The sequence below is a fragment of the Paenibacillus anaericanus genome (genome assembly GCF_003994475.1).
Lineage (GTDB): Bacteria > Bacillota > Bacilli > Paenibacillales > Paenibacillaceae > Fontibacillus > Fontibacillus anaericanus.
On sequence record NZ_RZNY01000032.1, the window covers coordinates 1 to 57,671 of the forward strand.

Annotated in this window: 53 protein-coding genes, 1 tRNA gene, 1 other RNA gene and 2 riboswitches (1 of these 57 running past the window's edge); of the genes, 38 read left to right on the forward strand and 17 right to left on the reverse strand. The window is 43.3% G+C overall.

Going from position 1 to position 57,671, the window contains the following annotated elements; genetic code table 11:
• Window positions 1–57: 57 nt before the first annotated feature.
• Window positions 58–2,400: a helix-turn-helix domain-containing protein gene (locus tag EJP82_RS23890; RefSeq protein WP_342773695.1), complete on the reverse strand. Its 2,343-nt coding sequence runs from the start codon at window positions 2,398–2,400 to the stop codon at window positions 58–60.
• 250 nt (window positions 2,401–2,650) lie between these two features.
• On the opposite strand from EJP82_RS23890, the gene EJP82_RS23895 reads away from it, so the two are divergent.
• From EJP82_RS23895 to EJP82_RS23910, 4 genes are all read left to right on the forward strand, one after another.
• Window positions 2,651–2,739 (forward strand) — tRNA-Ser (locus EJP82_RS23895).
• A 187-nt stretch (window positions 2,740–2,926) separates the two neighbouring features.
• Window positions 2,927–3,814 carry an SPL family radical SAM protein gene (locus tag EJP82_RS23900; RefSeq protein ID WP_127194582.1) on the forward strand — a complete coding sequence of 296 codons (888 nt, stop codon included), beginning with the start codon at window positions 2,927–2,929 and terminating at the stop codon, window positions 3,812–3,814.
• A gap of 94 nt (window positions 3,815–3,908) precedes the next feature.
• Window positions 3,909–4,067, forward strand: coding sequence for a small acid-soluble spore protein P (locus EJP82_RS23905; RefSeq protein ID WP_127194583.1), 159 nt, complete (start codon window positions 3,909–3,911; stop codon window positions 4,065–4,067).
• A 246-nt stretch (window positions 4,068–4,313) separates the two neighbouring features.
• Window positions 4,314–5,225 carry a YitT family protein gene (locus tag EJP82_RS23910; protein WP_127194627.1) on the forward strand — a complete coding sequence of 304 codons (912 nt, stop codon included), beginning with the start codon at window positions 4,314–4,316 and terminating at the stop codon, window positions 5,223–5,225.
• Window positions 5,226–5,342: 117 nt separating this feature from the next.
• On the opposite strand, the gene tadA is transcribed toward EJP82_RS23910, so the two are convergent.
• Entirely contained in the window at window positions 5,343–5,837 is a 495-nt protein-coding gene (gene tadA / locus EJP82_RS23915; RefSeq protein WP_127194584.1) for a tRNA adenosine(34) deaminase TadA, read from the reverse strand.
• 395 nt (window positions 5,838–6,232) lie between these two features.
• On the opposite strand from tadA, the gene EJP82_RS23920 reads away from it, so the two are divergent.
• A complete protein-coding gene (locus EJP82_RS23920) occupies window positions 6,233–8,125 on the forward strand; it encodes an ATP-binding protein (protein WP_127194585.1) in 1,893 nt (630 codons plus the stop codon).
• Window positions 8,126–8,134: 9 nt separating this feature from the next.
• On the forward strand, window positions 8,135–8,839 hold the full coding sequence (locus EJP82_RS23925; protein WP_127194586.1) for a pseudouridine synthase: 705 nt from the start codon (window positions 8,135–8,137) through the stop codon (window positions 8,837–8,839).
• 88 nt (window positions 8,840–8,927) lie between these two features.
• Here EJP82_RS23925 and motB read toward each other — a convergent pair whose 3' ends face one another.
• Together motB and motA are read right to left on the reverse strand one after the other, a co-directional pair.
• Window positions 8,928–9,716, reverse strand: coding sequence for a flagellar motor protein MotB (motB, locus tag EJP82_RS23930; protein ID WP_127194587.1), 789 nt, complete (start codon window positions 9,714–9,716; stop codon window positions 8,928–8,930).
• A complete protein-coding gene (gene motA / locus EJP82_RS23935) occupies window positions 9,700–10,503 on the reverse strand; it encodes a flagellar motor stator protein MotA (RefSeq protein WP_127194588.1) in 804 nt (267 codons plus the stop codon). Before motA ends, motB begins: the two co-directional genes overlap by 17 nt.
• A gap of 200 nt (window positions 10,504–10,703) precedes the next feature.
• Between motA and EJP82_RS23940 the strand changes: the two genes are divergently transcribed.
• Window positions 10,704–10,997: a hypothetical protein gene (locus tag EJP82_RS23940; protein WP_127194628.1), complete on the forward strand. Its 294-nt coding sequence runs from the start codon at window positions 10,704–10,706 to the stop codon at window positions 10,995–10,997.
• Window positions 10,998–11,195: 198 nt separating this feature from the next.
• Complete coding sequence (locus tag EJP82_RS23945; RefSeq protein WP_127194589.1) at window positions 11,196–11,498, forward strand: 4a-hydroxytetrahydrobiopterin dehydratase; 303 nt, start codon at window positions 11,196–11,198, stop codon at window positions 11,496–11,498.
• Between the two features lie 335 nt (window positions 11,499–11,833).
• Here the strand turns inward: EJP82_RS23945 and EJP82_RS23950 are convergent, their stop codons facing one another.
• The 6 genes from EJP82_RS23950 to EJP82_RS23975 all read right to left on the reverse strand — a co-directional run bounded on the left by EJP82_RS23950 (window position 11,834) and on the right by EJP82_RS23975 (window position 17,948).
• Window positions 11,834–12,190 (reverse strand): c-type cytochrome, encoded by a 357-nt coding sequence (locus tag EJP82_RS23950; protein ID WP_127194590.1) that lies wholly within the window; start codon window positions 12,188–12,190, stop codon window positions 11,834–11,836.
• 140 nt (window positions 12,191–12,330) lie between these two features.
• On the reverse strand, window positions 12,331–12,852 hold the full coding sequence (locus EJP82_RS23955; protein ID WP_127194591.1) for a GNAT family N-acetyltransferase: 522 nt from the start codon (window positions 12,850–12,852) through the stop codon (window positions 12,331–12,333).
• Window positions 12,853–13,212: 360 nt separating this feature from the next.
• Entirely contained in the window at window positions 13,213–13,695 is a 483-nt protein-coding gene (locus EJP82_RS23960; RefSeq protein WP_127194592.1) for a C40 family peptidase, read from the reverse strand.
• A gap of 4 nt (window positions 13,696–13,699) precedes the next feature.
• A riboswitch (cyclic di-AMP (ydaO/yuaA leader) is annotated at window positions 13,700–13,836 on the reverse strand.
• Between the two features lie 258 nt (window positions 13,837–14,094).
• Entirely contained in the window at window positions 14,095–14,586 is a 492-nt protein-coding gene (locus EJP82_RS23965) for a C40 family peptidase (RefSeq protein WP_127194593.1), read from the reverse strand.
• Window positions 14,587–14,592: 6 nt separating this feature from the next.
• Window positions 14,593–14,727, reverse strand: a riboswitch (cyclic di-AMP (ydaO/yuaA leader).
• Window positions 14,728–14,957: 230 nt separating this feature from the next.
• On the reverse strand, window positions 14,958–15,788 hold the full coding sequence (locus tag EJP82_RS23970; protein WP_127194594.1) for a hypothetical protein: 831 nt from the start codon (window positions 15,786–15,788) through the stop codon (window positions 14,958–14,960).
• 159 nt (window positions 15,789–15,947) lie between these two features.
• Window positions 15,948–17,948: a M1 family metallopeptidase gene (locus tag EJP82_RS23975; protein WP_127194595.1), complete on the reverse strand. Its 2,001-nt coding sequence runs from the start codon at window positions 17,946–17,948 to the stop codon at window positions 15,948–15,950.
• 178 nt (window positions 17,949–18,126) lie between these two features.
• Here EJP82_RS23975 and EJP82_RS23980 point away from each other — a divergent pair, with 178 nt between their 5' ends.
• A complete protein-coding gene (locus EJP82_RS23980; RefSeq protein ID WP_127194596.1) occupies window positions 18,127–18,639 on the forward strand; it encodes a YwhD family protein in 513 nt (170 codons plus the stop codon).
• Between the two features lie 100 nt (window positions 18,640–18,739).
• On the opposite strand, the gene EJP82_RS23985 is transcribed toward EJP82_RS23980, so the two are convergent.
• From EJP82_RS23985 to EJP82_RS24000, 4 genes are all read right to left on the reverse strand, one after another.
• Window positions 18,740–20,980 (reverse strand): heavy metal translocating P-type ATPase, encoded by a 2,241-nt coding sequence (locus EJP82_RS23985; RefSeq protein WP_127194597.1) that lies wholly within the window; start codon window positions 20,978–20,980, stop codon window positions 18,740–18,742.
• Entirely contained in the window at window positions 20,977–21,357 is a 381-nt protein-coding gene (locus tag EJP82_RS23990; RefSeq protein WP_127194598.1) for an ArsR/SmtB family transcription factor, read from the reverse strand. The genes EJP82_RS23985 and EJP82_RS23990 overlap by 4 nt, the downstream gene beginning before the upstream one ends.
• Window positions 21,358–21,614: 257 nt before the next feature.
• Entirely contained in the window at window positions 21,615–22,295 is a 681-nt protein-coding gene (locus EJP82_RS23995; RefSeq protein ID WP_127194599.1) for a DNA-3-methyladenine glycosylase, read from the reverse strand.
• 92 nt (window positions 22,296–22,387) lie between these two features.
• On the reverse strand, window positions 22,388–24,451 hold the full coding sequence (locus EJP82_RS24000) for a transglycosylase domain-containing protein (protein ID WP_127194600.1): 2,064 nt from the start codon (window positions 24,449–24,451) through the stop codon (window positions 22,388–22,390).
• Window positions 24,452–24,665: 214 nt separating this feature from the next.
• Here EJP82_RS24000 and speE point away from each other — a divergent pair, with 214 nt between their 5' ends.
• The 5 genes from speE (at window position 24,666) to argS (ending at window position 29,812) form a co-directional block, all read left to right on the forward strand.
• Complete coding sequence (gene speE / locus EJP82_RS24005; RefSeq protein WP_127194629.1) at window positions 24,666–25,493, forward strand: polyamine aminopropyltransferase; 828 nt, start codon at window positions 24,666–24,668, stop codon at window positions 25,491–25,493.
• A gap of 14 nt (window positions 25,494–25,507) precedes the next feature.
• Entirely contained in the window at window positions 25,508–26,377 is an 870-nt protein-coding gene (speB, locus tag EJP82_RS24010; RefSeq protein ID WP_127194601.1) for an agmatinase, read from the forward strand.
• Between the two features lie 171 nt (window positions 26,378–26,548).
• The gene (locus EJP82_RS24015; RefSeq protein ID WP_127194602.1) at window positions 26,549–27,469 is read left to right on the forward strand and encodes a hypothetical protein; all 921 of its coding nucleotides are present in this window, start codon (window positions 26,549–26,551) and stop codon (window positions 27,467–27,469) included.
• A gap of 239 nt (window positions 27,470–27,708) precedes the next feature.
• Window positions 27,709–28,131 (forward strand): YwiB family protein, encoded by a 423-nt coding sequence (locus EJP82_RS24020; RefSeq protein WP_127194603.1) that lies wholly within the window; start codon window positions 27,709–27,711, stop codon window positions 28,129–28,131.
• A gap of 1 nt (window position 28,132) precedes the next feature.
• On the forward strand, window positions 28,133–29,812 hold the full coding sequence (argS, locus tag EJP82_RS24025; RefSeq protein ID WP_127194604.1) for an arginine--tRNA ligase: 1,680 nt from the start codon (window positions 28,133–28,135) through the stop codon (window positions 29,810–29,812).
• A 131-nt stretch (window positions 29,813–29,943) separates the two neighbouring features.
• Here argS and EJP82_RS24030 read toward each other — a convergent pair whose 3' ends face one another.
• A complete protein-coding gene (locus tag EJP82_RS24030) occupies window positions 29,944–31,092 on the reverse strand; it encodes a S8 family peptidase (RefSeq protein ID WP_127194605.1) in 1,149 nt (382 codons plus the stop codon).
• A 483-nt stretch (window positions 31,093–31,575) separates the two neighbouring features.
• Between EJP82_RS24030 and rpoE the strand changes: the two genes are divergently transcribed.
• From rpoE to rpmE, 11 genes are all read left to right on the forward strand, one after another.
• Window positions 31,576–32,142: a DNA-directed RNA polymerase subunit delta gene (rpoE, locus tag EJP82_RS24035; RefSeq protein WP_127194606.1), complete on the forward strand. Its 567-nt coding sequence runs from the start codon at window positions 31,576–31,578 to the stop codon at window positions 32,140–32,142.
• Between the two features lie 314 nt (window positions 32,143–32,456).
• The gene (locus tag EJP82_RS24040; RefSeq protein WP_127194607.1) at window positions 32,457–34,058 is read left to right on the forward strand and encodes a CTP synthase; all 1,602 of its coding nucleotides are present in this window, start codon (window positions 32,457–32,459) and stop codon (window positions 34,056–34,058) included.
• A gap of 128 nt (window positions 34,059–34,186) precedes the next feature.
• Window positions 34,187–34,561: a response regulator gene (locus EJP82_RS24045; RefSeq protein ID WP_127194608.1), complete on the forward strand. Its 375-nt coding sequence runs from the start codon at window positions 34,187–34,189 to the stop codon at window positions 34,559–34,561.
• 199 nt (window positions 34,562–34,760) lie between these two features.
• Entirely contained in the window at window positions 34,761–35,612 is an 852-nt protein-coding gene (gene fba / locus EJP82_RS24050; RefSeq protein ID WP_127194609.1) for a class II fructose-1,6-bisphosphate aldolase, read from the forward strand.
• 200 nt (window positions 35,613–35,812) lie between these two features.
• Complete coding sequence (locus EJP82_RS24055) at window positions 35,813–37,066, forward strand: UDP-N-acetylglucosamine 1-carboxyvinyltransferase (RefSeq protein WP_127194610.1); 1,254 nt, start codon at window positions 35,813–35,815, stop codon at window positions 37,064–37,066.
• 176 nt (window positions 37,067–37,242) lie between these two features.
• Window positions 37,243–38,580: a transcription termination factor Rho gene (gene rho, locus EJP82_RS24060; RefSeq protein WP_127194611.1), complete on the forward strand. Its 1,338-nt coding sequence runs from the start codon at window positions 37,243–37,245 to the stop codon at window positions 38,578–38,580.
• 63 nt (window positions 38,581–38,643) lie between these two features.
• Window positions 38,644–39,912 (forward strand): radical SAM family protein, encoded by a 1,269-nt coding sequence (locus EJP82_RS24065; RefSeq protein ID WP_127194612.1) that lies wholly within the window; start codon window positions 38,644–38,646, stop codon window positions 39,910–39,912.
• Window positions 39,913–40,075: 163 nt separating this feature from the next.
• The gene (locus tag EJP82_RS24070; RefSeq protein ID WP_211350269.1) at window positions 40,076–40,522 is read left to right on the forward strand and encodes a MarR family winged helix-turn-helix transcriptional regulator; all 447 of its coding nucleotides are present in this window, start codon (window positions 40,076–40,078) and stop codon (window positions 40,520–40,522) included.
• A gap of 109 nt (window positions 40,523–40,631) precedes the next feature.
• Window positions 40,632–40,985, forward strand: a complete 354-nt coding sequence (locus EJP82_RS24075; protein WP_127194613.1) for a carboxymuconolactone decarboxylase family protein — start codon at window positions 40,632–40,634, stop codon at window positions 40,983–40,985.
• 128 nt (window positions 40,986–41,113) lie between these two features.
• Complete coding sequence (lpdA, locus tag EJP82_RS24080; RefSeq protein WP_127194614.1) at window positions 41,114–42,823, forward strand: dihydrolipoyl dehydrogenase; 1,710 nt, start codon at window positions 41,114–41,116, stop codon at window positions 42,821–42,823.
• A gap of 175 nt (window positions 42,824–42,998) precedes the next feature.
• Window positions 42,999–43,196 (forward strand): 50S ribosomal protein L31, encoded by a 198-nt coding sequence (gene rpmE, locus EJP82_RS24085; RefSeq protein WP_127194615.1) that lies wholly within the window; start codon window positions 42,999–43,001, stop codon window positions 43,194–43,196.
• Between the two features lie 93 nt (window positions 43,197–43,289).
• Here rpmE and EJP82_RS24090 read toward each other — a convergent pair whose 3' ends face one another.
• Complete coding sequence (locus tag EJP82_RS24090; protein WP_127194616.1) at window positions 43,290–44,537, reverse strand: stalk domain-containing protein; 1,248 nt, start codon at window positions 44,535–44,537, stop codon at window positions 43,290–43,292.
• 101 nt (window positions 44,538–44,638) lie between these two features.
• On the opposite strand from EJP82_RS24090, the gene EJP82_RS24095 reads away from it, so the two are divergent.
• The 7 genes from EJP82_RS24095 to EJP82_RS24125 all read left to right on the forward strand — a co-directional run bounded on the left by EJP82_RS24095 (window position 44,639) and on the right by EJP82_RS24125 (window position 49,907).
• The gene (locus EJP82_RS24095; RefSeq protein ID WP_127194617.1) at window positions 44,639–45,766 is read left to right on the forward strand and encodes a hypothetical protein; all 1,128 of its coding nucleotides are present in this window, start codon (window positions 44,639–44,641) and stop codon (window positions 45,764–45,766) included.
• 120 nt (window positions 45,767–45,886) lie between these two features.
• Window positions 45,887–46,154, forward strand: an RNA gene (gene ffs, locus EJP82_RS24100) — signal recognition particle sRNA large type.
• Between the two features lie 252 nt (window positions 46,155–46,406).
• Window positions 46,407–48,161, forward strand: a complete 1,755-nt coding sequence (gene dnaX, locus EJP82_RS24105) for a DNA polymerase III subunit gamma/tau (RefSeq protein ID WP_127194618.1) — start codon at window positions 46,407–46,409, stop codon at window positions 48,159–48,161.
• A 64-nt stretch (window positions 48,162–48,225) separates the two neighbouring features.
• A complete protein-coding gene (locus tag EJP82_RS24110; protein ID WP_127194619.1) occupies window positions 48,226–48,537 on the forward strand; it encodes a YbaB/EbfC family nucleoid-associated protein in 312 nt (103 codons plus the stop codon).
• Between the two features lie 24 nt (window positions 48,538–48,561).
• Window positions 48,562–49,161 (forward strand): recombination mediator RecR, encoded by a 600-nt coding sequence (gene recR / locus EJP82_RS24115; RefSeq protein ID WP_127194620.1) that lies wholly within the window; start codon window positions 48,562–48,564, stop codon window positions 49,159–49,161.
• 164 nt (window positions 49,162–49,325) lie between these two features.
• A complete protein-coding gene (locus EJP82_RS24120; RefSeq protein WP_127194621.1) occupies window positions 49,326–49,592 on the forward strand; it encodes a DUF2508 family protein in 267 nt (88 codons plus the stop codon).
• A 51-nt stretch (window positions 49,593–49,643) separates the two neighbouring features.
• Window positions 49,644–49,907, forward strand: coding sequence for a pro-sigmaK processing inhibitor BofA family protein (locus EJP82_RS24125; protein WP_127194631.1), 264 nt, complete (start codon window positions 49,644–49,646; stop codon window positions 49,905–49,907).
• Between the two features lie 47 nt (window positions 49,908–49,954).
• On the opposite strand, the gene EJP82_RS24130 is transcribed toward EJP82_RS24125, so the two are convergent.
• The gene (locus EJP82_RS24130) at window positions 49,955–50,851 is read right to left on the reverse strand and encodes an AraC family transcriptional regulator (protein ID WP_127194622.1); all 897 of its coding nucleotides are present in this window, start codon (window positions 50,849–50,851) and stop codon (window positions 49,955–49,957) included.
• 238 nt (window positions 50,852–51,089) lie between these two features.
• Between EJP82_RS24130 and EJP82_RS24135 the strand changes: the two genes are divergently transcribed.
• The 6 genes from EJP82_RS24135 to EJP82_RS24155 all read left to right on the forward strand — a co-directional run.
• Complete coding sequence (locus tag EJP82_RS24135; protein ID WP_127194623.1) at window positions 51,090–53,765, forward strand: alpha-L-rhamnosidase; 2,676 nt, start codon at window positions 51,090–51,092, stop codon at window positions 53,763–53,765.
• Between the two features lie 18 nt (window positions 53,766–53,783).
• Complete coding sequence (locus tag EJP82_RS28210) at window positions 53,784–54,047, forward strand: hypothetical protein (RefSeq protein WP_211350271.1); 264 nt, start codon at window positions 53,784–53,786, stop codon at window positions 54,045–54,047.
• The gene (locus EJP82_RS24140) at window positions 54,044–55,039 is read left to right on the forward strand and encodes an MGH1-like glycoside hydrolase domain-containing protein (RefSeq protein ID WP_211350273.1); all 996 of its coding nucleotides are present in this window, start codon (window positions 54,044–54,046) and stop codon (window positions 55,037–55,039) included. Before EJP82_RS28210 ends, EJP82_RS24140 begins: the two co-directional genes overlap by 4 nt.
• A 101-nt stretch (window positions 55,040–55,140) precedes the next feature.
• Window positions 55,141–56,469, forward strand: coding sequence for an ABC transporter substrate-binding protein (locus EJP82_RS24145; protein WP_127194624.1), 1,329 nt, complete (start codon window positions 55,141–55,143; stop codon window positions 56,467–56,469).
• Between the two features lie 82 nt (window positions 56,470–56,551).
• Entirely contained in the window at window positions 56,552–57,457 is a 906-nt protein-coding gene (locus EJP82_RS24150) for a carbohydrate ABC transporter permease (protein WP_246054412.1), read from the forward strand.
• A 3-nt stretch (window positions 57,458–57,460) separates the two neighbouring features.
• Window positions 57,461–57,671: the 5' end (the start) of a carbohydrate ABC transporter permease gene (locus tag EJP82_RS24155; protein WP_127194625.1), read on the forward strand. 635 nt of this gene lie beyond the right edge of the window; only the first 211 of its 846 coding nucleotides appear in the window; the start codon lies at window positions 57,461–57,463; the stop codon falls past the right edge of the window.

The following is a 57,671-nucleotide window of genomic DNA, read 5'->3' on the forward strand; positions in this document are numbered from 1 at the left end:
AAGGTGTTTTGATCCCTGTCTCACAAACGGGGGTCAGTCCCGCGGGACTCAAGCTTTTTATTCTTTCTCTTGCGGAGCTGAGCTCTCTAGAGCATGTAGTTTACGATATTGTCCTGGCGTATAGCCCGTCTCTTTCTTAAATTTCCGGATAAAGTTCGGTACATCTAGATAGCCAACACTTTCTATGATTTCTTGGAGAGGGGCGTTGGTATTTATAAGCAACCGAATGACCTCATCCATCCGCCGATGCCAGATATATTGTGAGAAATTGCAGCCTATTTTCTCTTTGAAGCTGCGGCTAAGATAAGAAATGGAGACTGAGTATTTCAGTGCAACATGCTCCAAACTGAGTGTATAGTCGGCAAATTGTAGATCTACATAAGCGACAATGTTATCAATTAATGATGGTTGCTCGGATTCCGTATTCCGCTCCACCTGTTGGCAGATGTAGGAGGTCATGGAGGTTAATTTGATCTCCAATTCTTCCAAAGATTCAAAGCTGGTGTAGCTAGAGATATCTCTAAACACTTCGTTTACTCCGAGCTCAGAAGCAGTGCGGAGCAAGGAGTTCAGAAGATCGAAGCAGATACACCGTAGTAGTGAAATCGGTAGCGATGCTTCCTTGATTACATTAATGATACTAGAAATTGTTTGATCTGCTACAGCTTCATTGCCTTGCTTAAGACTTTGCTCTAGCTTTAACATGGACTTTTTGGGAATCCAAAACGTTTCAGCAGTTGATGAAGTGATTTCAGATAAATGTTCAAAGTAGGTCACACGGCCACTTGACCCCATCATCCGGTTCTCCATAGCCGTGGCTGCCTCGATAAAGGACTGATTTAACCCAGCGAGGTCATTGTACACGGTACCTACGCCAATGTATGGGATGAGCTGGAAGTTATCGACGGCAATAACTTTGATGGCTTCGATGACTTGTTCTACTCGCTCCTGAACATTATCATTATCTTCAGCTGGTAGCGAAACCATGAGCGCAAATTGATCTGTAGTTGAGAACTCCACTCCATAGATATGGGCGTTTAAATCAGGGAATTCAAACTCACCAAGCATTTCTTGTAAATGATATCGTACCTGTCTATTCTCTTCGTTATCTATCATTTCATCCCAGGCTAGAATAACCGAGAAATATAAACCCTGACCGTGAGGAAACTCTAGGCCGGCATTAGTAATCATCTGTTCAATTTCGGGATCATCGGGCTTACCATGCTTCAATAGGAGCAGCAGGCATTGGTTTCGCACAAAAGGCTCTTGTGAATCTATTGTGGTGCTGTAGTCTTGGATGGTTTGTTTAATCCAATCCCACTCATTACGCGTTTTGGAGATGTCCGTGTTATTGCCATTGCCTCTTAGTTTGGCGAATTCTATCAAGTCCCTGATAGGATGATATTGTCGTTTGGCCAAGATCATGGCAGCAATGATACCGCTTAATACTGCAATACAGAACACCATAAGAATCAAGGTCTGGATATGGGCCACTTTGCTGAAGAATTGATAGCTTGGCATCGTAGTCACATAGGTCCAGTTATTATGATCGGATTTAACAGAAACAACAGAGTGTTGTTCTCCAGCAAGATCCATGCTATGAATGCCCGGTTTAAGCGAAGACAAGGTAGTCAACACTTCTGGGGGCAAATCTACCCCACGATTGTTTGTAGTAAGTACTTCACCGGTCTCACTAAAGATATAGCTGCTGCCCGAGAAGTCATTAAGAATCGTATCCATAACACCCGTCAATTTGGCTTCACTCATCAAATAAACAACCGTTCCGTTAGGAAAAGGATCATTGGGTTTGATCGGAACAAGCAGGGTCAGCAAAGGTTCCTTACGTGAGTTAACGGTTACATTTTCAACTGGACGAATGAGAGGTTGCTTTGATTCATTAAGATCACGCAATACATCGTCCTTACTCCAATTTTCATATTGATATATTTTGCCGAATGCGACATTCAGATCACTTAAGCCTCGGTAGGAGTAGATGATGGTATCATTATGAAAATACAAAAATAAATCCTCAAGTATGCTACTGTTTGCTTTGTAGCTGGCTAAGGTGCTGATGGCTTCAAGTCCATAGTATGGATGGCGAACCATATAAGGGGTTAGATGCTCGTCATATGATATTTTACTAGCTATTTCTTGCAATTCACTCATGCGATCATCTATCGTCATTTTAACTTGATTGAGTTGGTTTACATTGGACTGCTCTATTTCAGTACGGAGACTATTGACTGCGTTTTCATAAATGAACATCGTGACAAAACTCAACGGTATTAGGAACATTAATATATAGGACAAGGCATATTTTAGGAGCAATTTTGACTTGAAATGGTTTCCGTACATTCGGAGCTTGGACATGCTGAATGACTTAAACGCTAGTTTTGCCACGAATGTTCCCTCCAATGAAGTTACTATATATTGTAGTTTTTAAGGTGATGTAGGCCGTTTTTCTATTATGTAATAAATAAATGTTCCTGTAAAGGTTGACCAGTCTTATATAGGATGATTAGGCTATGTACCAGAATTAGCGTTTATCATTAGGTGAACACATGGTTAAAACGTTATGAAGAAATAATGCTTGCAAATGATTATTTTATATGGTATGATCTATTTTGTTCGCTAATCAGATATGTTTTATGGAGAGGTACCGAAGCGGTCATAACGGGGCGGTCTTGAAAACCGTTAGAGTGCAAGCTCACGTGGGTTCGAATCCCACCCTCTCCGCCATAATTTTTTAAAAAAAGTCTATACTACTGATAAGCTGATACAGTCGTTTCCCGTGAGGGAGGCGGCTTTTTTGTTATTTTGGTGCACCTCTCTGAGGATACTGATAGTTCATGTTGCCATATAGTGTTTTTTTTGGCATGTTTATATAAAGGGAAAATGGCTTGTTAGGGTTAAAGGGGCGACTTATATGGTGCATGAAATTGAAGCGCGTACACTGCTATCCAGACAGAAGCAACCGGAGAACTGGTTCGGGGTAGACTACAATTTGAATGTGTACAGGGGTTGTGTACATGGATGTATCTATTGTGATTCCCGCAGTGAGTGTTACGGAATTGAAGTGTTTGAAGACATTGCGGTAAAGAAGAACGCTGTTCAGCTTCTAAAAAAAGAGTTGGCGGGTAAGCGCCACAAGGGAATGATTGGAACGGGTTCTATGAGCGATCCGTACATGCCAATCGAACGCTCTTTGCGGTTGACACGGGGAGTGTTAGAAACAATCGCCGCCGCGCCTGGATTCGCTGTCCAAACCGTTACAAAAAGTGATTTGATAGTTCGAGATGCTGATGTATTGCAAGAGATCAGCCAGCGGACTCATGCTACAGTGGCTGTATCGATTAGTACTTGTGACGAGGAACAGGCTTCTTGGATCGAACCTCATGCCCCAGCTCCAGCTGCTCGTTTGCAAGCCTTGGCTACCTTGGCTAAGCAGGACATATATAGTGGTGTACTTCTGATGCCTACATTGCCATTCCTGACGGACAGCCGTGCTAATATTGTAAAGATAGTGGAAAGAGCTCATGCCTCTGGGGCACAATTTATTATTCCCTGGTTAGGCATGTCGTTACGAGATCGACAACGAGATTATTATTATGAAAAGTTGGCGGAGAGAGCTCCAGGTTTGGTTCCCCAATATCAAAGGACATATGGAGAGCGCTACAATTGTATGTCGCCCCGCGCAAAATCACTCTGGGAGCTTCTTCACGAGCTTTGTGATAAGTATGGAATAGTATGCGAGATGAAGGATGTAAAGCGTTTTGTTCCCCCTGAACCACCGGAGCAGCTTGAGTTATTTTAAAAGTTAACGGAATCTGAGGGGGAAATGCATAAACAGAGCTATTTTACCACAAATTAAGGAGGATACTGCAGCAAAGATAAGGGAGGAATATGTCATGAGTAAGCCGAAAGGTTATACTACACCTGGAACTCAACCCGCTAACCACGAGGGGAATCACGATGAGAGAAATCAAGCTGGGCCAGAGCCATTGTCTGGGTCCAAAAAGGTGAAAAACCGAAATCATGTGAGTCATAATAATCCCCAAGGAAGCTAATTTAAGACTTGTGGCATTCTGTAAAAAATAAGCGATTTTTGGAGAAGACCTCGGCATTTTTGCTGGGGTTTTTTTCTTTTGAAATTGAATAAAACAAGACAGAGAGTCAAGAAAGTGTAATAATATAAGTAGGGCCCCATCCATTTTATGATGGTTGACTTTAATGAAATCGAAAGAAGGAATAAATATTAAACCCATACTGAAAGGATCGTGATGCGCTTGACCTCTTTAAATTCTTTAAATTCTATGGAGTCAATACCCCAAGGTATACCCTCTGAGGCTGAGCTCCAACCGATTCGTCCTCATCACAAAAGAACCCTTGGCAACATCTTACTTAGAACTCTATTCATAATTATTGGAGCCATTATTGTCTCGGTGGCACTGGAGTTATTTCTAGTACCGAATCAAATTACGGATGGTGGAATCACCGGTATATCAGTCATGTCTTCGCATCTATCGGATTGGGCACTCGGTATATTCTTATTCGTATTTAACTTACCGTTTCTAATTATTGGATATAAGCAAATTGGTAAGACATTTGCGATGTCTACTCTTTTAGGTATTACCGTAATGGCGATCGGAACAACATTGCTGCACCCTGTAGAGGCATTTGTTGATGATACTTTATTGGCTTTTGTTTTTGGTGGCATTTTGCTTGGTTTGGGAACAGGTTTGGTTATACGATTTGGTGGATCTCTGGACGGCACGGAAATTGTGGCTATCTTGATCTCACGTAAATCGGCATTCTCTGTCGGTGAAATTATTATGGTTTTCAACTTCTTTATCTTGCTTTGTGCAGGTTTTGTATTTAATTGGGAAAGTGCACTATTCTCACTACTGGCCTATTATATCGCCTTTAAGACGATAGATATCGTCGTAGATGGTTTAAATGAATCGAAATCGGTATGGATTATCAGCGATCAGATTGATGATATCGGGGATGCCATTCAGAGTCGATTGGGCCGTGGCGTAACGTATTTGTCCGGCGAAGGTGGTTTTTCAGGCGATCCAAAGAAAGTTATCTTCTGTGTTATTACTCGTTTGGAGGAAGCCAAACTCAAGGAAATTGTAAATTATTATGATGATAGTGCTTTTATGGCAGTCGGAAATATCCACGATGTGAAAGGTGGACGATTCAAAAAGAAGGCTATCCATTAACGGGATGCCTGAGTCACCACTGGTTGCAAGATGGTTCAATATATGAGTTAGTTAAGAAGGAAACCCATGTGAATTTTATTCGCATGGGTTTCCTTTTTTATGTGTTTAGAGCGTAATTTATTTTTTATTACGCAACTGCCGGAAGAACATCGTGAGCATTGTAGAACACTCTTCCTGAAGAATGCCGTGAGTAACTTCAGTCCGATGATTAAACCTAGGCTCCTGAAGTAGGTTCATTAATGTGCCTGCACATCCAGCTTTGGGATCAGGGGCGCCGTAGATGACATGGGGCACGCGGCATTGTACGATCGCTCCTGCGCACATGGGACAGGGTTCCAAAGTAACGTAGAGACGACAATTTAATAATCGCCAAGCTCCAATGAATTGGCTGGCTTCGCGGATAGCAATCATCTCGGCATGTGCTGTTCCATCTAGACCACTTTCTCTTAGATTATGGCCTCTGCCAACAACTTCGTCCCCGAGAACGATAATGGCGCCAATCGGTACTTCGCCGATGGCTTCAGCTTTGCGTGCCTCAGCAATTGCTTCATTCATCCAGTATTCATGAGAGTAAGAAGAGATAGGAGGTTCTGGAGTTATAGGTAGTGACATGAGATGCTTTCAGCTCCTTAGCTAGATTCGAAACAAAGAATTATTCAACGAACAAATATTCGTTGTTAACATGTTGTGGACAAAATTGTGCATAAGTTTGATATCCAATTCCTTTATCCCCACTATTATACACAAACTGTGCACATATTCTGTTGATATGTTAATAGTATGTGGATAAACCCTTAACATTTTTTGAATAAGCTTATTATTTTCACTAAAATGGTTAACGTTTCCTGAACGAGGTTAGGTCGTTGCTTCTTGATTGTAGGAAATCAGCAAGTGAATATCAATATCTTTGCAAAAGATGTCGTTACGAGTATGATGAAGATATAGAACAATATATTCCAAAATATATATTAAATTGATAGACTTGTTCCAAGGGGTGAGGAGAGTAATTGTCCATTAAAACAAAGCTATCTCTAATTATGTCAGTATTTGCCCTGGTTATTCTGTCTTTGAATATTGGCCTGAGCTATTTTTCGACACGGGATAATTTACGTAAAGATAGTGAGAGCAACATGATGTTAACAGGCAAACAGATTGCTCTTGCGGTTGAACAAAGCCGCTCCGTCTACGATTATGTTAAGCGTCAATTTAATGAGGATATCAACAACGCCTTGATTATGAGTACACTTTCATTAGCCAGTCCGGGGCGAATAGCAGAGGAATCGCTGAAGTCTAATGAGAACCTCTTAGAGATAACTGGAATGAGTCTTGGCAGTCAAAGTCACGTGAATATTCTTTTTGGTACCAATTCGTATGGGAATGATTCTGATCTTGGGTCTGTGAGAAAAGCATTAGAGACACGAACAAGTTTTCTGAATGATACACATATTAACGGTCAACATGTACTCGTGAGCTTCATTCCAATTATGCCGTACCAAAGTGAATCCTATGTCATTAGAATTATTTCAAGTTATGAGCCGATTTCATCAGCCATCTCTAAAGTGGTGTGGAGTCAGGTTTCCACTTCGATTGTGCTTCTACAAATTGTTGTGTTTGCGAGTTACATATTAGCTGGTGAGTTGACCAGGCCTATTCACGATATTCTTAACAGGGTCAATCAGTTAGCTTCTGGGGACTTTGAGGATAGATTACAAGTCAAATCAAAGGATGAGCTGGGTTTGTTGGCTCTTCGGATTAATGCAATGGCTAGAAGCCTCGGCCGAAATACGATGGAGTTGCATCGGAAGAATGAGGAGAACCGAGCCATGAAGGAGCATTTAGAATCCATCATCAATCAGACGGCGGATGCGATCCATTTAACGGATCTGGATGGGAAGATTATTCGTGTGAATTCGGCATTTGAATATCTGTACGGATGGACGAGCGAGGAAGTTGTGGGCTCTAGATTGGACTTTATTCCTAGTTCTCCAGGGGAGTACCGAAGAGAGTGGCGTAAGGAATTAGAGCTTGGTAGGCACTTTGTGCTGTCAGAGGCTGTTCGGATATGTAAAGATGGAAGCAAGATAAATGTAAGTATGAGTGAATCCCCTATTTTTGATGAAGATGGGAAAATTACTGCAGTAATCAGTATCTCTCGTGATATGACAGAGCACAATAAGATGGAAGAGTTACTTCGTCGTTCGGAGAAATTGACCATGGTTGGACAACTTGCCGCAGGGGTGGCGCATGAGATACGTAACCCGCTTACGACACTGCGAGGTTTTCTGCAAATGCAGCAGCGTGCCAAGGCGATCAACATGAGTCATACCGATCTTATGTTATCTGAATTGGACCGAATTAATCTAATTGTGAGTGAGTTTCTAATTCTCGCCAAACCTCAGGCCGTACATTTTCAGGTCAAAGACGTGCGTTTTACATTGGGAGATGTTATCTCTTTATTAGATAGTGAGGCGCATTTACATAATATTGAGTTTGAAGTCCATTTCCCGCAGGATTCTGTTCTGGTACACTGTGAAGAGAACCAGTTGAAGCAAGTGTTCATTAACGTATTGAAGAATGCGATGGAGGCTATGCCAGTAGGGGGGCGAATTACCCTGCGGTTAGATAGTGATTGTCCAAAGCATGCGGTGATCACTGTGACAGATGAGGGAGTAGGAATCTCGAAGGAACGTTTGAAAAAGATCGGTGAGCCGTTCTATACGAACAAAGAGAAAGGCACCGGTCTTGGGATCATGATTACTCAGCGGATTATCGAGGCCCATCAGGGTACGCTGGTAATTGAGAGCGAGATTGGCCAAGGCACAGTGGTGACGGTGACGTTACCGAGGATTCATGCGGAGGCAGAACAAGGGAATATTGGGGATAATGACATAGTGGGGTGACATGACAGAATGAGGATTAATAAATTTATTAGTGAGACGGGATACTGTTCAAGAAGAGAAGCGGACAAGTTGGTCGAGTCAGGCAAAGTTACGATAAACGGCGTAAAGGCCGTTCTCGGCAGTCAAGCTGAAGAAGGTGACGATGTTCGAGTTAACGGGAAGCCGCTTGTTGACAAGCCTTCTAGACACGTCTACATCGCATTGAATAAACCGGTGGGGATTACTAGTACGACCGAGAAACATATTCGAGGTAATATTGTAGACTTTGTAGGCCATGAAGAACGCATATTTCCCATTGGTCGTTTAGATAAAGACTCAGAAGGCCTTATTCTACTAACGAGTGACGGAGATATTGTTAATAAAATACTACGGGCAGAGGGCAAGCACGAGAAGGAGTATATCGTTACCGTCGATAAACCAGTGACTCCCTCATTTCTTAAAGCGATGAGTGAAGGCGTAAAGATTCTCGGAGAAATGACCCGGCCTTGCCAGATTACTCGCATTAATGAACGTGTCTTTCGATTGATCTTAACGGAGGGTAAGAACCGACAAATTCGCCGTATGTGCAGTGCATTAGGTTATGGGGTACGTAGATTGCAACGTATCCGGATTATGAATATTCATCTGGGAAATCAAGCAATCGGGACATGGCGGGAATTAACACCACAAGAGAAGCGTGATCTAAGTCTGTCGTTAGATTACCCGATGTCTTAATAGTAATAAAAGGGAAAGTATTGGTGGGTCACTTAGACACCAATACTTTCCCTTTTATGTTCTCAAAAATGTATGTTTATTTGAGTTTCTATTCTACAGGTGTAACTTGTACAGCAGCAGAATCCTGATACTTCCGGATGATGGAGACCTCAACCCGGCGGTTCTGTGAGCGTCCTTCACTTGTATCGTTGGACGCCACTGGGCGATATTCACCATTGCCGGTAGCGATGAACATTTTAGGATCTAGTTGATCGTTAAGTAGAAGGATTTTCATGAAATTTAAGGCTCGGACCGAGCTTAAATCCCAGTTGTCCCGAAATTGATTGGTGGAAATCGGAATATTATCGGTATGACCGGACACGAATACTTCATAATCAGGAAACTTCTCCAGCATCCTTGCGATAGCTTTAGCCAGTATTCGTGCATCTGGTTTAACCTCTGCTTCGCCTGATGGGAAGAGAGCAATATCACTAATTGTGATCATCAGTTGTGATTGATTAAGATTCGTATCTAGTTGTTCGGATAATCCATGCTGCTCGATATATTCGTCAAGCTGCTTCTTAAGAGCGACCAGATTTTCTTCTTCTTTACGTTGTAGATCGTTCATTTTTCTGTTTAGGGCGTTAGAAATATCATCCATACTGGTATTCTCATTGGTACTAACCATTGAATTGTGGTCCAGAACACCGGAACCTCCGGTAAACACACTATTAAAGGCGTCGCTCATCTCCTGAAACTTCTGGCTGTCTATATTACTCATACCGAATAATACGATAAACATAGCCAATAGGAGCGTCATAAGGTCAGAATAGGGGAGTAACCAGCTTTCATCGGCATGCTCTTCATGTTCTTGATGCCGTTTAGACTTTTTGCGCACCTTCACCCGCCCCCTTTTCTAAAATTTGCGCACGTTCGGCAGGGGTTAAAAATACAGCAAGTTTCTGTTGAATCGCAATCGTTGATACTCCTGATTGAATGGACAGTAGTCCCTCCACCATCATTAATCTAACTTCCATTTCTCTCTTTGAAAGACGTTTCAATTTAGTGGCAATTGGATGCCACATCACATAACCCGTGAAAATACCAAAAACGGTAGCGATAAATGCCCCGGAAATGGCATGAGTTAGTATAGCGATATCACTCATATCTGATAGAGCGGCGATCAAACCGATTACGGCTCCCAGTACCCCTAGGGTTGGAGCGTACATCCCGGCTTGAGAGAAGATCATGGCGCCAGCCTTGTGTCGCTCTTCTGTAGCAGCGATGTCCTCTGTTAATACATCCTGAACAAATTCCTGATCATTGCCATCAATAATCATGCGCATACCGCCACGCAGAAAGTCATCATTGATTTCGTCAACCTTGCTCTCTAGTGCAAGTAGTCCTTCGCGTCTTGTAATCGTCGCCCATTCCATGAACAATTTAATTAATTCGGCTTTGCTGATCATTTTGGGTTTCGTCATTGTTATTCTTAATAATGCAGGGAACCTCTTAAGTTCTGATAGAGGAAAGGCAACAAAGAGGGTTGCGGCTGTCCCACCAAATATAATGACAAAGGCTGCGGGGTTCTGGATTAAGCTCTCAACCGGAGCACCTTTCAGAAACATCCCTAGTACAAGCGCCACTACACCAAGTATAAGTCCAATAATCGTTGAAATTTCCATTGTACACCTCGTCCTTGAGATATTGAATCCATTTTCCGATCCTTCCAGCATCCTTGCAGAAGAACATTTATGAGATTAAGACAGCAAGAAAAATGGTTTATCTTTGTTATCGACAGATTTCGCTTTTTTTTTAAGTGTAATTTTCCGGTATAATAGAAATATAGCTTTTGAAGACATAATGAAGGGAAGTTTTGATGCTTGTGGGAGTGAAGCACGGTAGGGATTATGGACTTATTTTAGCGGAGTTGACGGAGGCAATATCATGTATTTCTGATAGCTACATTTTTTTTGAGATGGAATCTTCGGACTGGGAGAGGTTGTCCGCTGAGGATAGACATGAGGTTCATGAAGCGCTGGCAGAAGACTTATTTTATGCGCTAGGTACGCAGTCGATGATTGAGGTTGGATGTGCGGTCGTGATTCACGATGCTGACAACCATGTTATTAATTTCCTCATTGGAGAAAAGGAACTTACCTCCGTCACGCTAGTTTGACGGGGGTTCCCCTAACTAATTTTGAATGAGCCCACATGAGTGGTAAAATAGACTAGGAAAAGAATAGCTTATATAGCATATGGTGTGACTTAGTTCTAAGGAATAATGGATGATTCTCTCACGTATGATCAGGTAGGCATGGGGAATATAATAAACTGGGTAAATTTAAGAAGTTCTGAAAGAACGGGAGGAAGAAGAATGCCGTTTACACCGCAAGAAGTAGAAGCGCATTTGGAAAAGTTGGAGGGGTGGGAGCTGGAGGAAGGACGATGGATAGTGCGTAAATATTCGTTCTCCAACTTTATGAAAGGTATTGCGTTCGTTGATGAGGTGGCTACAATCTCAGAGGCGTTCAATCATCATCCTTTTATAACCATTGACCATAAGACGGTAACGCTTCGCTTAACATCATGGGAATCAGGCGGGATTACGGCAGTGGATATTAAAGAAGCGCAGCAATATAACGAAGCTTTCGTAAAATCCAGTGCAGTAGATCGATAAGCTTTACATGTTTTAGTTTGAATTTTAATGAATATAGATAGATCTGCATTAGTCAGGACACATAGATATATTTATGCATTTCTTCTGCGTCCTTACTTTCGTTAAATACTGTGCTGACGCCAAGCTGCAGTGATTCGGCGCAACTGGTCCAATGTACTTTAGCATAGTGATAGTTAAGGCGCTTATGCCATAACATAGCTAGTAGGTTAATCCAATTGGCTGCAAAGCAGGCATGTAGTGCTCTATGATGTGAAAATGTGTGGATGGCACAGAAGGCCCGCGAGGAGATGATAACATGCTCCTCGCGGGCCTTCCCTGCGATTCTGTAAATTATGCTATTTTTTCTCTGCTAGCCATAGTGCGACATTGGCAATTTCTTCGTCCTTTAGTCTATCTTTGAATGCAGGCATATTACCTTTACCTTTATTGATGATTGCGTAGAGTTGCTCTGCGGATAACTCGGCACCAATCTTCTGTAGATTTGGTCCCACATTTCCTTCTAGCTGATCCCCGTGACAACTAATACAACTTGTCGCGACAACGGTTTCTGCGTGCTCTGCGCTTAACGTAACTTCTGGCATTTGAGGTTTATTTTCTTGTGCAACTTGTTCTTTGCCTGGTAAGGAGAGCATTAATACAAGGGCTAATCCACACGCGACGAAGAATAACCCGCTCATGATCCACTTTTGCATTCCGATCGTCCCTCCAAATGTAAACTATCCCCTTTATTATAACGGAACCTGGTAGCGGATCAAAGCGTTTGTGTCAAAAATAGTAATATTTATTTTATATACTATTCAAATCTTTTGAAATAATGTGCAGATTGTCATAGTCATTCTGAAGTTGGCGTTTCTGGAAGAGTTGGAATTCCTTTGTATACCATGCAATAAAATGGCTTGGATATTCCCCCGGGAGTCATTTTTTCATATAAATCTGTAATCGTAAAACCGGATTTTTGGTAGGCTCGGATTGCCCGAGTATTCCAAGTCAGTACCTCTAGATCAATGACATGATGTGGTGTGCGACGTAAGGCTTCCTCCACAATCGTCAATACAAATGACTGCCCCATACCATGCCCACATAAATCAGGTCGCATACCGATCCCGAGTCTTGTCACATCAGTTAGTGGAAAGTATTGGGCAAATCCAGAAAGTACTCCATTTGCATCCAATAGGGAAACATACTGCTCGGCCCGTAAAACTGGATTACCGAATTCTACATCGAGCGCTTTCATTTGTTCCCAAGGTAGCCAACTATAGACATCATAAGGGGAATCGTAACGCCATGTGCTTATTTCCGCTCCGTGACTATCTTCCATAGCGGCTATCTGAAACTGGGGAATAGGTTTATCCATTTTTATGCCTCCTTGGACCGTAGGAATGCCGCATTTTGCGTTCTCCAGCAGAGTCAGTTTACCCTCACTGTAACGGGATTTTATATCATTGTAAAGACTCTAATGTTTGAGATGTTTGAAATGTGAAGTGAAGGGGTAATTCTCATTATAAGGAAATTAGTAAAAGGCGGAAACCTTTTAATTAAAAATTTCGTTATAAAGAAGAGAGATTGAACCAATATTGATTATCCGGCATATATTGCTGAGTATCCGTGTTGTTGAATAGAATACGAAAAACCACAATAGATTCCGGCAAGAATCAATTGTGGCGATAAAGTTTATCTTACATTACTTATGTTTGTGTTTGTTTTATGAAAGAAATCAAGATTCAGCGGCATAGACAGAGTAACTGTATTGGCTCAAAATACGCTTAGCTCCAACATAACGAGCTTTATAGTAGCTATTGCTTAGTTTATCAATACTGATTCCCTTCGAGGATGAAGAGTGTGCAAACTTTCCATCACCGATGTAAATACCGACATGAGATACTCCTTTTCCTAACGTGTTGAAGAAAACGAGATCCCCTTCTTTTAGTTGACTCTTAGATACGGCTTTACCTTGCTGGTATTGGGCTGTAGAAACACGAGCAAGATCCACACCCATCTTCTTAAAGACATACCTAGTGAATCCGGAACAATCAAATCCGCTTGTGCTAACTCCCCCAAATTTGTAGGGTGTACCGTATACCGAACTAACTACAGTTTCTAATGGTGTTTTGCTTGAGGTATCGGCGAAGACACTTCCTGTTCCCATAGTAAACAAAATAGCTAAACTAGTTACCGCTGCTGTCAAAGTCTTTCTCAAGATGTCAAATCCCTTCCAATGCCTGCGAGGTTAGCTTAAGGATTCGGTTGAAGGTCCCCTATGATCCCTCTGAAGCGAGATCAATTCACCCATACTGGATCCCCCGTTTCCCCGGTGCCGGGAATTCGGCTGTTCAATGATGTGCACCTGAAAGTAGTCGTAGTCGTAGTCGTAGTTACTGTTACAAGACAGATTACAAAGTTGTTACTATTTACTTTGATTAGTGTATCAAAGTGAGCAAACTTTTACAAGTTCAACACCCTATTTGGTCGATATTCCCATAATGATGTCTCCCATCCGTTTATAATTCCCGTTAACGTGGTAATAATTCCTGTGGGCAATAAAAAAACCCGCAGGGAGGATTCCGAATGGAACCTCTGCGGGTTTTGCTTGTTACTATTATTCTACATCATCATGATCTGGTGAATCTGTAGCTACTTCTTCAAACTTATCTGTACTGAGTATACGTTTAGCTCCAACATAGCGTTTAACATAATAATCATCACTTAGCTTGCTGATAACTACTCCTTTAGAAGAAGAAGCGTGAGCAAACTTTCCGTCTCCAACAAATACGCCTACATGAGATACGCCTTTGCCACTAGTGTTAAAGAACACCAAGTCGCCAGCTTTCAACTCATCTTTTTCTACAGCAGTTCCCATCTTATATTGGGATCCTGATTGATGAGGCAACTCGATATCGAGTTTGCTAAATACGAACATAGTGAATCCGGAACAATCAAATCCTGATGTTGTAGTTCCACCCGAAACATATTTAGTACCTAGGCCCTTGTCAATAGCACTGTCCAACTTGGAATCTGCGAAAGCGCTACCAGTTCCTAAAGTAAATAAGAGGGCACAACCTACTGCTACTGCGGTTAGCTTTTTTCTCAAAACAGGTCAAGCTCCTTCCAATGCCTACGAGGTTAGCTTAAGGATTCGGTTGAAGGTCCCCTATGATCCCTCTGAAGCGAGATCAATTCACCCAAAATGGTTCCCCCGTTCCCCGGTCAGGGAATTCGGCTATGATATAACACCCGAGAATACATATTCTACATCGAGAGTAGAATTCCTGCTAAAGATGACAAAAATAATTACAAAGTTGTTACTGGAATTGTACTGCTGTTATTGTAGCAGGGGTAGGTATCTTTTGGCAATAGTTAAATAGCGAGAATTACAGAGTGAATAGAGAACAAGACCTCCGTAAAGATACGGGGGTCTTAGAGTTACAAGGGAATAGGGAAGTTAGTAGAGAGAAAATAAAATTAACTTTTTTGTGACTTTGTTTCCCAGAGCTGATATTGAGACGTTACTTGCCAAACTTTAAATATGCTTCGGAATAATGGATGTAATTGTTGCAGAATAAGTGCGATTAAACCTGTCCAGAACCATGAGATGGTACCGAACAACATGAACACCGTAAAACTGAATATCCCTAGCAGTAGTGAAATGCCTATCCCTGGTAACAGATATCTTATACACGTCAGTAAGGCACCCCAGGTACCCATTTTAAATAGATATCCAAACTGGGCGAACAGGAGGCATTGCCTTAGGATCCAGATGTAACAAACCCATCCAAGCGCATAGCCCCCTATGGTTAATATAGTGGGAAGATCGCTTCCTGTTTGCAGTAAACTAGGCCAGAGATGATTCAATTTAGGTACAATCCAAAATGCTGGGACTAAAATAAGAATGAGTTCTAGAAGATAAAAGAGAAAAAGCGGCTTCCCGAACACTTGCATTCCTCTAAAGAGTGGCAAACCGGATTTTCGTGATTCCTGGGGCATTAATCCATACAAGATGCCGGCTTGAATTAGAGGAGCCAGTACCAAACGAATGGCTACCATGCTGACCAAAATCCAGAAGTACATTGCAATATCGGGGTTTTCCCGTAGTCCGATTTGACCCTCAACAAGAAACAGAATCCGGCTGAGGTCGCTAAGTGAAGGATCCGGATATCTTTGTAGCACCGAGGTGACAGCCGTATCAACTAGCCGGTACAGAAAGAAACCCCAGAGAAGTTGATATAGAAACAGAATAATGACGGAGGGAAACTGCTTCTTTAGATGCCCCCATCCACTGCGAACATAGGTCATAACCTTCTTCCCTCCTAAAAGTTTTGTGAGCGTAGCACCATAGAATAGACGTCGTACAAAACTTACGTCGTAAGCATGGATTTTGTGGGCGTAGCAACTTGAATAAGCATCGAGCAAAACTTACATCGTAAGCACAGCCTTAGTTTTATGAGCTAGGTATCACCATAGGAATGATCCAAGTAGGGACTCCAATAGTTTGACGATTCCTAGATTAGAGCGTGTGCGGAGCGTCTTATCGATGTCAGCGTTAAAGAAATTGTTAATATGCTTATTTTCCAATACCAGTGAATAGTCGGGATCAATCATAGCCCAAACTAGGGGTTCTTTATATTCCAGTTTCATCTGGATTTGGTTGTCTTCTCCGGTCCATACTTTGTGAGTCGTATGTCCATCCTTGAAGGTAAAGAGTAGCGGAACTTTGGGGGTTGTTGCCCCATTCCGGCTGATACTGACGGTTGATTCGTACAATGGACTCTTATCCTGACTGATAGGCTTCACGGTGATGCTATTGATGGAGTAATCAGCCATTTCACCGTCATATACATATTGTTTGAAATAAGGCTTCCAGGAGCGTCCTGTGACCTGCTCTACAATTTTTTGAAAATCAGTCGATGTGGGGTGCTTGAACCGATATTTGTGCGCATAGGTAGATAAAATCCGGTTCATGGTCTTGCTCCCGACCTGGTTCTCGATGTCGCGCAGAACTAGTTTGCCGCGGTAATAGACATTTTTGGCATAGTTATCACTTGAACCATACTTCCATGAGACCTGTGTTAGTGAGACAGGAGAGGAGATCATAGCGGCCTGAATAGGCAGGTTCGCAGTGATGCCGAATTCTTGTTCCATTAACTTGTCTTCTATATAAGAGGTGAAACCTTCATCTAACCAGGCCTCCTCGAATTCGTTGCTCGCTACCATACCGTAGAAATATTGATGTCCAATTTCATGGATGACAGTTCGCTCAAGTTCTTCGTAACCGGGAGAGTCACTGCTCGCTCCAAAAGAGGTTATAAGTGTTGGATACTCCATTCCACCAGCTCCATTGCCTTCGGCGGGCGGGACAACAATAGATAGGGTAGAATAAGGATATTGCCCATACCATTTACTGAAATTAGATAATGCCACTTTGGCTGCATAGAAGTAGCGTTCTTTTAAATCCTTGTGAGCTGGATCTAGATATAGTTTGATCCGGACACCCGGGACATCGGGAGAAGAAAAGGGTTCCTCTGCATAGACGAAGTTAGGTGAAGCCGACCATGCAAAGTCATGTACATCATCTGCATAATATTGCACCGTCTTACGGTCCCCATCTATTACTGCAGCTTTGGTCGGAAATCCGGTGGCGGCTACAGTGTAGTTATTGGGTACATTAATCTTCACGTTATAAATGCCGAAGTCAGAATAAAATTCAGAATTTCCATGATATTGATGAAGATTCCAACCTTCTGTAGCTACACCACGCGTGCCTGCGGGTTCATAGACACTCAATTTCGGAAACCACTGCCCTGCCATCACAAAATCTCCGGCGGACCCCATCCGGGCAAATATTTTTGGGAGCTTGACGGTAAAATTGACCTTTAGCGTTATACTCTCTCCGCCCCGCACGGAGACGGGAAGCCGTACTTTGGCCAAGGTTTTGTCTTTTACATTCCCATCATCAGGTTGAACATACTGTACCCGGTGGAGTAAGGAGATACTGTCACTGGTTCGGATCTCGGTTAACTCCATGGAGCCCCAACCATCCTTTGGCATAGCGTCACCCCGTAGTTTGCCGCCTGATTCCTTCATAAATGTGGTTTCGGCTGAGGCGAACGCATTGGGGTATAGATGGAAATACAATTCGTTTACGGTTTTCTTACCGGGGTGGGTCCAGGTTAGTGTTTCCGATCCGGTGAGCGTTCCTTCCTTCTCATTCAGCGCCACATTGATGTGGTACTCCGAAACTCGCTGACTCAGCACTTCCGCTGTGGGCTGCTGAATACTTTCAATTGGTGTGGTAGAGGGTGCTTCTGTCAGACTTTGTACAGTCTGAGGCTTGCCCATTTCTGAAGCGAGTGAAGGCAGATTGTCCTGATCTGAGCGAAGGTTGAACAGCAGGGCTCCGCCGATGAGGCATAAGCTAAGAATAGAAATGCCAATGATAATAGTTCGTCTGGTCATGCAATGGATACCTCCTGTTGACAAGCATCTACAGCATGTATATGTTTGCATTTGGGAGATTATTAGCTAAAATAAAATTAATCTGTTTGGGGCGAAGGTACCCATACCAGGGAAACATATTGGCGGAAGCTTTTTTGTATTATAAATATAGGTTGTATCAGGAAAGTTGGAGGGGACTATGGATAACACGCAGAAACCAGGCAAGAAGATTTTTGCCTTAAATATTATTAGTAATGAAGAGAAAAGTAAGCATAAAGGCTTCGGTGCGGGTTCAATTGATTTGAACAGCATGTCACCTGTTATTATTGATGGGGATGAGGCTTATATTGATATCGGTGCCATGCACGCCAAGAGCAAAGTTGAGAAGGGCATTAAATTCTCGGTAAATCGCGAGGATGTTCCGAATGGACGGCAGGTATGGATCGTGTGGGTAGCGGTAGATCGCGGGGCTGAAGGACAATTTTACGGCGGGATGACGGCTTGTGAGATGTCGATTGATACAGAAGCGCGGCGTGGGTGGAAGATTCTTGCCGAGCATGTTAACAAGATGGATTATGCTCTCAAGAGACGGATTATTCTAGATGGTTTGGGTGCTGAGCAGAAGTTGGCACTCAAGAACTTACTGATTGAGACCAATAACGAGTGGTGGGACCGTTCCCCAGAGGAATTGAAGACTGCACTGGAAGGCTAAAAGCTGCGATAGAGTAAATGGCGTTCAAATTGATAACCAATTTGAACGCCATTTTTTTAATAATGAAACTAAAATCTAATTCATAAAGTACTATAATTTATCAATTCACTTGTTTATCTTTCCCAAGAAGGACGGTTAGTCCAAGCAATGTAACAACAATTGTAGCGCCCATATCGGACATAACCGCAATCCAAAGGGTGAGCCAACCTGGAATTGTGAGTAGTATTGCAATTAGTTTAAGGGTTAAAGCGATGCCGATATTCCAACGGATGATCCGACTTACTTGTCTTGCGGTACGGATGGCGCTTGGTAGTTTGCCAAGGTGATCCTGCATTAGAACGATATCAGCAGTCTCTACGGCGCTATCCGTACCTTTACCCATCGCGATCCCCAGGGAGGAAGCGGCAAGTGCTGGAGCATCATTAATGCCATCGCCAACCATAGCGACCTTCCAGTTGCGAGACAACTCCTTGATTTTATTAACCTTCTGCTCAGGAAGGAGGCCTGCATGCCAGTCAGTTACGCCAGTCTTGGCGGCAATAGCTTGAGCTGAACCTGAATGGTCACCCGTTAGCATGACAGTATGCTCGATTCCGGCACGGTGAAGCTGATTGATGACCTCTTGACTCTCAGGACGGATCTCATCGGCAAGACCGAAGAGACCAAGCACGTGGCGGTCATCGCTTGCAAGGACGACGGTAAGACCCTCGTCTTTTAGACGCTGCAGATCGCCCTTCACTTGTGCTTTCTCCACATTAGAAAGAGAAGCTTGTTCTAGGACCTCCTCACTTCCGACCAAATAGCGAGTACCTTCAATATTCCCTTGTATGCCTACACCGGGTAGTGTTACCAAGTCAGAAGGTTGTGGGAAGGATGACTTGGGTGTTCCTTTTGCAGTAATATGCCGAACGATAGCACTAGCGAGTGGATGTAAAGAGCCGTTCTCTATCGCTCCAGCCACTTTGTGGAGTTTTTCGTTATCGTATACGATCTCCCGTATAACAGCTGGAGTACCTTTGGTGAGTGTGCCGGTCTTGTCAAAAGCGATGGCATTGATCTTGCCAAGTTGCTCTAGATGAACCCCGCCTTTGACGAGGACACCATTTCGTGCGCAACGTGTCATACCGCTAACCAAGGCAATAGGTGAAGAGAGAACTAGGGCGCATGGGCAACCAACGATCAGAATGGCCAGGCCCTCGTATACCCATTTCATCCAAGGCTGTCCGAACAGGAGTGGCGGAACTAGCACGACGAGCGCTGCAATGATCATGATAGCTGGTGTGTAGTATCTGGAAAATTTATCGATAAAAAGTTCAGTTGGCGTCTTTGTATCTTGGGCTTCTTGAACAAGATGCATGATTTTAGCTAGCGATGAGTCCTCATATGCTTTATCAATCGTGACTTTCAATAAACCTTCGGCGTTGACACTACCGCCAAATACGGGCGATCCAGGCTTCTTAGGGACAGGGATTGATTCGCCTGTAATCGCTGCTTCATTTACAGCGCTATGGCCTTCAAGGACAGTGCCGTCTGAGGGAATCTTCTCTCCAGCGCGGATGAGAACGATATCTGAGACTTGAAGTTGACTGATCGGAACCGTTACTTCCTTGCCTTCACGGATCAGGGTTGCTTGTTTCGGAGCCGCGTCTAGGAGTGCTTCCATTGACTTACGGGCACGACTCATACCGTATCCTTCTAACAATTCGTTCAGACCGAAAAGGAGGGCAACTAGCGTAGCTTCCTTCCATTCACCTATTAGAACAGCTCCAACCATGGCAACCGTCATGAGTGTGTCCATGGTGAACTTCAATCGGAACAGATTACGTAGTCCTCTTAAGAAAGTAGAGTAACCACTTAGGACCATTGAAGTCAGATACATAACAATAAGAGCATTTTCGGGAAGTATAGATCCGAGTACAAGTGAGGCTGCAAAAATGACGGCGGATAAACTGAGCATCCATTTAACAAGGCTTTCACCTTCACCGTGACTATGTCCATGATCTTGTCCTTTTGCATGGTCGTGAGAATGTTCATGGCCATCATCATGACTGTGGTTGTGACCACCATGAGCGTGCCCTTTCTCTTGCTCTCTTCCATTCTTGACCAGGGAGGCGCCGTCGCCTTTCAGTATGCTTTCAACACGGGAGAGATCTGCCTTAGGAGAGATTAGGAGACGTCCGCTGTTATACATGAGTGCCGCATCATGCCCATGCTCCATTTTTTGAAGCTCATCTTGAAGCTCGCGCGCGCAGTTGGCGCAGGATAAGCCTTGAACACGGTATTCTACTCGGGCTGCGGATCCATCTCCGCTAGATTGTGGGTTAGATTTGGAGTTATTCATAGCGATCTCTTCTCCTTTTGGTGTTCCAGTGTCATGGTAACCAGTGCCTCCATATGATGGTCGTTTAGCGAGTAGAGGACATTTTTACCTACTTTACGAGACTTTGTAATATCCATATTTTTGAGTTGACGCAGATGGTGAGATGCCGTGGCCACTGAGCTATCAAGAACGGCAGCAATATCACATACACATAATTCTTTACCTTGTAGAAGCAAATAAGCAATTTTCACCCGATTGGGATCAGACAGTGCCTTGAACATTTGGGCCATGCCGATAATCTCATCGTCAATCAGACTTTTTCGTAACTCATCTGTTCTGGTAGTATCTCCGCATTGATGTTCACAAGTATCATTTTGGACTACAGGTTGTTTAGTCATCTATTGGAACCTCCTTATTCAAACGTTCATTTGATTGTTTGAATGTATTATACTCCCAATTCATTTTATATTCAAGCCTACGTTTGAATGTTCTTGTGTTAGCCTATGCACAACGAAATTCGAACGATCGTCTGAATGTTTCTGTAAACTCCTATACCCAGATTGAGTCTATTTGTAGTCTCAACACCTACAAGAATTCACATCAAAAAACCTCCAAACTACCAATTACAGTAGGAATGGAGGCTCTATGTAGTTACTTAACTCGGCTCGGAAGCATTCCACTTCTTCGCATTCTTGTCGAGTACCGAAACATATGGGTGATCAAGGTAGTAGAATCGCCAGGGTTTGGCGGCATATTCCGCTGCATAGTCTATATTGATGCGAGGTGCTTGTACAATAAGTGGACTGTCCACTTGATGCTGCCCCGCTTCGAGCCAGATTGGACTATCTGATTCATAAAGATTACTCCCATTGAACGATTTGTCGATTCGTAGCGCTCGGCATAGTTTGCCAGGACCTCCCGAGAGGTCGGCAGGCTTGCGAATGATGATGTCGCGATTGTTGCGCATAAGAACTTCATCTGCAGGAGTCAGTGGCTCTACCGCGCGAATGAGCACGGCCTGAGGATCATCCATGGGACCTGTCACCACATTGAGGCAGTTATACATACCATAAATCAAATAGATGTATGCGACACCGCCTTCATGGAACATGATCTCTGTTCTTGTAGTACGTCGCCCCCCGTAGGCGTGACTTCCCTTATCCGCTACACCACCGTAGCTCTCTGTTTCGATGATGCGGCAGCGGATATCCCCATCCTCTGTACGACGGACAAGCGTCTGGCCGAGTAGAAGAGGAGCAACCTCTAGAGCTGATCTTCTATAAAAAGAGCAAGGAAGAAGATCTCCTTTGTGGAAATTTGCATGGGTAGACTTCATCCTTAGGTTCTCCTTAACAGTGGATTGAATGCGATACCTACATGATATCTACCCGAGCATGGTTAGTCCACAGTCCATGACCTACGCATTTTTTACTCCATCCACCAGCGTTTCAGATCACTCCACCAGGAGTGGCTCTCCGGCTTATCGTTCACGGGTAGAGGTTGTACCGATTCGCCTTCTCCCTTCCCGTGTTCGGTGCAGACTTCTGTTGGCTCCGTGCCCTGGATGAACACTTCGAGCTGCTTGTCTGGACAGTCAGCAGTAGCCAGCATACCGGTGTTGGGGTCGATATATAGACTCACCACTCCGTCCGGGATCGGAAAAATCTTGGGTGGAACTTTCTCCAGCGCCTTCTCCGTAAACTTTGCAAAGATCGGTGCTGCTTTGCGTGACTCTGTAGTGCCAAGAATCTTCCCTTTGTCATAACCAACCCATACTGCGGTGGACAATTCCGGTGTGTATCCTACGAGCCAAGCGTCCGTACTAGTTGTGCCGGTCTTGCCCGCGACGGGCCGCAGGATATTGGCAGATACTCTGTTCCCAGTTCCACCCGTTTCAAACACGCTCTCCAGTAGATGCGTGAGTACGTAAGCAGCGGCGGGTTCAACTACCTTCTCTTCGTGAGGAGAGGGTGCCTCGTAGAGGGTATGCCCTTGATCATCCGTTATTTTCAGAACAGCAACAGGTTTTATTCTCTTTCCTTGATTACTAATGACTGCAAAAGCAGAGGCCATCTCGAAAGGACTGACTGGGGAAGTACCCAACGCTAGGGAAGGAACAGGCGTCATGGCACTTGTTATCCCCATTTTGCGCCCTAATTCGATCACTTGCTCAGCGCCGACCGTCAAGATGGTGTTGACTGCATAAATGTTGTCCGAGGCGGCGATAGCTCGGCGCATATCGATGTCTCCTAAATACTTATCCCCGAAGTTTTTGGGGCTATATGTTTTTCGGTTGTCATCATAATGGAACAAAGTGGGTTGGCTGCTAAACTTGCTGACACTGGTCATCTTCCCTGAAGACAATGCGCTCAAATACATGATCGGCTTAAAGCTTGATCCAGGTTGACGCGTGGTAGCAAAGACATGATTATATTGGCTTTGAGCGTAATTCACGCCACCAACAAGTGCTTTGATATGGCCATTACGCGGATCAATGGATACCAAGGCCGCCTCAAGGTCAGGTGAGCCTCCTAGTTCAGAGGCAATGGCCGCTTCCGCTGCTTCCTCCGCATCCATGTCGAGTGTGGTGTATATATTTAACCCTCCATGCTCAAGCAAATCTTCGTCAAACCCCAACTCATGAACCACAACATTACGGACATAGTCGCGAAAATAGGGAGCCTGATCCGCCGTAATCCGTTGTTTCTGTGATTTAAAGTTTAGCATCTCACTATAGGCTTCATCCGCTTGCCCTTGAGTAATTCCTCCTGTGGTGACCAGGGCAGATAGAACGGTCTTTTGTCGATCTTTCGCATTCTTCATATGATTATAGGGAGAGTAGTACGTCGGTCCTTTGGGTACACCAGCGAGGATGGAGCTTTCCGCTAGGTTTAGGTCCTTAGCAGACTTGCCAAAGTACATTTGGGATGCAGCCTCGATCCCATAGGCTCCTCCCCCGTAATAAATTTCATTCAAATACATTTGGAGAATTTCGTCTTTACTATATTTCATTTCAAGCTGCGCCGTATACATAGCTTCTTTGATTTTACGTGACCATGTGCGTTCATGAGATAGGTATAGATTTCGAGCTAACTGTTGGGTTAATGTGCTGGCTCCCTGCACTTTATCCATTTTCTGCAGATTTACGAATAGGGCCCGGGCCATACCCTTGATATCAAAACCAACATGATCATAAAATTGACGATCCTCCACGGCAAGCGTGGCCTGAATGAGCAAAGGGGAGACCTCATCTAATGCTACGCTGACTCGATTACGCTCTCCACTTGAGAATACAGCGATACTCTTGCCATTTTGGTCTAGTAATTGTGAGTTGCGGTCGGAATCGGCTAGCGGTAGATCAGACTGATACAGATATAACAGTAAAATGCCCATGGCAAATAAGGCTAGCAATCCAGTGGACAGTATTAATTTGAAGAAAAGCCATTTACGGCGGGGCGGCTTCTTGCCACCACTGCGGATCAGTCTCTGCATGAGTCTTACCTCCTTTCCACTCCCGTACCTGTTGTCATCTACGGCGGTGTTATTTTAAGTATGGGAAAGTTTGAGGTAGATATTCACATTTTGGTCATGATTTAATATAATACAACTTGTTTGGTACAATATAGGAAGTGAAACTTTGCGAGAAGTGAATCTGGAGAGCCATATGACAACTAAACACTATTCTGGCGGAAAGAAGGTATGTACGATGGAATTGTGGTTTACGGAGAAACAGACGCCCGTCTTTGGCATTACCGCAAAAATTCGGGAAACGTTAGTTACAGAGAAGACGGACTTTCAAGATTTGGCGATAATCGATACCGAAGAATTTGGGCGTATGCTAGTGCTGGACGGTATGGTAATGACAACGGTTAAGGATGAATTTGTGTACCATGAGATGGTAGCACATCCGGCGTTATTTACTCATCCGAACCCGAAGCATGTTCTCGTTGTAGGTGGCGGTGATGGTGGAGTAATCCGCGAAATAATCAAGCACCAAGGAGTAGAAAAGGCTGTGCTGGTTGACATTGATGGCAAAGTTATCGAATATTCGAAGAAATACTTACCGGAAATCGCTTGTGAACTCGACAACCCACGGGTTGAAGTGCAAGTGAATGATGGATATATGCATATTATCGAAAATAAAGATAAATACGACGTGATCATGGTCGATTCCACTGAACCAGTTGGACCAGCAGCACCATTGTTTGAGCGTGGATTCTACCAAGGTATTTATGAAGCGCTTAAAGACGATGGGATTTTTGTTGCTCAGACGGACAACCCTTGGTTTAAGGCGGACTTGATTCAACAGGTGAATCGTGATGTGAAGGAAATCTTCCCGATCGTTCGTGTGTATGGAGCGAACATTCCTACTTACCCAAGCGGTTTGTGGACGTTCACTATGGGAAGCAAGAAATATGATCCGCTTGAAGTAGATGAGAAGCAAATTCCCGAGATCGATACGAAGTATTACACACCTAAATTGCATAAGGCAGCGTTCGTATTGCCTAAGTTCGTCGAGGATCTCGTAAAATAGGGGGAAATAGGAGAATGAAACTGGATCAAGCGTATTCTGGTAACGTATTTATTTGTAGTTCTGAGCATTATGAATCTTCGAAGGCAGTCATATATGGAATGCCGATGGATTATACCGTCAGCTTCCGTCCTGGCTCCCGCTTTGGTCCATCCAAGATTCGTCAGGCTTCGGTTGGTTTGGAAGAGTATAGCCCTTATTTGGACAAAAGTATTCTGGACTCCTCTTATTTTGACGCTGGGGATTTGCTACTTCCTTTTGGTAACCCAGGTCGCAGCCTTGAAGTGATCGGCGAGTATGTACGTGGTTTACTTGCAGATGATAAGTTCCCGATTGGACTAGGTGGGGAGCATCTTGTGAGCTGGCCTATCATTGAGGCCGTGTATGAGAAATACCTGGACCTTGCCTTGATTCACATTGATGCCCATGCCGATCTTCGTGAACATTATGAAGGCGAGCCATTATCCCACTCGACGCCGATCCGCAAGGCAGCAGCGCTGATGGGTGGCAAAAATGTATATCAATTCGGTATTCGCTCGGGTTCTAAGGAAGAATTCCTGTTTGGACGTGAGAATACCCATTTCCATCCGTTCGAGGTGGCTGCACCACTTAAGATGGAGCTACCCAAACTCGGACGTCGTCCAGTTTATGTTACCATCGACATCGATGTACTAGACCCTTCATGTGCGCCAGGAACGGGCACGGCAGAGGCTGGAGGCATCACTTCGAAGGAATTGCTGGATGCGATTCATCTTATCGCAGGTTCAGACGTTAATGTTGTAGGATGTGACCTCGTGGAGGTTGCACCAATTTATGACCCTACAGAACAAACGCCAATTGTAGCGGCTAAGCTAATCCGTGAAATGCTGCTTGGTTTTGTGAAGTAGTAGGGGAACTTTGATTACATTACGAATACAATATATAAGAGCTTAACGACAACAAGCATCTTCTGCACCTTAGACAGGGAGGAGATGCTTGTTTTTTTATCGTCATAGGAGGTGTTTTTTATTCAAGGGAATAAGCGAGATCTATTCATAATAGCCGGTGTAATTATTGTTTTGGCAATTGTAGTGGTGATGGCGATATATTATAAAGCTCCTTCAAATCGTTCCATCGCTACTACCACGGGTGGTGATTCCACTATTGAGCTTGAGAAGGAAGAGGACAAGAATATTCCAGTGAATTCAGAACCGAGTCCGAGTGTCGTGTTACCTTATCTGTTTGAAATGCTTGATTTTCAGGAAGAAGACGTAAAAGCTATCTCAGTAGAACTTGGCGGTATGCAGAAGGATATTCCAGACAATCGACTATTTGTTCTATTGCAATCGTTAAGATGGACGGATACGACTGTGGCAAGAGCTGAACAAGGTCCGCAAGCTGACGATGAGAAGGCAATGTTGCACTTCATTTTGCAGGATCATGAATATGATTTGCCTTATAACTTGAGTAACAATACGTTTGAAGTAGAGGGAGTATCTTATTACGCTGATGACCAAGTGCTGCTGTTAATGCAAGGTTTGCTTAGGGAAGACTCCGAATTAGCTGTGCTAGATATATTCCTGGAGAACGCTAGGGTAGAACAAGAGAGTGCTGGTAGCATCGACCCTATGCCCTTAAATGCAGAACAGACTGAAATGGGCGGCCTAGATTTTAATGGATGGGAAACAAAACTCCAGGATGCAGAAGTGATCTGGAAGATCCCATACTATGATGATGGTACTGGTGAGGTTAAAGAAGCACGGAAATTTAGTAATGGGATTCTTATGTTGAACCGCCAGATTATATTCACTAATGACTCTTATGCTACACAGGATGATGTTAAGGTTGGAATCACGTTAGACCAGGTCATGACTAAACTTGGCCCTGAAGCCTTGAAATTAGTCAGTAGATGGAGTTATAAAGTGGGAGATTACTATAAATTCCATCTATACTACAACGATAATAAGGTAAAATATATTGTAATAAGCCAGCCGTTATAGAAGTTAGTCCACAAGCGCTGCTCAGCTCATAGGGGTGGCGTTTTGTAATTCATGCAATAATCAACCCATTCCAAGTCATCTATTGGACGGATCATATTGAATTGATGTGTTGAACTGGATATAGTAGTACAAGAAGAAAACTTTGATGTAATATATAGAAGGTGCTCTAAAATTGTCTTTTGACTACGTGAATCTAAGAAGTATTTAGATACACAGGATATAGAATGGAGATTTTGGACATGCCAGACAAGAAGGAAGTTCGTATTGTGCTCACGAGTACTCAGGGCGAGGATAAGAGTGTTCAGGAGATACGGGGCGAAGTCGTTGCCGGCGGAGAAGGCATCTTATATGTGAAGTATGAGGAGCCGGACAAAGGGCCAACAGGTGGAATAACACGAACGATGATCAAAATATCGAGTAATGAGCTGAAGATTATGCGGCATGGTGAAGTTGAATCGCAACAGGCATTCAAAGCGGGACAACGGCTGCCGGGGTTTTACCATTCCCCGTTTACGAAGTTTAATCTATCTACGGACACCAGTAGACTGGAGATCAATCTAGAAGGCGCATTTGGCACTGTGTTCTGGGAGTACGATTTGTACGCTTATGAAGAGTTATCAGGACATTTTGTTATCAGCTTAAATATACAGGAGGAAGTTTGATATGACACTCAATCCATTAGAACAAATGAACCAGAAGGTGAAGCAAGCCATTATTGAAGCCATTACAGCTGCTGGACTAGCGACTGAAGAAGAGATTCCAGCTATGGCTATGGAAATACCGAAAGAGAAGGCACATGGCGATCTAGCTACCAATGCGGCGATGCAGTTGACCCGGATTGCGAAGAAGAACCCACGCCAAATTGCTGAAGCCATTGTTAGTCATCTTGATTACGAGAAGGCGGGTATTGAAAAGGCGGAAATCGCTGGCCCTGGGTTTATCAATTTTACGGTGAGCAAGAGTTACTTGTATCCTGTGATCGAACAGGTCTATTCTCAAGGTAAAGATTATGGCCGGGTAAATGATGGACAAGGTAAAAAGATGCAAATGGAATTTGTTAGTGCTAATCCTACGGGGAGTTTACATTTAGGACATGCCCGCGGTGCAGCGGTTGGTGATGCCCTCTGTAACGTATTAGATTTCGCTGGTTATGATGTTACTCGTGAATATTACATTAATGATGCTGGTAATCAGGTAGTTAATCTGTGTAAGTCGATAGAAGCGCGTTACAAGCAAGAGCTTGGAATGGATACAGAAATGCCGGAAGACGGCTATCATGGTGAAGACATCAAGGGTTTCGCTAGAGAACTGGTTGCTGAGAAGGGTGAAGAATTACTGTCCTTAACACCAGAGGAACGTGAAGCATTCCTTCGTAAATATGGTCTAGAGAAGGAACTTGAGAAGATTAAGCGGGATTTGGGACGTTTTCGGGTTGGTTTTGATGTCTGGTTTAGTGAATCGTCTATGTATGAGGATGGACAGGTGGAGAACTCGCTTCAAGAACTACGGGCTAAAGGGCAAACCTTTGAATTGGATGGAGCCACTTGGTTGCGTACGACAGATTATGGTGATGATAAGGATCGTGTACTCGTTAAGAACGACGGTACCTATACTTATCTGACTCCAGACATCGCCTACCATCGGAATAAATATGACCGTGGTTTTGATCGTATGATCAACATCTGGGGCGCTGACCATCATGGATATATCCCTCGGGTGAAAGCAGCTATGGAAGCAATCGGCAATGATCCAGAAAAGCTTACCGTGCTTATAGCGCAAATGGTCAGTCTGTTCCAAGATGGTGAGAAGGTTAAAATGTCCAAACGGACAGGTAAAGCTGTAACTATGGTTGATTTGATGGATGAGGTTGGAGTAGATGCTATTCGTTATTTCTTCACGATGCGTAGTATGGATTCGCATCTTGATTTCGATATGGACTTGGCTATCTCCACATCTAATGAGAACCCTGTTTTTTATGTTCAATATGCGTATGCCCGGATTTGTAGCGTGTATCGTCAGGCGGAGGAGCAAGGCATTGTAATCCCATCTTTGGAGTCCATTAATTTAAACAAACTGACAGCAGAGCATGAGTATGACCTGTTGCGGAAGATTGGTGAACTACCGGAAGAAATCAGAACGACAGCGGAGAACTTTGCACCGCATCGACTCGTTCGTTATGTATATGAACTTGCTTCACTGTTCCACAGTTATTACAAGGCGGAGCGTGTAATTACTGAAGATAGTGAGCAGACGGTTGCACGTTTGGCTCTACTCGGGGCCGTTCGTACGACCTTGGCTAATGTTCTCACATTGATCGGAGTGTCTGCGCCAGAACGGATGTAATATTCCTTATTTGGCTACGGCATTCTAAGTCAATTAGAATGGATCGCCCTTTCCCTATTATGGGTGGAGGGCGATTTTTGTGTTTGTGGAAGTGGTGATTATCGCCCATATCATCGTCGTGACGGTCTAGGCTAGGATGAAGTGAGTTTTTTAGTTTTGCCGCGCAGCAGACGTGATGCATGGGCTTCCCCTGTGCCGGCTTTGGCTAAGGGACTGTTAGCGGGGAGCGCGCGGGCATTACGGCGGATCCGCCGCTTGACTTGGTCTGGAGTCATACCGGGGCGCAGGGATAGTAATAGGGCGATAGCTCCGCTGACATGGGAAGTCGCCATGGATGTGCCGCTCATTTCGCGATGCCCGCCTCCGAGCCAGCAAGAATAGATCTTTTCTCCGGGAGCGTAGATGTCGATATAGGATCCGTGGTTACTAAATGGAGCAATACGACCATTTTTACCTGTGGCTCCAACGGAGATAGTCTGAGAATAGCGGGCGGGGTAATCTACGCTACGGCTTTTCTTATCATTGCCTGAGGAGGCGACTACGATAATACCTGCCTCATGAGCTTTACGTATAATATTCTGTAGAGATACACTTTTGTTCTTCATACCAAAACTCATATTGACGATATGCATATGGTTCCTGACACACCAGTCGATACCAAGGATAATATCAGAGACGTAGGCAGAGCCATTATGATCAAAAGCTTTTACGGGATAAATCAAAGAACGGGGGGCAACACCGATGATGCCCTGCGAACCTCCAGATGCGGCGATCGTGCCAGAGATATGAGTACCGTGTCCGTTATCGTCGTGAGGTAGGCTAACGCGATTTAATAAATTAATTCCCCGTGCAAGTGAATAGCGAAGGTCGGGGTGTGAATAGTCCACCCCAGTGTCAATAACGCCGATCCGGATTTGACTTCCTGTCGAGAGAGACCAGGCCTCCGGAGCATCGATACGTCTGACACCCCAAGGAATTTCTGCACTACGTTCCTTACCTGGGGAGGCGGAGTGGACACTAACGATAGAATCCTCCTCCACTAATACACCGAATCGATTGCGGGTAACTTTGTCCGGTAAGCCTAGTGGACATAGGAAGGCCCGAAGCAAGGAAGAGGTGCGGACTCGCTTTAATGCTGGGAGCTTCCGTCTAAGTCTGTGTAGTTGGCGTAGACATTCGTTGTATTGTGCCGGATGGGGAAAGCGGATAATATATCGCCCGCTGGTTCCGGAGGTGTTTATGTGGCCATTTAAATATTGTAGGAATACGGAGTAGTCCATTATGGTAGCCCCTCCTGACGAAGTGTTGCAGTATATTATGATGATGTTCTAATCGCTGAGTGGGGAAGGGGCCCTGTTTATAGGAAATGGGCTAAGGGGTATGGTCTATGCAAATTACATAAATTTCTAAAGATAAGCTTGGATGTGCGTGTCAAAGTTAGAATCTGGACATAGGATGGAGTGAGAGCCATAATAAGGCTTTCACTAACCTTCGGGGGGTTGCTCTATAGCTTCCTTTTGGAGAGGATACAGTCAGGAGACGGTGAACGCTCTGTTCCCGTCTTTTTCTTGTGTAGGTCACCCTAATCAGGGATCGAGGATTATTATAAACTTGCGACTTTTTTTAAACTTGCAATTTAGTTCCAAATAGGGTTTACTAATGTGTGATATGGATATGTTAGTGAAGGAATCAATTTTAATGATTGGTTTTACGTTTTAATTTGAATTTTAAATGAACATTGCGTGAGAGGAAGTGTCCGCCAGGTGAGTACTTCAATTAATTTGAAAATTGATCCGGAGAAAGTTTTTGAGATTCCGATGGTCGATTTGGCTTTTATGATTTTAAAAGTAGCAAATACACCTTATTACTATCGTGACCTTATGAAAGAGGTTGCTAAGGTTCGTGGTATGTCGGAGCAAGAGTCTAGTGAAGCGATTGCGCAATTATATACGGAGATCAATATTGATGGCCGTTTTGCTTGTGTTGGCACCAACTTGTGGGGCCTGAAACGCTGGTATCCAGTTGAGAAGTCTGAAGATCCAGTTGGTAACGCCAAACGTCCACGTATTATTAACGACGACGATGACGATCTTGAAGATGATGACTTTGCAGAAGAAGAATCCTTTACTCCGGATGGAGACGGCTTTGATAAGGTCGATGACGATCAAGATGAGTTGTTTGCGGATGAAGACGAGGAAGATGTTGAAGAAGTAGAAGAAGTGGAAGATGAGGCTCTTCTAGAGGATGCAGATTTGGATGAGGATGAAGACGAACTTGCAGATGAAGAAGATTCCGAAGATGATTTGGACGATAGCGAAGAAGATAAGTAAAATAGATTTCGTATCGTTGATTACACAATAAATTTGCCACATCAAGGTATCCTGAATACCCACCCTTATTCACTTGACAGAGGCTGAGGTAACGGGTAAACTATTGCATGGGCTTATGAATCAATCCAATAAATATGATTTCTTATAAAAGTGCCCCGATCCTATTCGGGTGTCACTTTTTTGTTTTTTTATTGCCCATTTAGCTATGGATTTATAGAAAATGGGTTACGCTAATGACTCTTGGGTCACCCGCATATCAGGTTTACTACTGAGGTAGTTTTGAGCACGTACTATATATAGGAGGTTTTTTGACGGTGGCAAAATATATTTTCGTAACAGGCGGAGTCGTTTCCTCGCTCGGGAAGGGGATTACGGCCGCATCGCTGGGAAGACTGCTGAAGAACAGGGGTTTAAAGGTAACAATCCAAAAATTTGATCCCTACTTGAATGTCGATCCGGGCACAATGAGTCCGTATCAGCATGGGGAAGTGTTCGTAACCGATGATGGTGCAGAAACGGATCTTGATTTGGGTCACTATGAACGGTTTATCGACATCAACCTTTCGAAGAACAACAATGTAACAACAGGTAAAATTTATTCTTCAGTAATTGGTAAAGAGCGTCGCGGGGAATACCTGGGTGGAACAGTACAGGTTATTCCGCATATTACGAACGAAATTAAAGAACGTGTATATCGTGCCGGACGTGAAGCCGGTTCTGATGTGGTCATTACCGAAATCGGGGGCACCGTCGGAGATATTGAAAGTTTGCCATTTCTTGAAGCCATTCGCCAAATCAAGAGTGACATTGGTCGTGAGAACGTTATGTACATCCATGTTACCCTTATTCCATATATCAAAGCTGCTGGTGAAGTGAAGACGAAACCAACTCAGCACAGTGTTAAAGAACTGCGTAGTATCGGTATCCAACCAAATGTTATCGTATGCCGGACTGAGCATGAACTATCCGATGATATGAAGGCTAAGATCGCACTATTCTGTGATATAGATGCTAGTGCGGTAGTAGAATGCCGTGATGCGGATACATTGTATCAAGTACCACTTAACTTGCGTGAAGAAGGTCTCGATGAGATTGCCGTCAATCATTTGAAATTGACAACTCCTCCAGCGGATATGAGCGAATGGGAGAATCTTGTAGAGCGAATCAACAAGCTTGAGAAAACAGTTGAAATTGCTATCGTAGGAAAATATGTAGCATTACACGATGCTTATCTAAGTGTAGTTGAATCGTTATCTCATGCTGGATTTGATGCTAATGCCGATGTGAAAATTCGTTGGGTCAATGCGGAAGATATAACTGATGAGAACGTTGAGGAACATTTAGGTGGTATCGGTGGGATTCTCGTGCCAGGTGGGTTTGGTGACCGCGGTATCGAGGGTAAAATCTCAACGATCCGTTATGCACGCGAAAAGAACATTCCATTCTTCGGTATTTGCTTAGGCATGCAAGTGGCTGTTATTGAATACGCACGTTCGTTGGCTGGTCTTCCGGGTGCTAATAGCTCCGAAATCAATCCGTCAACTGAGTATCCGGTCATCGATTTGCTTCCAGAGCAGAAGGATATTGAAGACTTGGGTGGTACGATGCGTCTTGGTCTGTATCCATGTAAGCTTACTCCGGATTCACTTGCTATGCAGTGCTACGACGATGAACTTGTATACGAGAGACATCGTCATCGTTATGAGTTTAATAACACCTACCGTGAAGCAATTGAAGCAGCAGGTCTGCGGATTTCCGGTACTTCACCAGATGGACGACTTGTCGAAATCGTTGAATTGCCGAATCATCCTTGGTTCTTGGCGGTACAATTCCATCCGGAATTCACTTCCCGTCCGAACCGTCCGCAGCCACTTTTCCGCGAGTTTGTTAAAGCGGCAATTACTCACTTGTCATAAGTTCATTTCTCTGTGAATCTTCACAGTAACTTCAAACATATATCAACCCCTTTTTTCCAAAAGAAGGTATTTCCTAATTAGAGGCGAATTAGTTGTTTGGTAAGAGTTAACTCTTAGGGGGGTTCTCGTTGGAAGAGAAGAAGATATTGATTGTTGATGATCAGAACGGTATTCGAATTTTGTTGATGGAAGTATTCAGTAGTGAGGGTTACAAGACATTCCAAGCTCCCAATGGCAAAATTGCTTTGGAAATCGTCCAGAGCGACGCCCCGGACTTGGTACTGCTCGACATGAAAATTCCGGGCATGGATGGACTAGAAATACTGCGACACATCAAGGAAGCCAATCCTGAGATTAAAGTCATCATGATGACCGCCTATGGCGAGCTTAATATTATTAAGCAAGCTACTGATCTGGGTGCGCTGATGCATTTCACCAAGCCATTTGATATTGATGAAATACGCATCGCGGTCCACGAGCAGTTAAGAAGCGGATCCCTATAGAGTGGAAAGGACCCTAACAACGGGGTCCTTTTTTTTTGTGCAAAAGTATAAGATTCATTGCATAGATAAATTATAAAAGATGTTCACAAACACAATTGAAAGCTTGTTTAGTATTTTTGGCCTATTGTGATATAATGTCTTAGTGTGAATGTCGGCTAAAGATATGGATAAAACCAACACCCTTAGGAGGATTGAAATTATGCCATTAGTATCGATGAAAGACATGTTGAACAAGGCACTTGAAGGCAAATATGCAGTAGGTCAATTTAACATCAATAACCTTGAGTGGACGCAAGCAATTCTTGCTGCCGCTGAAGAAGAAAAATCACCAGTTATTCTTGGTGTATCTGAAGGTGCAGCACGCTACATGAGCGGTTTCACTACAATTGTTAAAATGGTAGAAGGTCTCATTCACGACATGAAGATTACTGTTCCTGTCGCTATCCATCTTGACCATGGTTCAAGCTTCGAGAAATGTAAAGAAGCTATCGATGCAGGATTTACTTCTGTAATGATCGATGGTTCACATCACCCAATCGAAGAAAACGTTGAAATGACTAAAAAAGTCGTTGAATATGCACATGCAAAAGGCGTTTCTGTAGAAGCTGAAGTTGGTACAGTAGGCGGACAAGAAGACGACGTTATCGGCGGAATCATGTATGCTAAACTTGAAGACTGCATCAAAATCACAGAAGCTGGTATCGATACTCTAGCTCCAGCTCTTGGTTCTGTACACGGACCTTACCATGGTGAGCCTAACCTTGGATTCAAAGAAATGGAAGAAATCTGCAACGCGATCAAACTTCCATTGGTACTTCATGGCGGAACAGGTATTCCTGAACACGACATCAAGAAATCAATCTCCTTGGGTACTTCCAAAATCAACGTAAACACTGAGAACCAAATCGTATTCGCGAAAGTTGTTCGTGAAGTACTTGCGGCACAACCAAATGCTTACGATCCACGTACCTTTATCAAACCAGGTCGTGAAGAAATCCAAAAAACAGTTGCTGGTAAAATGCGTGAGTTTGGATCCAGTAACAAAGCATAATAAACTTCTCTTCTGTGCCTGCTGACTAGAACACGGAGTGTAAGTTTGCCCGTGCTCTACCCGTTTGTCAGGCAAGTAGTTGAATAGGCAGATATGGAGAGCGCACCGCATAGCCGGTGTCTTTCCATTTTCATTGCCAAAAATGAAGGAAAATCATGTCGTTTACCGACTGCAAAATACGTAGGGGGACCCTTTAGCTTATGGAAAAACTAATGATCAGCGGCGGACGCCCGCTGCGCGGTACAGTATCGATCAGTGGTGCCAAGAACAGTGCAATTGCATTGATTCCGGCTGCAATCTTAGCAGAATCAGAAGTTGTACTTGATAATTTACCGCTTCTAAGCGATGTCGCAGTCTATGCAGAAATTCTGGAAGAATTGGGTGCGCGCGTATTTTGGGAAGGTAGTTATATGAAAATTGATCCTTCCGATATTAGATCTATTCCCATGGCCAATGGGCCTGTAAAGAAACTGCGTGCTTCATATTACATGATGGGCGCTATGTTAGGACGTTTTAAAGAGGCAACCATCGGATTGCCAGGAGGTTGTAATTTCGAACCTCGTCCGATTGATCAACATATTAAAGGGTTTGAAGCACTTGGTGCTACCGTGACGAACGAGCACGGTGCTATTCATTTGCATGCAAAAGAACTACGTGGCGCTAAAATCTACATGGATGTTAGCAGCGTAGGAGCAACAATTAACATCATGTTGGCTGCAACTCGAGCCAAAGGATCTACAATTATCGAAAATGCGGCTAAAGAGCCTGAGATTATAGATGTTGCAACACTGTTGAATTCTATGGGCGCAATTATTAAAGGCGCTGGAACGGAAACGATTAGGATTGAGGGCGTGTCTGAGCTGAAAGGCTGTCGTCATTCCATTATTCCGGATCGGATCCAAGCTGGAACGTATATGATTGCAGCGGCGGCGACGCGCGGCGATGTATTGATAGACGGCGTCATTCCGAAGCATTTAGAGGCGCTTACCGCCAAATTGATTGAAATGGGTGTTGGAGTAGAAGAATTGGATGAATCCATACGTGTTATGGGTGCTCCAAGATACGATCATGTGGATGTGAAAGCATTGATTTATCCAGGCTTTCCAACCGACGTGCAATCACCAATGACTAGTCTTTTGACTCAGGCTGAGGGTGTTAGCGTATTAAGCGACTTTGTTTATAGTAATCGTTTCAAACATGTGCCTGAACTAGTACGAATGGGTGCAAAGATTCGTGTTGAAGGGCGTTCTGCTATTATTGAAGGTGGCAAATTAAATGCGGCTAAGGTTAGAGCGGCTGATCTTCGTGCAGGGGCTGCGCTTGTCATTGCAGGATTGACCGTGGATGACGGCGTTACTGAAGTGTCTGGGGTAGAACTAATTGACCGTGGATACGACAATCTAGTAACTAATTTGCGCGCTTTGGGTGCGGACGTGTGGCGAGAAGAAGAGTAGTCTCTTGCCTAATGTCATAATTTACCACATAATTGGATATGCTAGATAGAATTGAACTAAAGACAATGGCACTCATCATCTATGTATACTAAGCTATTATGAATTCTGTCAGTACAAACTTTAGTTCAATCTATATAGTTGAGTTTATATGAAAAAATTGAATAGGTGGTTTTTACATGGATCTGCAAATTGCCGATTTGGAAGGAATGAAACTGACCGAGCTGTATAAGCTTGCGAAACAGTATCAGATTCCATACTACGGACAGTTGAAAAAGAAAGAATTGATTTTTGCTATTTTAAGAGCGCAAGCAGAACAAAGTGGACTTATGTTTATGGAAGGCGTACTTGAAATATTACCTGAGGGTTATGGATTTTTACGACCTATAAATTATTTGCCAAGTGCAGAGGACATTTATATTTCCGCTTCGCAAATACGGAAGTTTGACCTGAGAACAGGAGATTTAGTCTCTGGTAAATGCAGAACGCCAAAGGAGAACGAACGGTATTTCGGCCTTCTTCAGGTAAATGCGGTTAACGGGGAGAACCCCGCAGTGGCTGCTGAACGCCTACACTTCCCAGCATTAACTCCGCTTTACCCACAGACTAAGCTCGTGCTTGAAACATCCCCTAATCATTTATCTACCCGCATTATGGATGTACTCGCCCCAGTCGGACTCGGACAGCGTGGATTGATCGTAGCTCCGCCTAAGGCAGGGAAGACGCTGCTTCTGAAAGAAATTGCCCACAGCATTTCCACTAATCATCCCGAAATCGAGTTATTCGTATTGTTAATCGATGAGCGTCCGGAAGAAGTAACAGATATGCAGCGTTCGGTTAAAGGTGAAGTGGTTGCTTCTACATTCGATGAACTTCCAGAGAATCATATTAAAGTAGCCGAACTTGTATTACAGCGCGCTATTCGCTTAGTGGAACACAAGAAGGATGTTGTTATTTTAATGGACAGCATTACTCGTCTTGCACGGGCATATAACCTTGTTGTACCACCTTCGGGCCGGACTCTTAGCGGGGGGATTGATCCTGCAGCATTTCATCGTCCAAAGCGGTTCTTTGGCTCAGCTCGTAACGTAGAGGAAGGCGGAAGTCTAACTATTCTGGCTACCGCACTAGTAGATACGGGTTCGCGTATGGATGATATCATTTATGAAGAGTTTAAAGGAACAGGAAATATGGAACTTCACTTGGACCGCAAGCTGGCGGAACGTCGGATTTTTCCGGCTATCGATATTCGTCGCTCCGGTACTCGCCGTGAAGAAGTGTTGCTGAAGAAGGAAGAATTGGATACGATTTGGTCGATCCGTAAAAATATGAATGATTCTTACGATTTTGTGGAAGGTTTTCTGAAAAAGCTGCGAAACAGCAAGACAAATACGGAGTTCCTAGCTTCGTTCGACGCAGCAGGAAGCGCACCATCTGGAAGTAGTGGCGGAGCACGTCGCTCTGTACGTACTGCACCATCACCAGGATCTGGATCCGGATCTGGGTCTGGGTCTTAACAATCACGCCTGATTTCCCTGCTGGTGTAGGACGCATGAAGGTTAAGCGAAGAGGAGAACAACATGTATTTAGTATATGCAGATGAACGAGGACAAGTATTTGATCATCCCACGCTATTTGGATTAGCTCGTAGCGCGGATATGATTGTTGAAATTATGGAAGATGAGTTAATTCCGTTACCGGACGGGGCAACTTTAGTCGGTTTGCCGAGCACGCGTCCAATTGGTATGGACCCTGAGACTGGCGAAATGATGGCACTCCCTGGTAAGGTACAAGCTGTGGGAGCATTGCTTCCGCAAGGGTTTACTCGGCTTTGCCTTCCTGGATATGTGAAGACGGATAAAGACTATAAGCTACCGCTATTTGGTTATTCGGCTGTTGTATGGAAAGACGGCAATTTCTATGTGACTGCCCGGCTATCCGATGATCCCGAGAAGTGGAACCCGCTGAATTGCGATCCATTGGAACTAAAAGAACAGGTAAAAGTCTTAAAGTCTCGTTATCCGGAGAATCGGTTGTATGATCATTTATCTAACTGCGCATTGGAATATGAGTGCTTGACGGCCTCAAATACATTCTTGAACCGATGGGAAGGCGCAGTCCCGGTATCTTATTCATGTAATGCGGGTTGTTTCGGTTGTATTTCAGAGCAACCTGATGATAGCGGTTTTGTAGCACCACAGACCCGGATGAATTTCCGACCACGCGTGGATGAACTGGTTGAAATCATGTTGGAACATCTGAAGACACCAGAGTCGATCATCAGTTTTGGACAAGGATGCGAAGGGGAACCTTCCACCCAGGCCAAGATTATTATCGAATCGATCCGTGAAGTGCGGAAAGTGACAGATATGGGCTACATCAATATTAATACGAATGCTGGACTTAGTGATCATATTCGGGGAATCGTCGATGCCGGCCTTGATTTGATGCGGGTCAGCACGATTAGTGCCCTAGATGACCACTATAATGCTTATTACAAACCACGTGGATATACATTAGCTAACGTAGAGAAGTCACTTCGTTACGCATATGAGCAGGGTGTATACACTTCAATCAATTATTTGATTTTTCCGGGTGTAACGGACCGCGAAGAGGAATTGGAAGCGATGATCGAGTTTGCCAAGCGCTCCAAGCTTCGATTTATTCAGCTTCGCAACCTGAACATCGACCCTGAAAGCTATTTGGAACTTATTCCAAAGGCGAAGGGTGAAATACTTGGAATGAAGCAAGCTATCGAAATCTTCCAAGAGGAATTACCAGACGTAGTAATTGGTTCCTACACACATGTTCCCCCAACGGAGCTACAACGTATAAAGAAGCGTCAGTAATCCGATCTAAACTTTGCATAGAAGAGCCCTCATTCCGAGAATATAAGGAGTGAGGGCTCTTGGTTACTTATGAAGTCAGTAGAATTATGAGTAAGGCTTTGGTATAATTATTTGCTAATAAGTAGGAGATCCGGTGCACTGCAGTATCGGATTATAAAGGTGGGTGTTTCTGATATTTAATATAGATACTTGTGTTGCTTATATAACTAGTAATTCTTCGAAATTGATTACAGGCACCTTTGAACAATTATTAAATAAGAAGGGAATTACTCGGGTTCAATGGATAGCCCTATATTATTTAGGTTTACAGAGTGAAATAAATCAAAAAGAATTAGCCGATAAGATGCATATTAAAGAATCTTCTGCTGCCAGACTGATCGATCGTATGGAGAGGGAGCAGCTGGTCATCCGTGAAAGAAGTAAACAAGATCGGAGAATTATAAAGCTTATTTTAACAGATAAAGGGATGCAATATAGACAAGAGTTGCTACCTGAGGGACAGAAGTTTAATGATCTTGTTTCCAAAGATATAACAGAGGAAGAGATGCAAACCTTATTAAGGGTGTTATCAAAAATGGTTACAAATGTAGAAGCATACCCACTAGAGTAGCAGTGGATATGCTTTTTTATTATGTCGAATTCTGCCAAAAATTGACGCCATTCTATATACTTGCTATACTAACCATTAGTATTGCAATAAAATTATAGGAGGTTTTTAAATGTCTTCAAATCCAAGAGAATTGCTAAATGATTTTTTGGGCGGCTTAACTGATCTAGGTAAAACCAACGGTGCGAATGTAGAGGCATTTATGGGATTGCTAGGAGCGTCATATGAACCCGGCAAACTAGATGTTAAAACAAAAGAATTGATTAGTGTTGCTGTAGCAGGGTTTAGCCGTTGTGAATATTGCATTGTTTTCCACGTATACAAAGCACTTGAGGCAGGCGCAACACGCGAAGAGATTCTTGAATCCGCTATGGTAGCAGTGGCATTTGGTGGCGGACCGACTATGGCATATAGCGTTACTTTACTGAAAAAGTCGATCGATGAATTTGAAGGGGATTTCAAGTAACACTGCCACATCAGAGTAGCGTAGTTATAAACCTCGTGATTTTATTTATAATGTCTTGAACTTTAAGTCCGATTGTGAATAAAATCACGAAGATTTCATTCGTTTGAAAAATTAGGAGGAAGCTCACCTTGACTAACATTACTTTGGATAGTATTTCTGGCCATGCTAAGGAAGCAAAGGTTTGCAAGATATATAAACTGGAAGGGGACTCTATATCCTCCAATGATGTTTTATTTGAAATTGAGTCCAGTAAGGGAAATAAAGCCATTACTTCTAACGTTACGGGGAAAATTATTAGCATAAACGTTGAAGAAGGGAGCATGGTAAAGGTAGGAGATATTTTAGCTGAGATTGAGGGAGGAGCCGACAACAACGATCCAACGGGTGAGACGAAAAAGTTCAATTATTTTGGCAGCCTGATAAAACCACAAAAAAAAGAGCTTGAAACAGATATAGCTATTATTGGAGGCGGACCAGGCGGTTATGTGGCTGCTATTCAAGCGGCAAAGCTAGGAGCCAATGTGACATTGATTGAAAAGGAGAATGTTGGTGGCACATGTCTCAATTGGGGATGCATACCTACTAAATCTTTAGTAAGATCCTCAGAGGTGTTTAATGATTTAAAGCATGCCGAAAGCTACGGGTTACATGCTGAGCTTGTTTCAGTTGATATAAAAAAAGTGATAGATAGAAAAAATAAAATTGTGGATCAATTGGTTGATGGTATTAGATATCTGTTAGATAAACATGGTGTAACCGTAATTAAGGGTGTAGCACAGATTGTTGATGAAGCAACGATTTATGTTAAAGAAAAAAATGTTGAGTTTACAATTAAATCTAAAGACATCATTATTGCCACTGGATCAGAAACGACAGAACTTCCTATTCCGGGAATCACGCTCAAACAGGTAATAACAAGCAAAGAAGCGCTAGATTTGACGACCTTGCCGGAACGATTAGTTATTATCGGTGGCGGCGTAATTGGTATGGAGTTTGCATTCATCTTTAACAGCTTCGGCGTGAAGGTTTCTGTTGTGGAATATTTTGATCACATATTAGGCAATATTGATGCGGATATATATGAAGAAATGACACAGATCGCTAGGCAAAAAGGTATTCACATATTTACAGGTTCTAAAGTAGAGGAAATCATTGAAAGTGAACATGAGGAATGTGTTGTAGCTTTTGATAATCAAGGAACAAAGAAATTTATATGTGCGGATATGGTATTAATGGCTGCAGGTAGAACACCTTATGTAGGTGATTTAAACCTTGCGGGCTTAAATATACAATTGAATGAAAACAACAAAGGCATCAAAGTTAATGGGAAAATGCAAACAAATCTGTCAAATATATATGCAATCGGTGATGTGACAGGACATATCCAATTGGCACATGTAGCTTCACATCAAGGTATTGTTGCTGTTAACAACATTATGGGTCATGAGAGCGAAATGGATTATGCTGTGGTACCGAGTGCTATTTTTACAAGTCCAGAAATAGCAGTTGTTGGTGTTAGTGAAGCTGAAGCTTTGAGCAATGGGATAGAAATAGTTGTAGGTAAGTTTCCATTCCAAGCCAACGGTAAGGCACTTACTTTAGGAGAAAGTCAAGGATTTGTTAAACTGATTAAAGCTAAGGAAACGAATGAGATTATCGGTGGAGCTGTTATTGGGCCTCATGCAACTGATTTAATTGGAGAGATTACGTTAGCAGTTAAAAACGGGCTGACAGCGGAAAGTATTATTGAAACCATTCATGCACATCCGACAACTGCTGAATCAATCCATGAAAGTGCCTTGGCAACCGAAGGTGGTGCTTTACACTTTTTAGGATAGAGGGACCAAAAATATTTTTATAAATTACAGAATTTATTTGTGATGTATTTAATCGAATTGAGCTACAAATCCTAAAACAGGCAATTGCGTGGCATCATCTGTCGTGATATAATCAGAAAAGTGTCATGATAACTCTGTGCACGCATGAGGTACAGGGCGGAAAGAGGTGAAAGAAATGAATGAAGCAATTCAACCCAAATATAATTTGACTACAGTTACTTGCGCTTGCGGTAATACCTTCGAAACTGGTTCCGTGAAGCAAAATCTGCGTGTTGAAATTTGCTCCAACTGTCATCCATTCTTTACAGGAAAACAAAAATTCCTGGATGCTGGTGGACGCGTGGACAAGTTCAAGAAAAAATACGGCATCTAATAAGTTTTGCTGCTTAAGTAGCATCTCTAACAAATGTCAAATCCCCCACCTCTATGAGGTCGGGGGATTTTTTGTATTCTTTGAAGTGGAATACTATTTCTTAAATTCAACACTTTGGCGTACTTGAGTCCATTGGTCACTAGTGATCAGTCCGAGTCTCCACAAAGCGATACCTTTGAGATTGTATCTTTTGGCAAGACCGATCAGTGGATTCAGGGACTCCGTATTCTCATGATACATATTAAGCCCCAATACCAGTTTCGCTGGGTCGGTTTCTTTTACAGCAAGGGCAATAGCTTCATTAACCTTGTCAATAGGCTCTGGCTGATCTGTATTTTGATAATCATAGGCCATAATGATTATTTCATCCGCGATCTTACCCAGCGTCTTATAATCATACCCTTGATAAGAGGAATTTAGTGCGTGCAAGGCAAGGGATAGCTTCAAGCCATTGGCGTTGGTCTCTTTAGATAAGTCTTTGACAAAAGAGTTAAAGGACTCCCGGGTAATTGTTTTGTCCGTTGTCAGTCCAAGGCCTTCGAAGTCGAGCATAATCCCTTTAAATTTATTGTTGATAGCCGTAGATATCATTCCTGAAATGGCTTGTTTGCGAAGCTCAGCATCGTCGATGATCTTGGTCAATTCCCCATTTACATCGCCGGAGTATACCATGAGATAAGGAGTCGTGCGGGAGTCTGTAGCGCTGCTAACTAGTGTTTCAGAGGTAACATCCCCTAGAGGAGAGGGCATGTAGAAGTCTTTGCCTGTCAGAGTGAAATTTCCGTTCTCGTCAATTCGGCTCCAACCAAAGGCGACGGAATCCAAACTTGGGATAGAGCCGGCATCAGATATGGATTTGATGGCATAAAAGCCCAACGTATATAACCGCTTCTGTGGAGAAGTGATAGACACGGTACGCGTCGCTTGGTCCCATTTCACATCGGCTCCAAACTGCTGACTGAAGAAACTGAGTGGAATAAGTGTATTGCCACTAACCGATTGTGGGGCTACGTTAAGATTGACGGTGGACCCGTTAACGATAGCTTTTTTGTTATTGAGGGTTAACTGAACACGAGTTGCATTTGCTCCTTCACCTTGAACCGCATCAATAGTCTTGGTCGATTGATTCCAAGTGATTTGAATGCCAAGCGCTTCCGAAATAGCGCGGAAAGGGACCATGGTGGTTCCTTCGACAATGATTGGTTCTGTTGGGAATGATAGCGGGTAGTTGTCTAGCTGAATGCTTACCGGAGGTGCCGCATCCACTTGGTTAATATGTAACCCTGTAAGTGTTCCTGCTAATAGAGTCGTGGCTAGTAGTACTTTTCCTAATATTTTCAACAATTTCATCCTTTCTATCAAGTTCCATATTATACTATTAATATATCAAACTATTAGATGAAGTGCATTGGGTAGGAAGAGCGAATTTAGGAGGATAAGATATGAGTTTTAGAAAATGTTCGATGATCTCGTTGATCTTGATGTTATTCGTAGTGCCCCTACTCCCGGTACAAAAGGCTCAAGCCCAGACCAAGCTGTATACAGAACAGCTATTCGAAGTTAGGGACAGAGTTTCAAATAACAAGCAAGGGGACATCGCATATAACGGGGAATTCTATTTATTTTTTGACTATGGAGGGTATCTTTACAAATCTTCAGATGGCTTGACTTGGGAGGATCAGGAGCCGTACACAATGATCGATGGTGTCAAATGTGACGGTGCGTCTGGTCTCGTTCGGAGGCTCATTTTTGATGGGCAACAGTTTATTGTTCTTTATGATGGGGGTTTTTCTACCTCTAAGGACGGGGAGATCTGGGATCAACATGTAATCCCTTATACAGATGACAAAGAGTATGCCTTTCAGGATCTTCTATACATAAATGGAACCTATTATTTCTTGGCCCAAGATCGAGATAAGGACGTCAATGGTTTCTATTTTGCTGGCCCGAATCATATTCTGATTTCGAGTGATCTGAAGAGTTTTCAAAAGGCGCAATTTAAGAATATCGAGAAAAGCATCGCTGGTGAGCGGCCTCTTGATTCACTAGTAACGAACGGGAAGATTTTTCTGGCGAGCGGTAATACCTCGGCTGTTTCTAAGGATGGTAATATTTGGACAAGTAAAGGTACTAATTTCCTAGGTGGCTATAATGGGGTATGGGATGGTAAAAGGTTTCTATACGCTTATCAGAATTCCATATTCTCTACGCAGGATGGAAGCAAGACAACAGAATTGTTCTCCTTTAAAAATGCAACTTGGAATGAGAAGACAGGGAAGTATTCCAAAGATGGCTTACGCTTGTATCTGAATGTTATCGGGTATAACGGTAAAGAATATTTGGCAGCGGGCAATCACTTTGACTGGAGTTCACCGGGTCGAGCTGAGCAAGAAACCGTTTTGATCTACTCTGCGGACGGGAAAAAGTGGGAGAAGATAACGATCCCGCAAGGAGGTACTGATTTTACCAGTATCGTCCCGACCTCTTTCGGATTTTTACTCATTGGTAATAATCTATGGGCAGTAAGCTCACAACCGCTTAATAGAACAGCAGAGCCAGAGGGGCAGTAAAATCTATTTAATAGATATTATTTCAATTAAAAAAGCTTATTGGTAGTAGTTACTTTTGTCTTCAGCATCTCTAGGGTCTTTGGTTGCAATTTTGATTAGCATGAGATATAATGATTTTTACCGTGCTAGATGGGGAGGTAGCGGTGCCCTGTAACTCGCAATCCGCTATAGCGAGGTTGAATTCCTGTTAGAGGTCTTGTCGATGTGAGGTCCGGTCTTTACGGCAGACGTTGACGGACGGGTCCTCCGCAATGAGTACCTGTGAACCTGGTCAGGTCCGGAAGGAAGCAGCCATAAGCAGTTTCACTTTTGTGCCGGAGGAGAGCCTGTCCCGAGTTGCGCTTTAAAGGTGCCGCTTGGATCGCAATGATCAATAACAGGTGCACGGCTACATATTATTATGAAGATACATCTTTGTCTCAGGACAAGGATGTTTTTTTGTATGATGGATTGTCAAACCTAGTTGGATAAGGGCTAAATTCCGTGTTATCGATATCGAGTAATCTTGTGCAAAAGAGTGTTCCATAAATTTCTACATACACTTGCTGGAGAAACTCGATTAAAAGTTTTCCTCGATCCTCGAGTATAGTATAATAAGGAAGCGGCAATGCCGCTTAAGGGAAGAAAGAAGGTGCCGCATATGGAGCATATTGCGTTGTACCGTGCTTGGCGGCCACAGTCGTTCCAAGACATGGTGGGACAGCAGCATATTATCCGCACGCTGCAGAATGCGATCCGCGAGGGAAGACTGTCTCACGCTTATTTATTCTGTGGACCGCGTGGAACCGGGAAGACCAGTGCCGCAAAGATTCTGGCCAAGGCGGTCAACTGTGAAAAGGGACCCGCGCCGGAACCCTGCAACGAGTGCGATTCATGCCGCCGGATTACTTCAGGCGCCGTTATGGATGTACTTGAAATTGACGCCGCTTCCAATCGCGGGGTTGAGGAAATCCGCGATCTCCGTGAGAAAGTCAAATATGCCCCTACGGAAGTAAGACATAAGGTTTATATTATCGACGAAGTCCATATGCTGACGACCGAGGCGTTTAATGCATTACTCAAGACGCTAGAGGAACCGCCGCCGCATGTCATGTTTATTCTTGCAACTACAGAACCGCACCGTTTGCCGGCTACAGTTATTTCACGTTGCCAGCGTTTTGATTTCCGGCGGGTATCTTTAGAAGAACAAAGTGAACGTCTACAGCTTATTTGTCAGCAAGAAGGCATTACAGCTGAAGATGAAGCGATTCAGTATATTGCACGATTGTCGGATGGTGGGATGCGTGACGCACTCAGCATATTGGATCAAATAGCTTCATTTACCGATGGACATGTTTCATACCAGCAGGTGCTGGATATGACGGGAGGCATTCCTTCGGCGCAGTTTGCAGAGCTAGCCAAGACGCTACTTGAGGGCGATGTTGGCGGTATGCTGCAAATGATTGAAAGTTTCATGCAGGAGGGGAAAAGTGCCGATAAGTGCATGGAGAACCTACTGTATTATTTCCGCGATTTATTGATGATTAAGATGGTCCCAGCAGCAGAGAAGCTGACGGAGCGCGTGCTTGATCCTCAGGATTTCAGAGAGATGGCACAGGCCTTTTCGCGAAATCAATTATTTGCGATGATTGATACACTTAACCATTATCAGACAGAAATGAAGTATGCAGTACAACCGCAGATGTTGTTTGAAGTAGCATTGCTGAAGATATGTGGTATTCCACAACAAGAGCAGCATGCAGGCCATGAGAATACCACGGTTAATGTAAGTAATTCTGTTCCTAATTCTGAGGTACAGCAGCTTAAGCGCCAGTTGGCTGAGTTAGAGAAGAAGCTGGAGCGTGCCGTTCAAGGTGGTTTGGGAAGTGGAGCTGGATCAGATGCTTCAGGGGCACAATCAAACCGACCTGCAACAAGAACTGCCGCACCGAGGATATCTTCTACCGCCAAGCTCCCTTCGGGACTTGCGAGTTATGTAGCGCAGCGAAACAGCCCGGAGTTTGTAGCAGCTGAAGGTAAGTGGAATGGCGTACTACAAGCGGTTAAAGAAGAGAAAGTAACCATACACGCTTGGTTTGTGAATGGGGAACCTGTTTCCGCGCTGGAAGACTCTGTTCTGGTGGCCTTCAAAAATGATATCCACCGTGAAACCACGGAGAAGCCAGCTAACAAACAAGTAATTGAGTCAGTGATGGCACGAATACTTGGCAAGCCTTGCCGCTTGGTGACGATGATGCTGAAGGACTGGAATGATGCTGTTCAAGGGGCTGCGGAGCCAGCGAAGGAATCCCTTGAATTGGAGTTACCCTCTGAAGGTGGGGAAGGCAGTAAGGAACCTTGGGTAGATGAAGCCCTTCAGATGTTCGGCGATGATCTAGTGGTCATCAAAGAGTAATAACTATATTTAATCAGCAACATCTATACTATAATAATGAAATCGAAAAGGAGTTGTGAATGATATGAATAACATGAACCAAATGATGAAGCAAGTGAAGAAAATGCAAGAGCAAATGTTGAAGGCCCAAGAGGAGCTCGGCGATAAAGTCATTGAGGGTAGCGCAGGTGGTGGCGTAGTTACAGTACAAGTGAATGGTCACAAAAAAGTGATCTCTCTGAACATCAAACCAGAAGCTGTAGATCCAGAAGATGTTGAAATGCTACAGGATTTAGTTCTCACAGCAGTGAACGACGCTCTAACCAAAGCTGAAGAGCTAGCAAACCAAGATATGGGTAAATTTACAGGCGGAATGAAGATTCCAGGACTGTTTTAATCCACAACTGAAGGAGACCGCCCATTGTATTATCCAGAACCGATCGCGAAGCTGATCGACGCATTTACCCATTTGCCAGGAATCGGACCTAAGACGGCCGCGAGGCTGGCTTTTCACGTGCTGCGCATGAAAGAGGATGACGTTATCGATTTCGCCAAAGCCTTGGTTAGTGTGAAGCGAAATCTTCATTACTGCTCCGTCTGCTGCAACATTACGGATTGTGATCCCTGTCGGATTTGTCAGGACAAGACTAGGGATGCCTCTATAATTTGTGTGGTTCAAGACTCCAAGGATCTGGTTGCCATGGAACGGACGAAAGAATTTAACGGCTACTATCATGTGTTGCAAGGAGCTATCTCTCCTATGGAGGGGCTAGGTCCGGACGATATCCGGCTGAAGGAACTGCTAACTCGATTGAGCGATGAGCGAGTGAAAGAATTGATTATGGCTACCAATCCCAACATTGAGGGAGAGGCGACGGCTATGTATATTTCTCGCCTTGTCAGACCGTTTAATATAAGTGTTACACGGATTGCTCATGGACTACCTGTTGGTGGTGACTTGGAATACGCAGATGAAGTAACGCTCTCCAAGGCACTAGAAGGCCGCCGCGAATTGCATTAACACCTATTACAAGAAGAACCTTGACCCGAATAAATAATCGGGATCATGGTTCTTTTTTTTGTTGCAAGAAGGTATAAGTTCGCGTTGATTTATCCTCTTTTAGTTCTAAGTTTGTCCTTTCATCGATACAAATGAAATAACTGGATGAAGGGGAGTGACAGAGAGTGGGACAATGGAGAGCACTAATAGCAAGATGGAGATCGGCACCGCAGGAGGATAGTGATTTCATATACAAAAAACAACTATACCAAGAAGTTAGCAAAGCCAGAGAAGAGTGGGAGCGGGCATACCAGGCTTTTCAGGCGGCTGTTGAAAGTGACGAAGTTGATGTAGCTATTTATACACTTGAAGCGGCAGAGAGACGGTATCAGATACAGCTCAAGATTGCTAAGGGAGCAAACTTGAATTGGAATATTTTCAAGCAAAGATAAACTTTAAGATACTTTTATGAGAGAAATACTTTAGAAAGGACAAGTGTGATGATGAAATTGGTACTGGTGGGTGTATTAGTTGTTTCGTTGATCTTGTTATTATATATTTTATTTGTCAAAAAACTGGGGTTCGCCTGGCTCACTCGTTTGGGCTTTCATGTTGTGCTTGCTGCACTAGGAATATACCTTGTTAATTTTTCAGGTTTGTTCACCGAAGTGTATATCCCGTTAAATCCTGTAACTATGAGTACAGCGCTGGTTTTAGGACTGCCTGGGGTCGCTTTATTGGTTGGATTAAAAATGACTATAGTTTGAAATGAGAAGAATAAAACTCGATAAACCCTATTAGGGCTCATCGAGTTTTATTTGTGTTTGCAATTTGTATTCTTTTTATAAGTTTGTCGATACCTTAATGGAGATTCACTAGTGATTTTTCGGAATAAAGCATGGAAAAATTTCATATCTGAATATCCGACTTCTTCTGCAATTTGCCTCACTGACCAATCGGTATGTACAAGGAGCTCGCAGCTTTTGAGAATACGGACATGTTGGATATAACGATTAAAGGTTTTGCCTGTAGCTTGTTTGAACATAATCTGAAATTGTCTGACACTCATAAAAGCTTTCTCTGCTAGCATTTCCAAAGTTAAATGTTCCTTGTAGTTGCTATGTAGTAGTTCCAGTGCATCTTGCATTCTTTCTGCCACCATAGTAGCAGATTCGGTATAAGAGCCAATATCGTTTTCACTAGCGAGACGGTCAAGCACTATAAATATTTGGAGCACCAATGAACGAATCAATACTCTATAGTTGCTTCCACGATTGTAGTACTCTAAGTAGGCTTCATTAAATAAATGATTCAGCCTATTACGGTTATCTCTGAACTGGTACCAATATCCTTCTCCTGCACATGTTCGAGTAATCATTTCATATAGACGGGAGTCTGCCGGAAAGTTATTTAGTAATTCCTGAAGAGCCTCTAATTTGAATATACAGTTGCATACAACAAGTGGGTGTGAGGTTCGGGCAGAGACAGGACGAAACACGTGTACAGTACCTACCGGCAGAAGGAATACATCTCCTTTTTGGACCGGATATGATTTTTTGTCAATAAAGTGATGCCCCTGTCCTTCCTCTACCAGGCAGAGTTCCACGAAATCGTGTATATGTTCTCGAAGGTGGAATGCCTCGACTTCACGGTTTAAGTAGATAGGAAAGTCATCCTCGAAAAAACGAGTTCCTCTTAATTCAAAAACCACCTGAAAGCGCCTCCATATATGAGCAGTATTTTAAGAGATATGTATAAATCTTATATTATCCATAGTTTTATGCAAAGATCAAGGTGAGAAATAACTCTACATAATACCCCTCGTTATTATGCAAGATCGACCTATAAATGTCCGCCCCATGTCCCCTATACTGTGAGTGATTAGAAACAAGCGACTCACAAATACATCTTTATGAGGAACAACATAAGGGGGAGGAGATAGAGAAATTATGGGAATTAATGTGGTGCGACTGTTAGTAGAGGATGAAATTAATCCTCTGGTTATCGGGACTGATCGCCCCAGATTCAGCTGGAATATAGAACCAGATTATCCAAATAAACAATGGAATCTCATCCAATATGCCTATCGTATATTGGTAGCCGACAACGAAGAGCTTTTAACGGAAGATAACGGGAATATGTGGGACAGTGGTAAGGTTATTAGTGACCTTTCCATCTATATTACGTATAACGGTATGGCTTTGTCTCCGGGAACACGCTATTTCTATAAAATTCAAACTTGGCATAGTGATGATGAATATTGTGGATGGAGCGATGTTGGCGAGTTTGGAACGGGATTGTCTACGCAGGACTGGTCTGGGGATTGGGTTGGAAGATTGGATCGAGAGGAAAAGGAACTTGTCCCGGCTAGTTATTTGCGTCAGGAGTTGTTTGTGGGCAAGCCCATCGTTAGAGCTGTGTTATATGCAACGGCACTAGGAACCTACGAGACATGGTTTAATGGTTATCGCGTAGGGGATCACATATTGGCTCCTGGATGGACGGATTATTCACAGAGAGCATTCTATCAGGCCTTTGATGTGACGAATATTTTACATGAAGGCGATAATGCATGGGGGATCATATTGGGCACAGGCTGGTATTCAGGTAATATCGGCATGATGGGAACGCGTATATACGGTAAACACCCAAGCTGTCTTATGCAATTGCAGATTGAATATCAGGATGGAACTAACGAAATCTTCTGCACTGATCGTAGTTGGAGAATAAGTGAAGGTCCAATCCTATATTCAGACATGATTAAAGGGGAAAGTTATGATTCGCGGCTTGAACACGAGGGTTGGACCTTACCAGGGTTCAATGACTCAGAATGGAACTCGGCGGATACATTTGAATCCTATAATGGGGTATTACAACCGCAAAATGGCCCACCAGTACGTATAATAAAAGATGTAGCGCCTATATCGAGTTATGTGACAGAGCGTGGGACCACAATATATGACTTCGGACAGAATATTACGGGTTGGACAGCAATTACTGTACGTGGTATTGCCGGCAGTCGTATCTCGATCAATCATGCTGAAATGCTGGATCAGGATGGTTCTCTCTATACCTTGAATTTACGTAGGGCAGTTCAGATTTGTCACTATGTACTGAATGGAGAGGATAATCAATGTTTCCAGCCGCACTTTACCTTTCATGGATTCAGATATATAGAGATTGAAGATTTGAATAAGGACATAACAGTGATATCAATTTCGGCTAAAGTGATACATTCGGATACGCCTTTAACTGGTGAATTAACGACTTCAGATGAACTTGTTAATAAGCTCATTTCCAATATTCAATGGGGACAAAGGGGAAATTTTCTGTCGGTTCCTACAGATTGTCCGCAACGGGATGAGCGGCTAGGTTGGACTGGTGATGCTCAAATATTTGTAAGGACAGCCTCTTACAATATGAATGTCGCAGGTTTTTTCCGTAAATATATGGTGGATGTTCTGGATGCGCAGTCTCCAGAAGGAGCATTTCCCGATGTTGCACCAGATGCAGGTTGGAAGGTGTACAAGGGTATCAGTAGCTCCAAATGGTTTGCTCCAGATAATGCTGGTTGGGGCGATGCTGGCGTTATTATTCCATGGACGATTTATCTTATGTATGGTGATCTAGAGATATTAAGAACAAGTTATACTGCGATGAAGCGCTGGATCGATTATTTAAAGAAGAACAGTGATGGATTGATAAGACCCGATTACGCCAATCATGCAGATTGGTTATCCGTTGGTGCAGATACCCCTAAAGATGTACTCGCAACAGCATATTTTGGCTATAGTACCGCTTTGTTCGCTCGTATTGCGAAGGTGCTTGGCAATCATGATGATGAGAGGGAATACCGGCAATTATTTGAACAGATTAGGGAATCATTCATTCGTGCTTATGTCTCTGCGGATGGAACAATCAAGGGTGATACACAAACGGTATATGTACTGGCGCTTTATTTCGATCTACTTACACCAGAATTCAAGCAAAAATCAGCTAAGCGGCTGGAAGAACTCATTGTCAGCAATGGCGATCGACTAAGTACAGGGTTTCTGGGTGTAGGATACCTGCTTCCTGTACTAACTGAGAATGGTTTGGGTGATCTGGCATATCGATTGCTTCATCAAGAGCAGTTTCCATCATGGTTGTATTCAGTAAAGCACGGTGCTACGACAATATGGGAACGATGGGACGGATGGACAGAAGAGAAAGGTTTCCAGTCCCCATCAATGAATTCTTTTAATCATTATTCTTTGGGTTCAGTGGGTGAATGGCTGTACAGATATGTAGTCGGCATAGAACCAGATGATGAGCAGCCTGGATTCAAAAAAATCAAGATTGAACCTCATCCTGGAGGGAAGTTAGTTTCTATTAATAGTAAATATCAGTCTCCCTACGGTGAAATTAGGGTTGAATGGTCTCGAGACAAGGATAGATTTCATATGTCCGTGAACCTCCCGGTAAACACGCATACAGAGCTTCGTATTCCAGGTGAAGTTATTCTAGCAAATGGACCTGCGCAATTCATAGGAACTGAACAAAACCGATCTATATTTAATGTGGGCTCTGGGAGCTACACTTTTGAAAGTGTGATATCTTCAGAGAATTTTTACAGAATAAGCTGAGTTATTAGGAGGATAGGAATGGGTGAACGTTTTGAGAGTCATGTTGCTCTGCTTCGTAAGTTTATATCTGAACAAGCAGAGGGGTGCCTTAAGGGGCCAGCACATTATTTGAAATATCCATTTATTGATCCTGGATCTGTCTATAGTGCTAACTTGTGGGATTGGGACTCCTTCTGGTCAACTTATGCCCTACTGAATTTGGAGGGAGACCTGCTACCGCAAGGATCGGTTACTCCATCAATTTCTTTGATCATCAGATGGATGACGGATATATTCCAATGATGATCGAGAAAGGCCAGACAGAGGAACCTTATTTGATCGGCAAACGCAAGGAGGGTGTTCTACTCAATATGCATAAGCCGTTCTTAAGTCAACATATTGCACTGATCTCAGGGCACTGTAACGATTATGAATGGGCCAGAACGTACATTGATGGACTTGAGAAGTATTTCGCTTGCTACGATCGTGATTATTATAATGAAAATTGCAACCTTTATGTTTGGGCAGATGACATTATGATTGGGATGGATAATGATCCAGCTACCTTCGGAAGACCTAAGTTCTCTACCGCCAATATTTATTTGAACTCATTTATGGTGAGTGAAATGAAAGCGATGTCATTACTTTGTGGTGAATGGGGACTTTTCGATAGGCAGTGCTATTACAATCAGAAGGCCCAGAAACTGGAGGAAGCAATCCAAGCGGAATGTTGGGATCCAAGGGACAAATTTTTCTACTCTGTGGATGTGGATGTTAAGACAAGACAGTTTGATTGGTTTCACACGGGTCTAGGGGTCTTCTGGAAAACACTGCCCATTAAAGTACGAGCATGGACAGGCTTTATTCCTTTGTGGTCAGGAACAGCTACTGTCGAACAGAGCCTTTGCTTATCAACAATGCATCTAGCTGACAAGAATACGTTCAATAGTCCATATGGAGTTCCCTCACTTGCTATGGATGAGAAAATGTACAATATTTCAGCAACAAATAATCCGTCGAACTGGTTAGGTCCGATTTGGGGGATTGTCAATTATGTGGCTTTCCGTGGCTTGATGAACTACGGCTACAGGGAGGAAGCTGAGATTATTGCCCGTAAATCAGTGGAATTGTTCGGAGGAGATCTTGAACGTAGTGGAACTCTTCATGAATATTACGATCCTGCGAGCGGTAAGCCAGTGATGAATGGCGGTTTTCTCAACTGGAATATGCTTGTACTTAATATGGTGAGTGAGCTTGCTGATAAACCAGCGCTTTCTCGACATTTAAGGGAATGAACTCACATGGTTCCTTGCTATTAATATTTGAAAACGGTTTCCAGGTGAATTTTTAATATAAAGAGATTACGATTTCACCATATTCTGAATGGAGGGTTTATATGAAATTACAAAAGAAGATGTTGACGGTACTGCTTATATTGATGATGTTTGTTGTTGCTGCTTGCTCAGGTAATGGAGGCAATGACGGAGCGAATAGTAGTAGTTCATCCAATAGTAATAAGAAAAATTCATCTAATGAAAATGTAAGTCTACGGATTATGTGGTGGGGCTCTCAGGCTAGACATGATGCTACCTTAAAGGTAATTGAGTTGTTTGAAAAGAAATATCCGAACATTAAGATCAGCCCGGAATATATGGGCAATGATGGTTACTTTGACAAACTTGCAACTCAAATCGCTGGAGGTAATCCTCCCGATTTAATGCAACTTGGAAATAACTACCCGGACTATGTCTCCAAAGAGGCATTGCTTGATTTAAGCCCTTATGTGGGTCAAGAGATTTCTATTGAAAATTTTGATCAGAATGTAGTTGAAGCAGGGGCTATGAACGACAAGCAATACGGAATTAGCCTTGGCTCAAATGTATTGGGTCTAGTCTACAATAAGACACTCATGGAGCAAGCTGGACTGGAGCCACTTAAGGAGAATATGACTTGGGAAGATCTTGAGGCATATGGAAAAGATGCTGTAACTAAATTAGATGGTAAATTTGCCTTCGCAGATCAATCGTTTTTCACTCATTATCTGAACTATTTCCTTCGTCAACAGGACAAAACGTTCTATCGTGATGAAGCAGTAGCTTTTAATCAGGAAGATGTTGAGAAATGGTTCGATATGTGGAGTAACTTCCGGGCAGCAGGTATAGTCCCTAGTTCTGAGGCATCTGCATCTATGTCGGAGACCAGTCCTGATGTATCCTTGCTAGTTCAAGGAAAAGTATTAATGTCCCTAGTCTGGTCCAATCAAATGTCAGGTTTCCAGAGTGCTATGCAGGACGAGCTAGGTGTCAGCTTGTTGCCAACGGCTAAAGATGAGAAACGTTCAGGTTTATGGATTCAACCGAGTCAATTCATGACGATCAGTAAGGAATCTAAGCACCCTAAGGAAGCGGCATTATTTATTAATTTCATGGTTAACGATCTAGAGGCTACAAAGATTCTAGGGAATGATCGTGGTATCCCTGGCTCCGAAGAAGTTAGAAATATGTTGAGCGGTGATGGTTCGGATATGGATAAGAAAATATATGAATACTTCAACACGGCAGCAGGTGTAGCGAGTAGTATGGATCGCGAGCTTCCTAACATTGGAGAATTCGATGGTCAGTTGAATAATGCAGCTATGTCTGTAGGATTTGATGCTAAGTCATCTGCAGAAGCCGCGGTTGATGTTGTGACTGCCGCAGAAGCCGCCGTTGCTAAATCGAAATAAATGAGCTAGTGAAAGGGTGAGCATATTGAATCAGATTGTAGCTAAACAAAAAAATCGGACCGGTCATCATGACCGGTCCGGTATTCACCCGATAGTAAAGTGGTGGAAACGTAATTCAACAGCTTATTTATTCCTGCTACCGTGGTTTCTAGGTTTTTTTGCACTTACACTAATACCGATGATTTCTTCCTTATACCTGTCATTTACCGATTTCAACTTACTCACCCCATCCAATTGGGTTGGGCTTGATAACTACGACAAGATGTTTAATCATGATCCACGCTATCTAAAATCACTTCAGGTCACGTTTCTGTATGTATTTAGCTCAGTTCCCTTAAAGCTAGGTTTTGCCTTATTGGTAGCGATGCTTATGAATAAAGGGATAAAAGGGCTTGGCATTTACAGAACCATCTATTATATTCCTACGCTATTAGGAGGCAGTGTCGCAATCTCTGTTCTCTGGCGTAAAATGTTTGGCGGTGGCGGGGTTATTAATTCCTTTCTATTGGATACCTTTGGCATCCATGCCCCCGACTGGGTTTCTAATCCTAAGTATGCCCTATCTTCACTGGTTGCATTGTCAGTTTGGCAGTTTGGTTCCTCGATGATTATATTTCTAGCTGGTTTAAAGCAAATTCCTCAAGATTATTATGAGGCATCCCAAATTGATGGGGCAGGTAAATTCCGTCAGTTCTTAAACATAACGATCCCTACATTGTCTCCGGTCGTACTGTTCAATGTCATTATGCAGATGATCAGTTCATTTCAGGCGTTTACACCTGCGTTTATTGTCAGTGGCGGCAAAGGTGGACCCTTGGATTCAACGATGTTCTATACACTTTATTTATATCTCAAAGGATTCTCCTTCTTCGAAATGGGCTATGCATCAGCTATGGCCTGGGTGCTACTAGTAATCATCGGAATTTTCACAGCCCTTATATTCGCTTCTTCGAAGCGTTGGGTAACCTACGGCGATGGAGGCGAATAGGTAATGGTGTCCACTATAAAAAATTACAGAATTTTGTTGAAGCATCTATTAATCATATTCTTTGGAGCCCTAATGCTATATCCAGTAATCTGGATGATCATGAGTTCCTTGAAGCCTAGCCAACTCATCTTTAGTGACCTCAGCTTATGGCCAAGTCAGTTTACATTAAGTAACTTTGCTGACGGGTGGAAGGGAATTGCAGGTCGCGGATTTG

Excerpts from the sequence above, each read along its gene's own strand:
- EJP82_RS23900 (WP_127194582.1), top strand. The coding sequence starts at position 2,927 with ATGGTGCATGAAATTGAAGCGCGTACACTGCTATCCAGACAGAAGCAA.
- EJP82_RS23905 (WP_127194583.1), top strand. The coding sequence starts at position 3,909 with ATGAGTAAGCCGAAAGGTTATACTACACCTGGAACTCAACCCGCTAAC.
- EJP82_RS23910 (WP_127194627.1), top strand. The coding sequence starts at position 4,314 with ATGGAGTCAATACCCCAAGGTATACCCTCTGAGGCTGAGCTCCAACCG.
- tadA (WP_127194584.1), bottom strand. The coding sequence starts at position 5,837 with ATGTCACTACCTATAACTCCAGAACCTCCTATCTCTTCTTACTCTCAT.
- EJP82_RS23925 (WP_127194586.1), top strand. The coding sequence starts at position 8,135 with ATGAGGATTAATAAATTTATTAGTGAGACGGGATACTGTTCAAGAAGA.
- motA (WP_127194588.1), bottom strand. The coding sequence starts at position 10,503 with ATGGAAATTTCAACGATTATTGGACTTATACTTGGTGTAGTGGCGCTT.
- EJP82_RS23945 (WP_127194589.1), top strand. The coding sequence starts at position 11,196 with ATGCCGTTTACACCGCAAGAAGTAGAAGCGCATTTGGAAAAGTTGGAG.
- EJP82_RS23950 (WP_127194590.1), bottom strand. The coding sequence starts at position 12,190 with ATGCAAAAGTGGATCATGAGCGGGTTATTCTTCGTCGCGTGTGGATTA.
- EJP82_RS23955 (WP_127194591.1), bottom strand. The coding sequence starts at position 12,852 with ATGGATAAACCTATTCCCCAGTTTCAGATAGCCGCTATGGAAGATAGT.
- EJP82_RS23970 (WP_127194594.1), bottom strand. The coding sequence starts at position 15,788 with ATGACCTATGTTCGCAGTGGATGGGGGCATCTAAAGAAGCAGTTTCCC.
- EJP82_RS23975 (WP_127194595.1), bottom strand. The coding sequence starts at position 17,948 with ATGACCAGACGAACTATTATCATTGGCATTTCTATTCTTAGCTTATGC.
- EJP82_RS23980 (WP_127194596.1), top strand. The coding sequence starts at position 18,127 with ATGGATAACACGCAGAAACCAGGCAAGAAGATTTTTGCCTTAAATATT.
- EJP82_RS23985 (WP_127194597.1), bottom strand. The coding sequence starts at position 20,980 with ATGAATAACTCCAAATCTAACCCACAATCTAGCGGAGATGGATCCGCA.
- EJP82_RS23990 (WP_127194598.1), bottom strand. The coding sequence starts at position 21,357 with ATGACTAAACAACCTGTAGTCCAAAATGATACTTGTGAACATCAATGC.
- EJP82_RS23995 (WP_127194599.1), bottom strand. The coding sequence starts at position 22,295 with ATGAAGTCTACCCATGCAAATTTCCACAAAGGAGATCTTCTTCCTTGC.
- EJP82_RS24000 (WP_127194600.1), bottom strand. The coding sequence starts at position 24,451 with ATGCAGAGACTGATCCGCAGTGGTGGCAAGAAGCCGCCCCGCCGTAAA.
- speE (WP_127194629.1), top strand. The coding sequence starts at position 24,666 with ATGGAATTGTGGTTTACGGAGAAACAGACGCCCGTCTTTGGCATTACC.
- speB (WP_127194601.1), top strand. The coding sequence starts at position 25,508 with ATGAAACTGGATCAAGCGTATTCTGGTAACGTATTTATTTGTAGTTCT.
- EJP82_RS24020 (WP_127194603.1), top strand. The coding sequence starts at position 27,709 with ATGCCAGACAAGAAGGAAGTTCGTATTGTGCTCACGAGTACTCAGGGC.
- argS (WP_127194604.1), top strand. The coding sequence starts at position 28,133 with ATGACACTCAATCCATTAGAACAAATGAACCAGAAGGTGAAGCAAGCC.
- EJP82_RS24030 (WP_127194605.1), bottom strand. The coding sequence starts at position 31,092 with ATGGACTACTCCGTATTCCTACAATATTTAAATGGCCACATAAACACC.
- fba (WP_127194609.1), top strand. The coding sequence starts at position 34,761 with ATGCCATTAGTATCGATGAAAGACATGTTGAACAAGGCACTTGAAGGC.
- EJP82_RS24055 (WP_127194610.1), top strand. The coding sequence starts at position 35,813 with ATGGAAAAACTAATGATCAGCGGCGGACGCCCGCTGCGCGGTACAGTA.
- rho (WP_127194611.1), top strand. The coding sequence starts at position 37,243 with ATGGATCTGCAAATTGCCGATTTGGAAGGAATGAAACTGACCGAGCTG.
- EJP82_RS24065 (WP_127194612.1), top strand. The coding sequence starts at position 38,644 with ATGTATTTAGTATATGCAGATGAACGAGGACAAGTATTTGATCATCCC.
- EJP82_RS24075 (WP_127194613.1), top strand. The coding sequence starts at position 40,632 with ATGTCTTCAAATCCAAGAGAATTGCTAAATGATTTTTTGGGCGGCTTA.
- rpmE (WP_127194615.1), top strand. The coding sequence starts at position 42,999 with ATGAATGAAGCAATTCAACCCAAATATAATTTGACTACAGTTACTTGC.
- EJP82_RS24095 (WP_127194617.1), top strand. The coding sequence starts at position 44,639 with ATGAGTTTTAGAAAATGTTCGATGATCTCGTTGATCTTGATGTTATTC.
- dnaX (WP_127194618.1), top strand. The coding sequence starts at position 46,407 with ATGGAGCATATTGCGTTGTACCGTGCTTGGCGGCCACAGTCGTTCCAA.
- EJP82_RS24110 (WP_127194619.1), top strand. The coding sequence starts at position 48,226 with ATGAATAACATGAACCAAATGATGAAGCAAGTGAAGAAAATGCAAGAG.
- EJP82_RS24125 (WP_127194631.1), top strand. The coding sequence starts at position 49,644 with ATGAAATTGGTACTGGTGGGTGTATTAGTTGTTTCGTTGATCTTGTTA.
- EJP82_RS24135 (WP_127194623.1), top strand. The coding sequence starts at position 51,090 with ATGGGAATTAATGTGGTGCGACTGTTAGTAGAGGATGAAATTAATCCT.
- EJP82_RS28210 (WP_211350271.1), top strand. The coding sequence starts at position 53,784 with ATGGGTGAACGTTTTGAGAGTCATGTTGCTCTGCTTCGTAAGTTTATA.
- EJP82_RS24140 (WP_211350273.1), top strand. The coding sequence starts at position 54,044 with ATGATGATCGAGAAAGGCCAGACAGAGGAACCTTATTTGATCGGCAAA.
- EJP82_RS24145 (WP_127194624.1), top strand. The coding sequence starts at position 55,141 with ATGAAATTACAAAAGAAGATGTTGACGGTACTGCTTATATTGATGATG.